Source organism: Acinetobacter sp. AYS6, assembly GCF_025630795.1.
Taxonomy (GTDB): Bacteria; Pseudomonadota; Gammaproteobacteria; order Pseudomonadales; family Moraxellaceae; genus Acinetobacter.
On the sequence record NZ_JAOTNV010000007.1, the window covers coordinates 420,891 to 466,239 of the forward strand.

The following is a 45,349-nucleotide window of genomic DNA, read 5'->3' on the forward strand; positions in this document are numbered from 1 at the left end:
TAATACGTATTTGGTGGCGGTGTCATAAATTTCAGACCGAGGGCTTTTAACTTATCCCAAGTCGAAATTAAGTCATCACAAATAAACGCGATATGTTGAATACCTTCGCCATTAAAGTCAGATAGGAACTCTGCAATTTGGCCGTTTCCTTTATCCGAATCTTCGTTTAACGGAATACGGATCTTACCGTCTGGCGCTGTTAATGCTTTAGACGTTAAGCCAGTATATTCACCTTTAATATCAAAGTAGCGAATTTCTTGGAAGTTAAAGATTTTTTCGTAGAAGTTTGCCCAATACTCCATGCGGCCTTTGTAGACGTTATGAGTTAAATGGTCAATTTCGTTTAAGCCGGCACCCACTGGATGTCTTTTCGCATCATCAAAGAACACAAAGTCATTTTCATAAATATCGCGGTCAACTAAAAAGATTGGCATGCCACCAATACCTTTAATTGCCGGAATGTTGAGCTCCATTGGCCCAACTTTTGAATACATTGGTTCAGCACCAAGCTCTACCGCTTTTTTGAAAGCTTTTGCTGCATCACGTGTTTTAAAGCCCATTGCACAAGCAGATGGACCATGTTCATTAAAGAAGAATGAAGCATAAGATTCTGGCTGATAATTCAGGATAATATTGATATTTCCTTGACGCCATAAGTACGCTTCTTTCGATCTATGCTTGGCTACTTTTGAAAAGCCGATTGTTTCAAAAACTGGATCTAATTCATTTTCTTTTGAAACAAACTCAATAAATGCAAAACCGCATAATTCTAATGGGTTCTCTAAAATATCCATCTAGTTTCCCTCTGGTGATTACCTGTTCCGTTTATCTCTATTGCTGATGAACTCAGCTCCTTTCTCTATAGAATACGTCGTCATTGGGTGAGACTTTGAACCGTCAAAATGCCTTAACCCAACGCATCCTATGAGAAAAAAACGAGTCACTAAAATGAAGTTATGATGAGCGTGGAGCCTTTGATGATGAATTCCCGTTCCATGTGGTGTTTATTTTCCATACACATTGTCCTTTCTTATCTAAAAGTACGATTGAGATTTTTCACTAAACCCTTAAGAATCGTCTTTTCCTAAAAATCATTTATAGATTTATGGAGACCAACATCCTTGTTGGATCTCCAATGGCCATTTACCTTGAATTAGATGCTACTAAAAACTATTAAATTATGCAATACATAACTTAATTATGAATTGCATAATTTTAGTAATATTAAATTAAGTAATTTTAAAATTAATGGTCAGTTTCCAAATTTTGATTATGATTTCTACAATAAGCTCCGCCATCCATTTGATTTAGGAAAACTTATGATCTTAGTCAGCGCCTGTTTAATTGGTGAACCTGTTCGATATGATGGTAAATCTTGTCCAAATACTTTACTTAAGCAGCTATTACTCAATAAAAAAGCCCAATCATTATGTCCAGAGTTATTAGGCGATTTTACGACTCCTCGTTTACCCGCAGAAATTGTGGGCGGAACAGGTCAAGATGTGCTTGATGGCAAGGCAAAAATTACCGATTCATCCGGTTTAGATGTGACAGACTTATATTTGAAAGGCGCTTACCGCACTTTAGAAATTGCACAGCAAATAAAAGCAAGCTGTGTGGTCTTAAAAGAAAATAGCCCTTCTTGTGGTAGTCAAAAAATTTATAACGGGACTTTTCAAGGTGAAAAAATTGTTGGAACTGGGATTACCACAGCACTATTGCAGCGCCATGGTTTTAAGGTAATTTCTGAAAATGAAATTGAAGATTGGTTAGCTATCAATCCTCTTTAAAAAATTACTCAACTTTGCTTTTAGTGGTTTCATTTTCATCTTTACGACTTGCCCAATAAGTTGCAAGCGCAGGACCTGAAATATTATGCCAAAGACTAAAAATGGCACTTGGTACTGCTGTAATAGGCGACGCTGCAAAATGTACTGCTGCAAGCGCAACACCTAAGCCTGAGTTTTGCATTCCCACCTCAACAGCAATTGCCTTACTGTCTGCATAAGGCAATTTAAAGAATCGCGCTGCTGTAAAACCTAATAAATACCCCAATCCATTATGTAAGATCACTACAGCCAAAATGAGTAAACCCGACTGTAGAATGGCAGCTTTGCTGCCACCAATAATCGCAGCCACAATCGCTACAATTGCAATAACGGAAACTAACGGCATGACTTGAATATAGGACTCGACTTGACGTTTGAGCCATATTCTTAAAATCAGGCCAATCACAATGGGAAGCAAAACCACCTGCAAAATTGAAATAAACATCGAAGCCGCATCAATTTTTAACCATTGGCTGGCAAGTAGATAGAAAATAGCAGGCGTTAACACGGGTGCTAAAAGCGTTGATACCGATGTACAAGCCACCGATAAAGCCACATTGCCTTTGGCCATATAGGTAATCACGTTTGAAGCTGTTCCACCTGGACAGCACCCCACTAAAATAACCCCCACCGCAATTTCGGGAGGCAAATTAAATAATTTACATAAGATAAATGCTAAACCTGGCATCACCACAAACTGCGCCACTACCCCAATCAACACCGCTTTAGGACTTTGTAATACCCCTTTAAAATCATCTACAGTCATGGTCATTCCCATGCCAAGCATAATAATGCCCAAAATCCATGGAATGTAAGCTTTGAGCCAAACAAAAAATTCAGGCTGCCATAGCGCTAGTGCTGCAAAAACAATGACCCATAAGGCAAAAGTTTTTTGAATAAATTGGGTAAAGCGCAGTAATGCAGACATTCTTTCTATCCCTAAAAATTAAAATACTAGACCAATAGACTTAGCGGTCACCCAACAGATCAGTCGATTGAATACGAATAATTCCTTGTTGCTGCATGGTTTGCCATGCTTGTTCTAACGAACCATTCAAATCAATAGCTTTACAAGCATCTTCAATCACTAAAGTTTTAAAACCTTGCTTAACTGCATCTAAAGCAGTCCATGCCACGCAAAAGTCCGTAGCAATCCCCACCACATACACCGTATCAATGCCGCGCTCTTTTAAGTAACCCGTTAAACCCGTCATTGTGGAATGATCTGCTTCCATAAAAGCCGAATAACTATCAATATGAGCATGAAAACCCTTCCGAATAATGAGTTGAGCTTTCGGAATGTTTAAATCTGGATGGAACTCGGCATCTTGAGTGCCTTGTACGCAATGCTTGGGCCAGAGCACCTGCGGCCCATAGTCGAGTTCAATGGTTTCAAATTGCTGCTTACCCGAATGGTTTTGTGCAAAAGATATATGATTATCGGGATGCCAATCTTGTGTCAGAACAATATTTTCAAAACAATCAGCAAGTTGGTTAATCGTTGGAATAATTGTATCAGCATCGGCAACTGCTAAATTTCCACCGGGTGTAAAACCATTTTGTACATCAACTACGATTAAAACCGCATTTTGTGGTTGTTTATTCATTTTCATGTCATCTTCAATCCCAACCGGGAAAATTGCATTCTATCTTGCCATAAAAAAAGCCCATATTAAGTAAGGCTCAGTTGAATCAAGCTGTATTGTTATATTTACTCCCCTTCTCACCCCTACAATAACAAGAACATCCTATCTTTTCCTCAAGTTTACATCGCGATTATCTGTTAGGCGTATTGTTCTTATGCGTCTGATCAGTCATAATTTGCATAATTGTCATTCAACAATCTGTTATTGTTAGAACTGGACAATCAAAATACTGCAACCATCCCACATTTTGTTTTTCTTACCTCAGATTCGGATGGATAAATAGGATATTTTTAAAAATGACTCAGCAAGCACAGACCATTCAAGGCTCAATCGTCGCAATCGTCACTCCAATGTTGAAAGACGGCGGTGTAGATTGGAAGGGTCTTGAGAAGCTGGTTGAGTGGCACATAGAACAAGGTACAAACAGTATTGTAGCCGTCGGTACAACCGGCGAAGCCTCAACATTGAGCATGGAAGAGCACACACAGGTTATTAAAGAAATTATTCGTGTAGCCAATAAACGTATTCCAATTATTGCCGGTACTGGTGCAAACTCAACCCGTGAAGCAATCGAATTAACTAAAGCTGCTAAAGAGCTTGGCGCAGATGCAGCCTTACTTGTTACGCCATATTATAATAAGCCAACTCAAGAAGGCCTCTACCAACACTATAAAGCGATTGCTGAAGCCGTAGAATTACCTCTTGTTCTTTATAACGTACCAGGCCGTACTGGTGTAGATCTTGCAAACGACACCGCTGTACGTTTAGCAGAGATCCCTAATATTGTTGGTATTAAAGATGCAACAGGTGACGTACCTCGTGGTAAAGCTTTAATCGAAGCTTTAAATGGCAAAATGGCTGTCTATTCAGGTGATGATGAGACTGCGTGGGAACTTATGCTTCTTGGTGCAGACGGTAATATCTCGGTTACAGCAAATGTTGCCCCTAAAGCAATGAGTGAAGTATGCGCTGTTGCAATTGCCAAAGATGAACAACAAGCGAAGACGATTAACAATAAGATTGCAAATTTACACAATATTCTATTTTGCGAATCAAACCCAATTCCTGTGAAATGGGCACTACATGAGATGGGACTGATTGATACTGGTATTCGTTTACCACTCACTCCTCTCGCTGAGCAATATCGCGAACCTCTCCGCAATGCCCTAAAAGATGCGGGAATTATTTAATAAGAGCAATTTATGATGCAATTACGTCTTGGTTTAGTCCTTGCAGTTTCAGCCTTAAGTTTAGTTGGTTGTGGTCGCTTCGCAATTAATAATCACTCTTTAGATTATAAAAATGCCAAGCAACTTGCCCCGCTTGAGTATCCTGCCGATGCAACTGTACGACCAGCGACACCTTTGTATCCTGCACCAACTGTTGACCAGCTCGCTATCGAGCACGCGCCGAAGTTTGAAAACCAGCGTGGTAACCGTTTTGCATTGCCACGTCCTGAACAAACACAGGGCGGCAATGCAACAGCAGATGCATCTGCTCAAACGACAACTGCGCTTGGACGCCCTCAGCTTGTGACCGACGGTAATAAAAACCCATTATTAAAAGTTGATGGGAATACAACCGAGATCTGGCAATACACCAAAGCAACCCTAAGCACTTTAAATTACAACATCATCGCCCAAGGCAGTAATCAGGCGACGATTAAAGTAAATGACAATACTTATGTGCTTAAACTTACTGGTGTAGGTTCAAGTCATACTCTTGCTCTATTTAATGTAGACAACACTTTTGCAAGCCCAGATATGGCTGCTGAAGTGTTAAACCAGATTTACCAAAATTGGCCAGCCTAGCCGTTTACTAGGCATTTTTTTTAAAAAGGTTCCCTCATGTTAAAACAAACCTTGCTCTATACTGGTAAAGCAAAATCTGTATATGAAACAGACAATGCCGACCATCTGATTTTAGTCTTTCGTGATGATGCCTCTGCGTTCAACGGCGAAAAAATCGAACAACTAGATCGTAAAGGCAAGGTGAACAACCGTTTTAACGCCTTCATCATGGAAAAACTTGCTGCGGCAGGTATTGAAACGCATTTTGAAAAATTGCTTTCTCCAACTGAAGTGCTTGTTAAAAAACTTCAAATGATTCCAGTTGAATGTGTCATTCGTAACTACGCAGCTGGTTCTCTATGCCGTCGCTTAGGTGTAGAAGAAGGTAAAGAGTTAACTCCTCCTACATTTGAATTGTTCTATAAAGATGACGGTTTAGGCGACCCGATGGTTAACGAATCTCAAGCGATTGCTTTAGGTTGGGCGACTGCTGAACAATTAGAGCAAATGAAAGTGTTAACTTACCAAGTAAACGATGTATTAAAAGCATTATTTGCTGAAGGCAACATGATCTTGGTGGACTTCAAGCTTGAATTCGGTGTTTTCCATGACCGTATCGTGCTTGGTGATGAATTCTCTCCAGACGGCTGCCGTCTATGGGATAAAGACTCTAAGAAGAAACTCGACAAAGACCGTTTCCGTCAAGGTTTAGGTGGTGTTGTTGAAGCTTATGAAGAAGTTGCTGCTCGTTTAGGCGTAGATTTATCTGACATCTAATCGTTCAAACTTCATAAAAAACCGGGCTAAAGCCCGGTTTTTTACATGAGGCACTTCAGAAAATAAACAATGTAGACAGATTTGTCTATTAAAATAAATTATCACTTGCACAAACTCAATTTAAAACACTAAAATCAAAAAAAACATTATGTACTTCACAATAATTAAATTTCAAAATTAGGATAAAGCTATGGAAATATCTAAGCTTGAAAAGAGATTAATGAATCATCCAATCCATTTTGGTGAAAATCCTGTGGTCTTATTAACTAACTTTAGCAGTTCTGCCTTAAAACAAGGCTGGAGTCAGGCAGAGGTTGAATCTGTTATTGCAAAAGCCTCTCAAGGCGACTATATGGCACTTATCCGTACCTTGAGAGCTTATACATTCTTTTAAATTTATTACTGTCACCTCATTCAATTTATAAAAAGACACATAAAGCTGTTAGGAATCGACTAGATTTATCTCAAATACTGCCTTAACAATAAATAAAAACTAGAAATATAAAATAATTTATTCAGTAAGGAGTAAATCTGATGGATCATGAAATAGAGGAAAAAAAGGTCGATCAAACCTTAAGCTGGCGTGAAAAAATGGCAGTAGAAGAACATGAAAAACTGTCACCCCGACTGGTCTATGAAATTATCCGCCGTGATGGTGCTGAGGAACTAGATCGTCCGACAGCTGCACTGATCTTTTCGGGGATTGCTGCGGGTTTGGTCATCAGTTTTTCATTTGTATTTAAAGCCATTATCGCTTCTTATCTTCCGGCTGATGCAATCTGGACCGATTTAATCACCAATATTGGTTATACCATTGGCTTCCTGATCGCTATTTTAGGCCACATGCAACTCTTTACCGAGAATACCATCACCACAGTTGTACCTTTATTCAAGCCATTTACTCTCGATAAATTACGAGCGGTGGGCCGATTATGGGGGATTGTGATTCTATGCAACATCATTGGAACAGCTTTGGCGAGTTTATTTTTCCTCACTACTCACCTGTTTACTCCAGATATCGATAAGGCACTAGATGAACTCGCCCTTCATGTGGGTTCCTTTTCTGCCACCCAGAATCTGCTCAAAGGTATTATGTCAGGGCTGTTAATTGCTGCATTGGTCTGGATGTTGCCCTCTGTCAGTAATAAATTTCTGCTCATCTTTTTCATGACCTATTTGATAGGACTAGGTGACTTTACCCATGTAGTGGTTGGTTCTACAGAAATGTCCTATCTGGTCTGGCAAGGAGAAGCTTCCATTAATGACTATCTATTTACTTTTCTAGTCCCCACTACCATTGGCAACATTGTGGGTGGTACAGGCGTGTTTACGCTGCTGATCTATGGTCAGGTAACTGAAGAATTGGAATAGCTACTGGCTGCTACATGCAGCCTGATGCAATCAATAGGTTATTGTTCCTGCTGCCATCTACGTTGTTGCAATCGCTCACCTTCAACCTCACGCTTATTTCTTGCAGACTCATAAAGTCTTGTACCTTTTAACTCAGGCGGCAAATAGTCTTGTAATACAAAGTGCTCAGGGTAATCATGCGGATAAAGATAGTTTATCCCATAGCCTTGTTGTTTCATGAGCTTGGTTGGAGCATTTCTCAAATGCAAAGGCACAGGTAAATTCGCTGTTTTTTCAGCAAGTTCCAGAGCTTTATTAATTGCTAAATAAGTACTATTACTTTTTGCACTGGTTGCTAAGTAAACCGCAGTTTGGCCTAGAATAATTCGAGCCTCAGGCATACCTACCGCTTGTACAGAGCGGAAGCACTCACCTGCAAGTAATAGCGCATTTGGGTTAGAGTTTCCGATGTCTTCTGAGGCAGCAATCAGCATACGTCTGGCAATAAAGACAGGATCTTCTCCGCCTTTAAGCATGCGTGCCATCCAATACAGGGTTGCATCTGGATCACTACCCCGAATTGATTTAATAAAGGCAGAAACTAAATCGTAATGCTGCTCACCCGATTTGTCATAACGCGCAATATTCTGCTGAGCGACTTTTACCACAACCGCATTGGTAATTGTGTTTTCAACTTCTGGCTCAAAGGTACTTGCAATCAAGTCCAGTAAATTCAGTGCTTTTCGAGCATCACCTGCCGCAAATTGAATAAGTGCGTCATACTCTTCAATATGAATGTAACGGTCTTTTAAGAATTTATCGGCTTGAAGTGCATTATTAATGAGCGTCTGGATTGCCTCACTGTCTAAACTATTTAAAGTGTAGACCTGACAACGAGATAAAAGCGCACTGTTCACCTCAAAAGATGGATTTTCGGTAGTCGCGCCAATTAAAGTAATTTTGCCCTTTTCAACTGCCCCCAATAAAGCATCTTGCTGTGACTTATTAAAACGATGAATTTCATCAATAAAAACCACAGGAGTCAGTAAATCACCACTTTCCGCAATGACTTCACGTAATTCTTTTACGCCCGTATTCAGCGCAGATAAGCTTACAAATGGACGGTCTATCGCTTGAGCCAAAAGCAAAGCAATTGTTGTTTTACCTACACCTGGTGGACCCCAAAAAATAATAGAAGGCAAATGCCCCTGATCAATCATTTGACGTAAGGGTGCATGTTCACCTAATAAATGATCTTGCCCAATAATTTCAGACAAGTCTCTCGGGCGCAGGCGTTCGGGAAGTGGAATATGGGTGTCTGACATTTCAAATAGCTTTATCGTCTTTTCACTATAGTCTATTGTGTCTCACAGAAATCTACAATTTGAATCTATGAGACACATCCTTTATTTACAAGCTAATTCATAGCATTAAGATGCTTTTTTACTCAGCTTCAGTAAACGTGCGTTTGAGCCATCTTCAATCACCCAAATCGAACCGTCTTGTGTTTCGTGTAAACCACGAATACGTTTTTTCATATCTAACCTTTCTACTTCTTTCACAGGTTTATGCTCTAAATCCACCACAATAATTGCTTCTGAAGATAACCCGCCAATTAAGGCTTTATTTTGCCATGCAGGAAATTGTTGTCCGCGATAAATAATCAGGCTTGACGGAGAAATTACAGGAGTCCAATCAATTTCAGGTGCTTTAAATTCTGGGCGAATATGATGATCTGGAATAGGTTGACCTGAATAATGGTCTCCATTTGAAACGATTGGATAACCATAATTTTCACCTTTTAGGATGACGTTAAGCTCATCACCACCTTTAGGCCCCATTTCCACCACCCAGAGCTGTCCTTGGTGATCAAAAGCCATACCTAAAGGATTACGGTGTCCCAGTGACCATATTTCAGCAGTCACTCCACCTTGCTTATAAAAAGGGTTACCTACGGCTGCTGAACCATCCTCATTTAAGCGTAAAATTTTACCCAAATTGCTTTTCATGTTTTGGGCAGGATCAAACTTTTGTCGTTCACCTGAACTCACCCAAAGCTTACCATCTGCGCCAAAAAGTATACGATGCCCATAATGGCCTTGCCCCGAAACTTTGGGTACTTGCTGCCAAATTTGCTTCATCTCTGTAAGTTTAGGCTGATTGGGGTTAGATAAATCTAATTTCGCACGTGCAATCACCGCTCCAGATCCGCCTTGCCCTTTTGTAGCATAACTTAGATAAATCCAGTGATTTTTAGCAAAGTCAGGGTGTAAAACCACATCTCCTAACCCACCTTGCCCACCGTAATTCACCGCTGGAACCCCTTGGACATCCAACATTTGTTTATTTTTAGGATTAAAAATTTTTAATTTACCTTGGCGCTCTGTCAGTAATAAGCGCTGATCTGGCAAACTGGTTATTGCCCAAGGTTCATTTAAATTGGCAACTGTTTCAACTTGATATGCTTGTTTAACTGGAACGGGCTTTTCTGTTTTTGCAGCCGTATTTTGTTCAAGATTTTTTGAATTGGTATTATTAGAGCCGCAAGCCATTAACAAAAGAAAGCTACTACATAATAACGGGGCTGCTAGTCGTCTCATCATTTTTATCTCCTTTTGTTTTTATTGTTATATAACGGAGATGAGCAAAAAATTTACGATAAAAGTGTTACTTTATTATACGCTGTAATTAGATATCTCTTTTGTAGACTGAATTAACGTACCCATCGTACGACATAATCTTCAAGATCATCTTCATGGACATCAACTTCAGAAATACAACGTCCCGCAACTGACTTTTTCGCCTTAACCACACTTTGTCTAGAGCCCGTATTCAAATAGTGCCAAGAAGGTAAATTTTTTCCTTCATTCAAACGCTTATAAGCACAGCTCGATGGTAACCAGTGGATTGTTTTTAAAGACTCTACTGTTAATTGCAAACAGTCAGGCACTTGTTGCTGACGATTAGAGTAGTCCGAACAACGTCCTGTACTACAATCAAGTAACTTACATGCCACTTTGGTATAAGCCACCTCATGGGTATCTTCATCTTCGAGTTTTACCAGACAGCACAAACCACACCCATCGCATAAAGCTTCCCACTCGATTTGAGTCAGTTGCTCTAGCGGATAGTTTTTCCAAAAGAGTGGACGAAGTGAGGTCTCGGTAGACATAATTTTTTAGCAGCTGATGAGATGAAACAGTGTCTAAGTATAGCATTGAAGTGCTATATACGAAAAAAGAAGCTGTATTCGTAGTATCACAAAATGATTGTTTAATATACATTTCAACCACATAAACGACACATTCGGTGTAAAAAACACGCTATATAGTAAAACGACAATGAAAAATAAGGAGGACAGCATATGTTCCGTTGGGCGATAATTTTTGCAGTGATTGCACTCATTGCCAGTCTATTAGGGTTTGGTGGTGTTGCAGGGTTATCTAAAGACTTTGCCGTGATTTTATTAGTTATAGCTGTAATTCTTGCTGTAATTGGATTCATTTCGCGCGGCCGGACTTAATTTAATCATGACCACATAAAAAAGAAGGAACTAGTTTCCTTCTTTTTTATTGCGCTAAATTTCTATCTTTTGTTTTGATGTAGATTCTTACATTGTTATTTATATTACTTTTATCTTTTTATGCTTTAATCAAGCGTGTTTAAATCTCTTTAAATTTCAGGATTAAGGTTATGACTACAGCAATTAAAACCCGTGAAATTCAATATACTGCACCAGATGGCAGCCAACTCATTGGTTACTTTGCGGCTCCAGATAGTGAAACACCTGTTGCGGGTGTAATTGTTGGTCCTGAGTGGTGGGGTCGTAATGAATATACGGAACAACGTGCACGTGAGCTTGCTGAACATGGCTATGCTGCGCTTGCAATTGATATGTATGGCGATAAAAAAGTGACCTCGACTGCAGCTCAAGCCTATGAATGGATGATGCAGACATTTGAAAATTTAGATACGGTTACCGATCGTGCCAATGCAGCGCTTCAAACTCTAGCGGCCCAACCAGAAGTAAACAGTGAAAAACTTGCTGCAATTGGCTTCTGCTATGGTGGCAAAGTCGTGTTAGACCTTGCTCGCGCAGGTGCGCCACTTAAATCAATTATAACGTTCCATGCTACATTAGCTCCGAAAGCACCTGCTCAAAAAGGCAGCATTCAAGGTGAAGTTTTAGTACTACATGGTGAACTAGACAGCATGGTCACCTTAGAAGATGTTGCTAATTTTGAAAAAGAGATGCAAGCTGCTGAGGTTAAACACGAAGTAGTGGTTTTAGAAGGTGCTAAACATGGCTTTAGTAACCCGCTTGCAGATGAAAAAGCTAAAGCGAACGGTGTAGACCTTGGCTACAATAGCGAAGCGGAAAAACAAGGCCTTGCTAAAATGTACGCTTTATTAGATCGTACTCTAAAATAAAAGAAGCAAATTTGGAGCAAATGATTTTTTTGCATTTGCTCCCTTAAATGTTTATGACTTTGCAATATTTTTACTGTATTTTTTAAACCATACTTCAATAACTATACTCCCGTTGAGCTAGAGCAAAGCCTAGTCTTATTTCCCGCACTCGGGGTTTAATGGAATAACATGAGAGGATACAACAATGACTGACAAGAAATGTCCGTATTGCGAATTTGATGAATATGACATCATTGATAAGAATGAATTTGCCGTAATTTTGCCTGATTCTAATCCGTTATCTAAAGGCCACTGTGTAGTAACACCACTGCGCCATGTTAGTTCTTTTTTTGACATTACATCTAAAGAACACCAAGGGTTGCTTACACTTCTTGAAATTGCCCGTCATGAAACCCAGCTTCGTCATCAACCAGATGGCTTTCATATTGGCTTTAATGATGGTGAAGTTTTTGGAAAAACTTCAGATCATTTCCACATTCATGTCATTCCTTACTATAAAAACCAGCCGTTGAAACTTGATCAACTTTGGGGTGTACAAAAGGATTAATCCTTTTTATACATGAAACAGAGGTTGCCCATTATCAGGTAATCTCTGTTTTAAGATATCCTCGTTCTTTGCCTGCTTTAAACAAAATTTACCCACAAATTTCAGCTATAATTTAGCCCTTACTTTTCTTCTATAGCTGTTCATGCCCGACTTTTCTTTTTCTGATGCCCTTTTAAACTGGTTCGATCAACATGGTCGTCATGATTTGCCGTGGCAAGTCGCAGATGATCCATACAAAGTTTGGGTTTCTGAAATTATGTTGCAGCAAACTCAGGTTAAAACAGTTCTGCAATATTTTGACCGCTTTATGGAGCGCTTCCCAACTGTAGAAGCTTTAGGTCATGCAACTTGGGATGAAGTAGCACCTTATTGGGCGGGTCTGGGCTATTACGCTCGTGCACGCAATTTGCATAAAGCTGCTGGCCTTGTCACTCAGCAAGGTAAGTTTCCTGAAACACTAGAAGAATGGATTGCGCTACCTGGCATTGGTCGCTCTACCGCAGGTGCACTCATGTCTTTGGGTTTACGTCAGTACGGCGTGATTATGGATGGCAACGTGAAACGCGTATTAGCCCGTTTTTTTGCCATTGAAGATGATTTAAGCAAACCACAGCACGAACGTGAAATGTGGAAACTCGCTGAAGAGCTTTGCCCTACTCATCGTAATCATGACTACACTCAAGCGATTATGGATCTCGGCGCAACGATCTGTACGCCTAAAAAACCTCTTTGTTTATATTGCCCAATGCAAGCTCATTGTCAGGCTTACCAGCAAAGTTTAGAACAAGAACTGCCTTTTAAGAAACCGAAAAAAACTCCGCCTGTTAGAACAGCAGATGTTGTTATTATCCAGTGTGAAGATGAATGGTTCTGGCAACAACGCCAAGCTCATGGTTTATGGGGTGGTTTGTTCTGTTTACCAATTTTAGAAAATGAACATGAACGACTGAGCTTGAGTCAGCAATTTAAACTACAGCCTCAACCACAAGCTTTTCAGATCAGCCATAGCTTCACTCACTTTACATGGTTACTTAATGCTCATGTGTTCCACGTGGAACCTGACCAAAAAGAGCATCTGGCCATTGAACTTGAAGGCCAATGGTTAAGTCCAGAACAGGCCATTGCCAAAGGTGTTCCAACTGCCATGAAAAAATTGATCTCGACAAGCCGTTCATGACATAGTGGATCAAATAATTTTGATATGGCTGTGACAGGGAGTTTTTTGTGCGACGTTTTGTTTCTCATTTCTCACTTGGTTTTCTAATTATTCTATTGGCTGCCTGTGCCAGTACACCAAAAAAACCTGCACCACTTTCCCCCGCCCAAGTCAGCAAGCTTAAAAGTATGCAACTCGCAAATCGGCTACCTGTACCTGTGAAAGGGGTCGATCGAGATGAATTAAAAGACACATGGGGAGCGGCACGCAGTCAGGGTCGTAGTCACGAAGGAATTGATATTTTGGCTCCACGTGGAACCAAAGTGTACAGTACAACCGAAGGGCTTGTTGCCGATCTTCGTAATAACAATTTAGGCGGCAAAGTGATCTGGATTTTAGGCCCAGCAGGAACATGGCATTATTATGCTCATCTTGATGGTCACAAACGTGGACTAAATGTTGGTGACTACATCAAAAAAGGTGATCTAATCGGTTATGTCGGCAATACAGGTAATGCACGTTATACTTCACCACATCTTCATTACGGACTTTATCTAGATGGTAAAGGCCGTGGAGCTGTTAACCCTTATTCTTATTTACGCTAGGAACACTTTATGTCGGAAGCGCTGATCAATCGCTTAGTAGAGTTTGCCGAGTCAGGCAATCAGCAAAAGATCATTTTAAATGGCAATAGCTATCAAGGCTGGATCATGGAAATCAGTGATGATGCCCTGCTAATCAGTACCGGTTTTTCAGATAAAGTAGGTAAAGACTTTTGGTTAAAGTTTGAAGACTTAACTCAAGCTGAACTGTATTATTGGGATACTCGCCCAAATGAATGGGTGCTGTTTAAACTTTAAAATTCTAAGATAAATATAAGGAGCATCATCATGAAAACTCAACGCTGCGGATGGTGTTCCAATGATCCCCTCTATATTGCCTACCATGATAAAGAATGGGGTAAACCAGAGCATGACGAATCACGATTATTTGAAATGCTCTGTCTTGAAGGCCAACAAGCTGGCTTATCTTGGATTACCGTACTAAAAAAAAGAGAAAGTTACCGAGAGCATTTCTTTAATCATCCTATTGCTGATATTGCCGCATTTACGGATGACTTCTTAGAACTAAAACTATCAGATGCTGGTTTAATTCGTCATTTGGGTAAACTCAAAGCCATTCGTGATAATGCGATTGCATGGCAAGCACTCAAAGCCCAAGTTGGTGATGTTCCTACTTGGCTTTGGCAGTTTGTAGATGCAGCACCAAAACAGAATGATGTTGAAGATTACCGCCAAGCCCCAGCACAAACTGAACTCAGCGTAAAACTTTCAAAAACGCTTAAAAAGAATGGCTTCAAATTCGTTGGACCAACCACCTGCTATGCTTTTATGCAAGCAGTAGGCATGGTCAATGATCATGAAAATAATTGTCAATTTAAAGCTTCATAACCCACCATAACGGTTCAAATCCGCTTAAGGAGTTTCCGATGAGCAATAATACGATTCAGGCTTATGCTGCAATGCAGGCAGGTGAGAAACTGGTTCCTTACCAATTTGACGCAGGTGAATTGCAACCGCATCAGGTTGAGGTAAAAGTTGAATATTGTGGTTTATGTCATTCTGATATTTCTGTTCTGAACAATGAATGGCGCTCAACTGTTTACCCTGTGGTTGCGGGTCATGAAATTATTGGACGAATTGTTGCTTTGGGTTCAGAAGCCAAAGGTCTACAAATTGGGCAACGTGTCGGCATTGGCTGGACGGCTGAAAGCTGCCAAGCCTGTGATGAATGCATTGGTGGTCAGCAAGTACTTTGTACGGGCGGAAGTGTTGCAACAATCGTCGGGCATGCTGGTGGTTTTGCCGATAAAGTCCGTGCAGGCTGGCAGTGGGCTATTCCCCTCCCTGAAGATTTAGACGCTGAAAGTGCCGGTCCTTTACTTTGTGGCGGGATTACCGTTTTTGACCCGCTGCTTAAACATAAGATTCAAGCAACACATCATGTCGGGGTAATTGGTATTGGTGGTTTAGGTCATATGGCTATTAAGCTGCTCAAAGCTTGGGGCTGTGAAATCACAGCTTTTAGTTCTAATCCTGACAAAACAGAAGAGCTCAAAGCAATGGGCGCTGACCATGTGGTGAATAGCCGCGATACAGACGCGGTAACAGCACAAAAAGGAAAATTTGATTTATTGCTGAGCACAGTAAACGTGACCCTAAACTGGCGTGCTTTCATTTCTACGCTAGCACCAAACGGTTCGTTGCACTTCTTGGGGCTGACTCTGGAACCTGTTCCTGTTTCTGTAGGTTCACTTATTAGTGGTGCTAAGTCAGTGACAGGCTCACCTACGGGTTCACCAGCTGCACTACGTCAACTTTTGAAGTTTGCTGCACGCAAAAAAATTGCGCCTCAAATTGAGCTATTTCCAATGTCACAGCTTAATGAGGCAATTGAACGTTTACACTCAGGTCAGGCACGCTACCGCATTGTGTTGAAAGCAGACTTCGCAGAATAAAACTAACTCACGGTTTTCATCTGTTGTCGTGACCATTCCGCCAAGTCACTAATTGCTTGGCGGACATCTGCTGTTAATTCATGACCCGCATTTAAACGAATGAAATGTCGATATCGTTCATCCTCACCAAAAACATGGCCCGGCACCACAGTAATTCCTTCAGCTTTCGCAGTGTAATAAAGCGCTAAGGTATCTACATTCTTAGGTAACTGTATCCAGAGTGCATAGCCCCCTTCTGGCTGACTTAATGCAATGGGAATGCCCTCAAAGGCGCTTAAAATACAACTGCGGTACTCTTCGACTTGTCGCATCAAGTTGGGCCTTAACTGCTCTAAATGCTCTCGATAACCACGGCTATAAATAAAATCGGCCAAACCCAATTGTAGGGGCGTATTCACGCCAATATTACTTGCCAGCAGCTCAAGTCTTAAATGCTGTAGCTTTGCACTTAAACAAAACCATCCTACCCGATATGCGCTCGACAGTGACTTAGAAACTGACCCACACCAAATGACATAGCCTTCACTGTCCCAATAGCGAATCGGTAGCGGTCGCTCACCGCTGTAACCACATTCACCAAAAATATCGTCTTCAATAATAAAGCACTGATACTTTGCAGCTAATTCGGCAATCTTTTGTTTTTCTGTATTCGTTAAACAATACCCTAAAGGATTTTGATAATTGGCTGTCATCAGACAAACCTTTGCTAAACCCTGCTGCATCAATGACTCTAAACGTTCCAAATCAATACCACGATGATCTGCGGGAATTTCAATAATCTGCCGTTTTAAACTGGCTAAAAGCTGTAGTTGTCCATTAAAAGTTGGCGTCGGGATCAAAATACTATCGCCGACTTCTGTTAGGTGCTGGATGACCAAAGACAGAGCAGGTATGCAACCATTGGTAATGAAAATATCTTCTGTTGCAATGAATATTCCGTCTTCACGCCAATGATCAGATAGCGCTTTTCTTAATTGTTCATGTCCTTGTTTATTACAATAGAGAAAGTCTTGTGGCTGACAATTTTTTAAAGCTCGCTGAATAGAACGGCGTAAACCCTCTACCGGAATAAAATGCGGCGTCAACTGAATTGAACCCAACGGTACGAGATGGCTTTGTAAGGCGGCTTCTTGAATTTGATTATGCAACTCTAGATTTGAGACTTGCCGAGGTAAAGACAAAAAATCTGGGCTATCAGGAATAGGGCTAGATTGGGTACGCGCAACCACAAAATAACCTGACTTCGGTTTTACATAAATGAGTCCCCTCGCCTCAAGCAAGTCATAGCAACTTTTAGCGGTACTTAAACTAATGCTGTGCTGACGAGCAAAATCGCGTAACGAAATAAGCTTCTGATGAGGTTTAAGCTCATCTTGATAAATTCGATGTGCTAATTGATTGGCAAGAACCTGATATTGGAAAGTCATTCTGTGCTGCTTTTTTAAAAATTTCTGTATCTGTACTGGTTTATAGAACACCTTTACGCTATAGAAATCAACTTAAAGAGTAGCAAGATCATGAAATTAAAAGCTATATTATTATTTACTATTATTTTAACAGGTTGCCAACCTGAGTCAAAAAATGAGCAGTACAGACATGCAGTTTGCCAAAGTCTGATCGAAGGTTATTTAAAAATGACCAATCAACAAGACTATAAAATGGAAAAGCGCACGGATGATGAGACCAATACGATCTCTCATTATCAATATCAGCGTAATAGCTCAAATGAAGTTGTCATGGTGAACTCGGTTTATTCAAAATTATATTTTAGTTGCCGACAACAGCAAAAAAGCTTTTTCCTGGCCCAGCATTTATCAGAAGGACAAATCACTCCCATTTTAGAAGTTCATTTTCCAACTGATAGTTATGCTACTTTTAGAGAGCGTTTTTAAAACCATCTTTTAACTGTTCTGCCAAAAAATCAATAAATAAACGGATTCGTTTTGGTAGATGCTCTTGTTGATAATAGACAGCATGGATGCTTTGAAGTCTCAGCTCTATCTCATCTTCAAATAAAGCGACTAGACGACCTTCTTCTAAATCTTTCCAAACCATAAACTCTGATAAGCATGTAATTCCATGCCCACGTAGTGCAAGCTGCCGAACTGTTTCTCCATTTGAAGCTTTAATATGGGGCTGAGCTATAAAATAATCGCTGCCCACCTTAAGCGGCCAAGTATTTAAATGAGCAGGCTTCGTAAAACCAATAAGTTCATGTTCATTTAACTCATTCGGTTTCTGTGGATAGCCTGCCTGATTTAAATACTCAGGACTAGCAACCATATATAACCGACTTTTACATACCAATTTGGCACGCATACTTGAGTCATGTAGCTCACCAAATCGGAATGCGACATCAGTTTTATGCTGCAATAGATCAATCACCTGATCATTGCTATTGAGTTCAATTTCAATATGTGGATATCGCTTGCGAAAAGCATGCATTAATGGAGCAACTACATGTAAAACAAAAGGCGTAGCCGAATCAATTCGTATAAGACCAGAAGTGTCTTGATCAGACTTTTGTAATTCTTCTTCGGCAGCATTTAGCTCATTTAAAATTTTACGAGCCTTCACAAGAAACTGCTGCCCTTCTTGAGTGAGTTTCAACTTACGCGTCGTTCGCTCTAACAAAGTCACATCTAACTTCGCTTCCAAGCGCGTTAAAGAGCGGCTAACTCCTGAAGGTGTTTGTTTCAGGTGATCTGCTGCTGCAACAAAAGAACCTGTATCAACGATTGCAATAAACGCGACAAGTTCTTCAATTGTTGATTTCATGTCTTATTCCATTATTGACTAATGATCAAAGATATTTTGCTTATTCATCTATTTTTTCGCAACAATAAAAAAAGCAAAATGCACATCAAGTTAAATGATTATTCAAATTTAGGTAAACACATGAATATTCCACGTTTTGGTCTAGGTACTTTCCGTCTTAAAGAACAAGCAGTCATTGATTCTGTGAAAACTGCTTTAGACGTAGGTTACCGTGTCATTGATACTGCTCAAATTTATGACAATGAAGCAGCGATTGGTCAAGCCATTGCCGAAAGCGGTGTATCACGTCAGGACTTATTTCTAACCACAAAAATCTGGGTAGATAATTTTGCTCAAGATAAGTTTATTCCAAGCTTAAAAGAGAGCTTACAAAAGCTTCGTACTGACCATGTCGATTTAACTTTGATTCATTGGCCAGCACCAGATTTAGGGGTTTCGATTCCTGAAATCATGAAGCTTTTACTTGAAGCGAAAGAACAAGGTCTTACTAAACAAATTGGTATTTCAAACTTCAATATTGAGCTTACTCAACAAGCAATTGACACAATTGGTATAGAGCATATTGCAACCAACCAGATTGAGTTAAGCCCTTATCTTCAAAACCATAAACTTGTAAATTTCTTACAAGAGAAAAATATTGATGTCACTTCATATATGACGCTTGCGTACGGTAAAGTGCTTCAAGACCCTGTTTTAGCTGAAATTGCAGCCGCTCATAAAGCAACGACAGCGCAAATTGCACTTGCGTGGGCATTGCAACGTGGTTTTGCAGTTATTCCATCTTCGACTAAACGTGAAAACCTGATTAGCAACTTAAAAGCACAGGATATCGAGTTAACTTCAGCTGAAATGCAAATGATTGCCGAACTTGATCGTAACAGTCGTGAAGTTAGCCCAGAGCCATGGGCACCAGTTTGGGACTAAACTCATGAACACTCAATCAAATACGGCGTTCTCGTTATTGGCATTAGCCATTGGTGCCTTTGCCATTGGCACCACTGAATTCTCACCAATGGGATTGTTACCGAATATCGCGAATGATTTAGGGATTTCCATTCCAACAGCCGGAATGTTAATTACAGGTTATGCACTTGGCGTCATGCTAGGTGCCCCATTCATGACCCTATGGTTTGGTGGTTTTGCACGACGTAATGCGCTTATTTTGCTGATGGCGATCTTTACGGTCGGTAACCTGATAGCCGCGTTTTCACCCAGCTATATGAGCTTATTAGGTGCTCGTCTCATCACAAGCTTAAACCATGGTGCTTTCTTCGGAATAGGTTCAGTTGTAGCGGCAAGCATTGTGCCCGCAAATAAACAGGCCAGTGCTGTAGCAACCATGTTTATGGGTTTAACCATTGCCAATATTGGTGGTGTACCGTTAGCAACATGGGTTGGGCAAAACATTGGCTGGCGTATGTCTTTCCTTGCGATTTCTTTGCTTGGTGTGATTACCATGCTCGCTTTATGGAAAGCCCTCCCTCAAGGTATGGTTGCCCAAAAACCAAATGTGAAAGCTGAATTGAAAGTATTAATGCGTACTCCTGTAATACTTGCGTTGCTCACCACCGTACTCGGTGCAAGTGCAATGTTTACGCTCTATACCTATATTGCGCCAAGTTTGACTGAGTTTACCCATGCTTCACCGACCTTCATTACTTTTATGTTGATGTTGATTGGTGTCGGTTTTTCAGTTGGTAACCATTTAGGTGGGCGCTTTGCAGATTTGTCTATTAACAAAACTCTGATTGGTTTCTTGGTTCTGTTGATTGTGATGATGGTGACTTTCCCAATTCTTGCACAAAGTCAGATTGGAGCAGCCATTGCATTAGTGATCTGGGGTGCAGCAACCTTTGCTTTAGTTCCACCATTACAAATGCGTGTAATGTCTGTCGCTCATGAAGCACCAGGACTTGCCTCTTCAGTAAATATCGGTGCGTTTAACCTAGGTAATGCCGTAGGTGCAGCAGCAGGTGCATTAGTACTCAATTTAGGTTGGGGTTATAGCGCAGTGTCATTTGCTGGCGCATTGTTAGCTGGGTTAGGTTTGTTATTGGTTTTATTCCAGATCAAACGCGAAAACAGCCCTGCCCAAGCGTTACAGCAGTGTTCAGATTAATAAAAAAAGCGCCTGATCTCAGGCGCTTTTTTTAAATTCTTTATTTTAAAATATCTGGTAATTTCGGCTGTTCATAAATCGGACTAATTACTTCCCGCTTCATTTTCAGCAACATCTGGTAAGGTTGCTGTTGAACAAACATATTTACGAAGCTCAGCGGAATCGCACCAGCAGGGTCTGCATAACCACTGGTGGTTACTTTCACCTTATTATTTCCAAGTTTCTGGAACGTCCAATCTCCTTCGTAACGTGTTAAGCGCACGACATCGGGTTGGATCGGATAATTTCCGCTAATTGCAGTATTTTTAATTGTCACAACGCCATTTGCGGCCTTACTCATTTTGCCTTTAACAACGACATCGCGATCTTTCAAGGGAAACGGAAAATCCAACACCATATAGAGTGTGAACTCACCTTTTTTCTCATCTTGAGACAACATCTGAACTTTGCCCACATAAGGCACCCACTGTTCGGCATGATTTACATCTAAAATCACAGCGACAGCACGTTCAAGGGGCACATCAAAAGTCGTTTCTGCTTTATATTGAAAAACTGGATTATCAGTCTTTTGATAAGTCCAGACTTTAATATTATTACGGTCTAAGCTGAGTTTAGCTTTTTCTGTAGAAGCAGCCCCCGTCCAGAGGCTGCTCAAGCAAAGAAGAGTGGTCAAGGCAAGTTGTTTTTTATTCATTTTCTGCTCTATCTTGTTTTTCTCGCTACACATGGAATACGGACAGGGTTTTAAACCTGTACGTCATTCAATCCTAAAACATCTTTCATGTCATATTTACGCGCTTCACGGCCCACAACCCATGCCGCAGCTCGTACTGCACCAGCAGCAAAGTTCATACGGTTCGTTGCTTTATGAGTCACTTCAACGCGCTCACCTTCACCAATAAACATGACAGTGTGTTCACCAACAATATCACCTCCACGAATGGTTTCAAAGCCAATCGTTTGACGATCACGTGGTCCTGTATGCCCTTCACGTCCATACACAGCAACTTCTTTTAAGTTACGACCTAAAGTATCCGCAATCGCTTCACCCATCATGAGCGCTGTACCTGACGGCGCATCTACTTTATGACGGTGATGCGCTTCAATCACCTCAATATCTACTGTATCGCCAAATACTTTTGCTGCAAGCTCAAGTAACTTGATCGATACATTTACGCCCACTGAATAGTTCGCAGCGTAAACTACAGGAGTATGAGTGGCAACTTCGTCTAACTCAGCTTTTTGCTCATCTGACATACCCGTTGTGCCAATAACCATGGCAACCCCAGCTTCACGGCAAAGCTTCAAATGCTGAGCAGTCGCAACTGGTGCAGTAAAATCAATAATTACATCGCAGTCTTTCAGAACATCTGCCAAGCTTCCTGAAACCTTCACACCCACTGAACCAATACCAGCAAGCTCACCTGCGTCAGTGCCGACCAAACTACTTTCTGGACGCTCTACCGCAGCGGCCAATTGATAGCCTGCCTGTTGAACTGCTTGAATAAGCGTACGGCCCATACGACCGCCTGCACCTAAAATACCAATGCGTGGAGCTGCTGACATAATCCTTCTCAATCTTCTGTTTTACGTAATTTGTCTACTATATCAAAACTCTTTGCTCACGATAAAAAGTAAAAATTATTTTTTAAGATCAGCTGAAACTTAATCTGTTTTCACAAAAGTTAAAGAATTGATCGGCACACTACTCAGCCACGAATGAAAAAAAATGACTATTAAGGAGTTCAGCATGCATTCGAGAATTATTGGCTTTACAGTGATGATGGGGATTATGAGTTCAATGGCATTTGCAGAACCTGCAATCCAGCCAGGAGACACATTAGAAAGCTTATCTAAAGCACGTATTACAACTAACGTAAGCACTCAAACAGCAACGCCTACAGCTCAAACGAGCGTAGCAACCGATGCCAATATCGACGTCAAAGTTGAAGATATTGACCCGATTATTGGCCAAACAACAGATACACCTAAAGTAGCTCTACAGACAGAAGCAGTAGCCGCACCAGTTAACGAAAGTGCTCCGACTCTAGCTTCTAGTGAACCGACTGTAAGTGTTGATGATATTGATGTAGCCCACCCTACAGAGTAAGCAGAAGTAATTTTTTAAGCAGAATAAAAATAATAAGATGAATCAGCGCAATAAAAAGGCGGATATTTTATCAATATCCGCCTTCTTTTTAATTTCTTATCTAATCAAGTATTAATCGAACAAACGATCAAAGAATGATTTTTTCTTTGGAGAAGAAGCGCTGTCTTCACCATCAAACGAAGCTTGCAACTCTTTAAGTAATTCACGTTGACGAGAATTTAAGTTGACTGGTGTTTCTACCACAATACGGCAGAGTAAATCACCCACCATGCTGCTACGTACTGGACGAACGCCTTTGCCACGTAAACGGAATAATTTGCCTGTTTGAGTTCCCTCAGGAATCTTCAAGCTAACACGACCTTCCAAAGTAGGAATTTCAATTTCTTTACCAAGTGCAGCATCAGCAATGCTCACTGGTACATCCATATAAAGATCGGCACCATCACGTTGGAAAATTTCGTGTTCGCGAACAACCACTTCAACGTACAAGTCACCTGATTGGCCATCACGAATTGCTTCGCCTTTACCACTCAAACGAACGCGGTCACCATTATCCACACCCGCTGGAATTGTAACTTCCAACGTTTGCTGGCGATCAGCTACACCTGAACCATGACATGCCTGACAAGGGTTTTTAATAATTTTACCTTGGCCACGACAAGTACCACATGTTTGTTGTACAGAGAAGAAACCTTGTTGCATACGTACTTGTCCTGAACCATGACAAGTTTTACAGGTTTCAACATCTTTTGGATTTTTTGAACCTTTACCATCACACACATCACATGGTGCTGGAGCAGTAAAGGTAATGGTTTTTTTCACCCCTTTTACAGCTTCTTCAAGGGTAAGTTCCATTACATAGCGTAAATCTGATCCGCGACGTTGACGCTGTTGACGTCCACCACCACCGAATGCACCGCCGAAGATATCGCCGAACTGACTAAAAATATCTTCTGCACTAAATCCGCCGAAGCCACCACCACCGCCGCCAAAGCCACCTTCGAACGCATTATGTCCCATGCGATCGTACATGCTACGCTTTTCGCTGTCCGATAAAACTTCATAAGCTTCAGAAGCTTCTTTAAATTTCTCTTCAGCTTCGGCATTGTCAGGGTTTCTATCAGGATGATATTTCATCGCCAATTTACGGTAGGCTTTTTTGATCTCATCATCACTTGCGGTTTTTGAAACGCCTAAAACCTCATAATAATCACGTTTAGCCATTTTTGGCGGTGCTCCTCACGGAATTTTATCAATACTCTATTGCCGACTAAATGGGGTGCTTTAGCCGAATTTACAAGGGGAAAATGTTTAAAAAATAGATATATTAAAAAACTGCCTTATTTTTTAAATATTTAGACAAGCCTTTTAACCATGCATTTAATAGAAATAACCACGCAATAGCGCTAAAAACTACACCAGCAACTGTAGTAGCGGTTACCCAAAGATTACTATCCCATGCAAAAAAGAAGAGCGGAATAAACCAGACCACAGCAAAAATTGCCATACAAAGAAATAGAATCCCGTTTCGCATAATCCATAGTGCATGCGCATGAATCCAAACTTCTGCATTATCTACAACCGCCACTTTACGAGCGACCAAATAAGCAAAGGCCGCAAAAATAACCGTAAACAATGCAAGAAACATGAACGCATAAGAAATGACTATATAACGGCGATGCTGTTCGATATGGTCTTGCCCCATCTGTATTTCACCTCAATTCACTGCATTTTGCCTATTTTTTATGCAGTGAAATAATCCTGTATTTTTTGTGTAAAGACAGGTGCTACTATATTGGAGTTTTCAATATTTCGCACCTTTATTCACAAAAAATTTATGTATTTTATGCGGTTTTTTTCACCTTAAACCACGCTGCGTAGAGCGCAGGTAAGAAAAATAATGTCAGTAAGGTGGCAACAATCAATCCACCCATGATCGCAACGGCCATCGGACCAAAGAAAATACTTCGTGAAAGTGGAATCATCGCTAACACGGCTGCCAAAGCAGTCAAAATAATCGGACGGAATCGACGCACTGTTGCCTCAATAATCGCTTCCCAGGTTGGATGCCCTGCTTGCCTGTCTTGTTCAATTTGATCAATCAAAATAAGCGAGTTACGCATGATCATCCCAGAGAGTGCAATTGTGCCCAACATGGCCACAAAACCAAATGGTTTGTTAAATAATAGTAAGAATAAAACCACACCAATTAAACCAAGTGGAGCTGTTAACAACACAATGGTCGCACGAGATAAGCTTTTAAGCTGAATCATCAGTAATGTCATGACCACAGCCAAGAACAGTGGCATACCCGCATTAACAGAGTTTTGCCCACGTGCAGACTCTTCTACAGTTCCACCGACTTCAACAAGATAGCCACTTGGTAATTCAGCACGTAACTTATCCATTGATTCAGCTAACTCGCCAACCACTGTAGCTGGTTGTAATTGAGTCCGAATATCTGCACGAACAGTAATGGTCGGTAAGCGATTACGATGCCAAATTAAACCATCTTCAAACTTATACTCAATTTTAGCAATCTGAGCTAAAGGCACAGTCGTTCTATTTGTCGTGGGTACAGCTAGACTTGCCAATGAAGCCACTTCAACTCGTTCGCTCTGATCGCCACGTAAACGGATTTCGATGAGTTCACGCTTTTCACGATATTGCTCAATCGCACTACCTGTAATTGATGCATTAATGAAATTCGCTAAATCCAGACTAGACACACCCATTTGTCGAGCACGATCTTGGTCAATTTGAATTGAAATAATTTTACTCGGCTCACCCCAATCTAAATGCACATTGGTGGTATTCGGATTTTCGCTAATCAGTTTAGCGACTTTCTGTGCTTCTTGACGAACCAGATTTTGATCTTCACCCGACACACGATATTGCAATGGATAACCAACAGGTGGGCCATTTTCCAGTAATGACACGCGAGTACGCACTTGCGGCAGTAATTGCTTAATTTGTGTGTCCAACGAGCGGCGAATTTCATCACGATCATCAAGCGATGATGCGAGTACAACAAACTGCGCAAAGCTGGCTTGCGGTAATTGCTGGTCTAACGGTAAATAAAAACGTGGTGAACCTGTACCGACATAAGCCACATAATTATCAATACCTTTTTGTTTAGACAGGAATTTTTCAACCTTTTTCACCGCTTGTTCTGTCGCTGTTAAAGAAGCACCTTCCTCAAGTTTTAAATCGACTAAAATCTCGGCACGGTTCGAAGGTGGGAAAAACTGCTGAGGAACGATCTTAAACATCAGCACAGATAGCACAAAAATACCCACCGTCGTTGCAATCACGGTTTTACGGTAGGTCACACAAAACTCGACCATCTTTCTAAAACGTAAATAGAAGTTAGATTGATAAGGATCGTAGTGATGGTCCTGTGAAATGGCCACAGTTTGCGGTTGCGGTTTTTTGGTTAATCTCGCCCATAACCGGACATACCAAGGTGCCTGATGCCCTGTTTTAGTAAAATCGGGTAATAGCTTTTCGCCTAAATAAGGTACGAATAAAACTGCCGCGACCCAAGACACTAATAAGGCAATTGTCACCACCTGAAAGATAGAGCGTGTGTATTCACCTGTACCAGACTGAGCCGTAGCGATGGGTAAGAAACCAGCCGCAGTAATCAGCGTTCCGGTCAGCATAGGAAATGCTGTTGTTTTCCATGCAAATCCGGCGGCTTTAATTCGGCTATAACCCTGCTCCATCTTAATTGCCATCATCTCGACGGCAATAATGGCATCATCGACTAACAAACCTAGCGCCAAGATCAGAGCACCCAGCGAAATCTTATGCAGACCGACATCGAATAGACTCATACCTGCAAAGGTCATTGCTAACACTAAAGGAATAGAAAAAGCGACAACCAATCCTGTACGGAAACCTAAAGAGAAAAAACTCACTAACAAGACAATAATAACTGCTTCAGCGAGTACCTTTATAAACTCATGAATACTGCGTTGTACTGCTACAGGTTGGTCAGAAACTTTTTGCAGCTTCATGCCTAAAGGCAAAGTTTTTTGTAGTTGGGCAAATTCTGTTTCTAGATTTTTACCTAAGGCAATAATGTCACCGCCTTTACGCATCGATAAAGCAATACCAATACCATTTTCACCCATGAAACGCATACGTGGCTGAGCAGGTTGACTAAAACCACGGTAGACATCAGCGACATCTCCGAGCTGAATGGTTTTATCACCTACCAGTAAAGGCAGTTTTTTAATTTCATCAATATTTTGTAAATGACCACTTACCCGAATCTGAATACGGTCTGTGCCTGTTTCAAAAAAACCTGCACTTGCCATACTATTTTGCTTTTGTAAGGCGTCTTGAATCGCTGTAACTGGAATACCAAGCTGTACCGCTTTGGTGTTAGAAATCTCAATCCAGATTTTTTGATCTTGCAAACCAATTAATTCGACCTTGCTGACATCCTTGACCCGTTGAAGCTGTAATTGCAAACGATCTGCATATTCTTTCAGAACTGCATAGTCAAAGTCTTTGCCTGTCAGTACATAAATATTGCCGAAAGTGTCTCCAAATTCGTCATTGAAAAATGGACCTTGTACACCGTTTGGTAGTTCATGACGTATATCATTCACCTTCTTACGAACGTTGTACCAAACATCAGGAATCTGGGCTGACTTCAGCGAATCCTTAGCCACAAAAGTGACCAACGACTCACCCGGACGGGAGTAAGCCATAATCTTGTCATACTGCCCTGTTGTCATGAGTTCCTTTTCGATACGGTCCGTAACTAAAGTAGAAACTTCTTTGGCAGTCGCCCCAGGCCAGTAGGTCTGCACCACCATGACCTTAAAGGTAAATGGTGGGTCTTCACTTTGAGATAATTTTGAATAAGAGATTGCACCGATAATGCCAAGCAACAGCATAAAATAAAGGACGATGCCTTTATTATTTAGTGCCCATTCCGAGAGATTGAATTTCATGGCTGGGTTGCTCCCTGAATTTCCACCCCACGGTTTTCACGATCAATCGGGTGAATCTTCTGTTTATCACGTAGCAAATGCACGCCGCCAATCACAACCCAATCATTTGGTCCCACGCCAGATAACACAGGTACGCTGTCTTTGCCATATGCACCAATCGTTACAGGTACTTTACGCAATGTCTGATTCGCATTAACCACCCAGACATAAGGCTGATTATCTGTTGCTGAAACACTCGAAAGTGGCACACTCATCACATTGGTGTGAGTTGAGCTAAAAAATACGCGTGCACTTTGTCCAAGCTGAATCGCAGATTGACCTTCTTTGAGTGCAACTTTGACTGTAAATGTACGAGACTGATCCGCTGCTGGGGAAACTTCACGCACATAACCCGCAAATCGGTCATTCGGTTTAGACCATAAAGTCACCCAAGCTGCTTGGCCAACCTTGATCTCGGCAACCGCTTGTTCTGGCACGCCAATGACAACTTCACGCTCTCCATCAATGGCCAGTTGATAAGCCGCCTGTCCAGCTGCAACCACTTGTCCAATTTCAATATTTCGCGCAGTAATCACCCCGTTTTTATTAGAAACGAGTTGGTTATAACCAGTTTGGTTCGCAGACACTTCATAGTTAGAACGAGCTTGCTGTAGCGCCGCTTGTGCCGCGTCATATTGATTTTTTACCGTATCAAATTGCGAACGACTCACCGCATTAATCGGCAATAATTGCTGAAAACGTTTAAGTTCATCTGCTGCTGTTTTTGCTGAAGCCTGTGCATTGTCAAGTTGGGCTTTAGCAGCATTTAATTGTAGCTGAGCATCTGCCACGTCAAGCTTTGCTAAAACTTGTCCGACTTTAACTCGATCACCGACATCTACGTAACGTGCCGTAACTTGTCCACCAACCCGAAATGCTAAAGCTGTTTGTTGTCTAGCCTGCACATCCCCTGCATAGCTTTTTTGTTCATTGAGAGTAGTTAAGGGTTGAGCCACCATCACATAGGGTATTTCTTCTGTTTTGGGAGCTTCTTTACTACACCCCATTAATGTGACCGTACAAACAATCACCATACTCATGATGAGAGGTTTTAACAGATTCATATCTTATCGCTCTTATTCAAACTGATTTTTTAAGGCACAATATGCTTGCATCATAAATTGTTTATTTTTTAATTAATATACTCACGGGTACATTAATTAAAGAAAAACTTATAAATTGATATTTTTTTTAAATTTTTATCAGAGGATTTTGTGCAAACAGTTAATCAAAGTGGACGCCCCAAAGATCTGGAAAAACGTGCTCGTATCTTGCAAGCTGCGAAAGCCATTTTTTTGAAATCCGGTTATCACGGTACTAGCATGAACCAGATTGCACAGGAAGCAGGAGTTACTAAGCTCACGGTTTATAATCACTTTCAAGACAAAGTGAACCTATTTATCTGTGCAATTACACAAACCTGTGAAGAGACTCTAAGTAATAAACAATTTGAATTAGATGCATCGGCAGATTTTTATCAAGCACTCTATTTCGTGTGTTCACGCGCCTTGCAGATTATTTATTCACCTGAAGCACTAAAGCTGGAACATGTATTATTTGAACTCGCAGCAGAACAAAGCCCTTTAGCTGAACAGTTTTTTGATGCATCGCATACGCGACTTCAAAATCAGTTAGCCGCATTCTTCCAAAAAGCAGCTGAATTAGGTTTTATCCAAGCCGATGATCCAATTTATCAAACAGAGCTTCTTTTAACTTTGTTGCTTGGAGTACGTCACCATAAGGTTCTACTTAGAATTATTGCCGTACCAAATGCTCAAGAGCTAGAACACATTATTCAGGATGCAATTCATTTATTTTTGCTCAAATATCGGAATTAAACCAAAGTCCGATTGCCAAAAGTTGCACTGAGTGCATGTCTACTTTTAAGACGCAATAAGCGAATTAAATGTTATTTTTTAAGCAAAAATTCACATTTTCTTACGCTCAAAGCTTGGAATGTTTGTTAATCGCGCTATATTCGATAAGAATAAGAACAGGAGAAAAATAGCATGGTTCAGCAAATCGATGCGCCACTGCGTGAGGATGTGCGTTTACTTGGCAATTTGTTAGGTGAAACCCTAAAACAACATGCAGGACAAGAACTGTTTAATCAGATCGAGCAAATCCGTGCTCTTGCCAAAGGTGCACGTGATGGTCAAGCTGAAGCCGAAAAGCAACTAGAACAATTATTTTTGGAACTGCCCGATGAAGAGCTACTCCCTCTTACTCGTGCTTTTTCTCATTTCCTCAATTTTGCCAATATTGCCGAGCAATATCATGTGGTTCGTAGCCGCAGACAGGCAGAATTTGATTCGGATGCCAACTCTCCGAATCCTCTTGTTCACCTATTTGAAAAATTTAAAGACAAAAGTATTTCAACAGAAAAACTGTTCCAGCAAATTTGCGATCTCAATATTGAGCTAGTGCTTACAGCGCATCCGACCGAAGTTAGCCGTCGTACCCTCATTCAAAAATATGATGATATTAATGCTTGTCTTTCACAGCTTGATCAGCAAAAACTTACCCCACGTGAACGACAAAATGCACTTGCCAACTTAAAGCAACAAATTAGTTCGGCATGGCAAACAGATGAAATTCGTCAACATCGCCCGACCCCTGTCGATGAAGCAAAATGGGGCTTTGCAACCATCGAACAAACGCTCTGGAATGCCGTACCTAAATTTATTCGTGAGTTAAATGAGTTGGTCCAAGAAAATTGCCAACAAAATTTACCACTTAACATTGCACCAGTACGTTTTGCATCTTGGATGGGTGGAGACCGCGATGGCAACCCAAATGTTACTCATCAAATTACCCAAGAAGTACTGTGGTTATCACGCTGGCAAGCTGCCGACCTTTACCTAAGAGATATCGAAAACTTACGTTGGGAACTTTCAATTCAAACCTGTTCTGAAGAAATGATTCAGGCTATTGGTAACCAACATGCAGAGCCTTATCGTGAATATTTACGTGCTACACGCGAACGCTTAAAAGCGACTCGCCACTGGTTAGCACAGCGCTTACAAGGCTTAGAAGCAGACGACAGCAATGTCATTAAAAGCAAAGATGAGCTTTTACAACCCCTATTGCTATGCTATCGCTCTTTAATCGACAGTAACTTACCTGAAATTGCGAATGGTCAACTCCTCGACTTTATTTATCGTGTGAACTGTTTTGGTATTGAACTACTTAAACTCGACATTCGCCAAGAATCAGGTCGTCATCGCCAAGCGATTTCAGCAATTACTGAATATTTAGGTTTAGGTAATTTTGAATCGTGGACTGAACAAGCGCGCCAAAACTTCCTGATTCAGGAATTACAAAGCAAGCGCCCACTTTTACCGAAATATATTAATGAACCTGAAGGCAGTTTGATTGGGCACCCAGATGTCCAAGAAGTATTTGCAACCATGCGTACTTTGGCTGACCAACCGCCTGAGTCTTTAGGGGCTTATATTATTTCGATGGCTGAATATCCAAGTGATGTTTTAGCGGTGTTGTTATTGCAAAAAGAAGCAGGTATTCAGCACCCTTTACGTGTAGTTCCTCTATTTGAAACTTTAAAAGATTTAGATGGCGCTGCAACAACCATGAATACGCTGTTCAATATGCATTGGTATAAACAGCACATTCAGGGCAAACATGAAGTGATGATCGGTTACTCCGACTCTGCAAAAGATGCTGGTTTCATGTCAGCTAACTGGGCGCAATATCGTGCTCAAGAAGAGCTAACTGCAATTGCTCAAAAACACGGTGTACAGTTGACGCTGTTCCACGGCCGTGGTGGTTCAATTAGTCGTGGTGGTGCTCCAACACAACAGGCACTATTTTCACAACCACCAGGTTCGATCTCTGGTGCAATCCGTGTCACAGAACAAGGTGAAATGATTCGCTTCAAGTTCGGTTTAGAAGGGATTGCCATGCAAAACCTTGAAATCTATACCGCTGCAACTCTCGAAGCGACTTTATTACCGCCACCAGAGCCTAAAGCCGAGTGGCGTGAAATCATGAACCGTATGACAGATCATTCTGTGAAGGTTTATCGCCAGACAGTGCGTGAAAATCCACATTTTGTGAAGTATTTACGGACCGTTACGCCTGAACTTGAATTGCAAATGTTGCCATTAGGCTCACGTCCAGCAAAACGTAAAGTGAGTGGTGGTATCGAGTCGTTACGTGCGATTCCATGGGTATTTGCATGGACTCAAATCCGTTTGATGCTACCTGCATGGCTAGGTACTGGTGCAGCAATTAATGAAGTGATTGCCGATCAGCAAAAAGCAACGCTTGATGAAATGCTCCAGCAATGGCCTTATTTCCAGACGCTTATTGATATGTTGGAAATGGTATTGTCTAAATCCGATGCCAACATTGCACTCTATTACGAGTCTCATTTGACTGACGATGAAGATTTAAAAGTGCTCGGTAATCAATTACGTCAGCGCTTAAAAGATGCTGTTGAAACACTCCTTAAATTGAAAGATGAATCAAAGCTTCTTAGCAATAACGAAGTTCTTGATCAATCAATGCAAGTTCGTAAACCGTACTTACTTCCTTTGCATCTTTTACAGGCTGAACTCATGAAACGCCGCCGTGATTATCTTGCTGAGCGTCAGGCAGAGAACACACCTGTTGACCATGCACTTATGGTGAGTATTGCGGGTATTGCTGCTGGTTTACGTAATACGGGCTAAGCTAATTTTACCAATTGTTTAATAAAGCAGTGCATCACTGATGCGCTGCTTTTTACTGACAAAGTTCCCCGGTTTTCTTAAATTTTCCCTGATTTTCTATTTTTTTGAAATTTTTTTTAAAATCAAAAAATTAGTCTTTATGAGAAAAAAATAACTAATTCCTTATATTTAGAATTCATAAAATTATACCAATCGTTAAAAAATAATTACTTTTCACTAACATACTTCTCTCTAGAGATTAAATGCACTCTCAAGAAAGAGTATCATGGCACCAATTAAAGAATAACGAGCTTATTTTATGTCCAATTGGTTTCCAAAATGGCAGCCTTACCAAGGTGATATTGACCACCGACCGGTCTCTACCAACGAATATCTCCCTCCAGTTCAAAGTGCTATTTTAGGTATTCAACATGCGTTTGCCATGTTTGGAGCAACTGTTTTAGCACCATTACTCATGGGCTTTAATCCTAACCTTGCCATTTTAATGTCTGGTATCTGTACCATCCTGTTCTTTTTAATTACGGGTGGTCGTGTTCCGAGTTACTTAGGCTCAAGTTTTGCATTTATTGGTGTGGTTGCAGCAGCAACTGGACATATTACAGGTTCAGGTGCCAATCCAAACCTTTCTATGGCTTTAGGCGGAATCGTAGCATGTGGTGTGTTTTATGCCATTATCGGTTTTATTGTGATGCTTACGGGTACACGTTGGATCGAAAAACTCATGCCGCCTGTGGTGACTGGCGCCATTGTGATGATTATTGGTCTAAACCTCGCACCCGTTACCATTAAAGGTGTTGCAGGCCAACCATTTGAAATGTGGATGGCCTTAATTACCGTACTTTGTATGGGTAGTATTGCAGTCTTTACTCGTGGCTTATTGCAACGTTTGCTTCTATTGGTCGGTTTAATTTTGGCTTATGCAATTTACGCCATCACCACCAATGGGCTAGGTTTTGGTAAACCAATCGATTTTAGCCAGATCTCACAGGTTGCATGGTTCGGTATCCCAAACTTTTCACATCCTACTTTTGATACCAAAGCAATGCTAATTATTGCGCCAGTTGCGCTTATTTTAGTAGCAGAAAACCTAGGTCATATTAAAGCAGTAGGTGCAATGACTGGTGAGAACCTGACGCCGCAATTAGGTAAAGCATTTGTTGCAGATGGTTTAGCAACAACGCTTTCTGGTAGTGTTGGCGCGCCGGGGATGACCACTTACGGCGAAAACATTGGCGTTATGGCAGTCACTCGTGTGTACTCAACCATTGTTTTTGTGATTGCTGGTGTCTTCGCCATTTTCTTGGGTTTATCTCCAAAATTTGGCGCGGTAATTAGTACTATTCCAAGTGCTGTCTTAACAGGTGCATCTATTGTTGTATTTGGTTTAATTACTATTGCTGGTGCAAAAATCTGGATTGAAAACAAAGTTGATTTTTCTAACAATAAAAACCTGATTGTTGCTTCTGTAACGATTATTTTAGGTGCCGGAAATTTTGAATTAATGTTTGGTAATTTCAATTTAGGTGGCATTGGTACAGCAACTTTTGCAGCTATTATTTTAAACTGGCTATTTAGTTTAAAAGATAAAACCTAAGTTCAAAAAGGCAGCGTAAGCTGCCTTTTTTGATTACGATTTAGTATGATGAATTTTTGCGTTTCAATACGTTCCTATCATGCGTTTTGATTTTTTTGATTTACAGTTGGTTCTTCATATTGTCTCGACTGGTAGCCTAACTAAAGGTGCGGACCGCTCTGCTATTTCACTTCAAGCAGCGAGCGAGCGTATAAAAAAACTCGAACAGTATTTTGAGACACCCTTATTTATTCGCCAAACCACTGGCGTAGAACTCACTACAGCAGGACACGCTTTTGTAGAACACGCTCGTCAGCTCATGGCGCAAAAAGATCAATTAGAACAAGAAATGCAGCGGTTTAGGCACCCTACAACAGAAGCATTAACGCTTTGGTGTAACTCTTCTGCTCAAAGTGAATATTTGCCTCCGCTCTTACCTCAATATTTAGTACTTCATCCCGAAATGAATATCGATTTACACGAAGCAGAAAGCTCAGAAATTGTAGATGCATTAACGCAAGGTATGGCAAGCCTTGGGCTGGTCTCAAGTTTTTTTGATACCAGACATTTGCAAACTAAGGAATTTGCGAGTGATCCATTAGTTCTGATTTGCCCTACTGCCCACAATTTAGCTCAATACTCTGAGCTGAATTTAGTAGATGCTCTAAGCTATGGCTTTATTGGTCTTAAATCCCATCATTCTTTGCAACAATCCATTGAAACTCAAGCTAAGTTATTAGGCTTTAACATACAGTACCGTTTACGCTTACCTAACTTTGGGGCAATTGCTGAGGTCGTTGCCAAAGGCGTTGGAATTGCGATTATGCCCGCCCGCGCTGCACAGCGTTTGCAATTAGACTATGATTTTCATTCAATCCAGTTATTAGGGGCTTGGGCAAACCGCAAACTGCTTCTCGCAACACAAAATTTCAATCAGCTCCCTAGCAGTTACCAACAATTTGCAGATTTTTTATTGCAACACCGTCCTGAAAAATCGGCTTAATGCAAAATCATATAAAACCCTAATGACATTAAACCAATGAAAAAAATACGGCGGAATTTCTGCTCATTCAATCGATAACGGATTTTTTTACCTAACCACATTCCAACGAGTGCAGCGAATAAAGCCGCAAAAGACAAACGATAATCGAGTGTTATTCCTGAGATAGGGTTGTGGTGTAAAAAGACTGCCAGACAAATGGTAGAGACAGTAAAAGTCAGCCCCAAAGCCTGTACCAGCTCGTCACGTTTTAAATGCAAAGACTGCAAATATGGCACGATAGGAATAATAATGACGCCTGTGGCTACAGTGACTGCCCCACCAATATAACCAATGATCGGCGATAGCCAACGCTCATGCTTTCCTAAGTGTGGGAGCTTCTTCACGCATAGTCCATAGAGCCCATATAAAGCCAGCATACAGCCTAATAAAATTTCACTACTGTGCCCATGACTTTGACTTAAAGTGGGTAGAAAGCTCCATATTGACCCCACTACAATGCCTACGAGCAAAGTCCAGAAACGGCGAATAAAAGACCAGACATGTCCTTCCGCAAAAAGCTGCCAGACATTGGTGACCATCGAAGGAACAATCAGAAGAGAGGCTGCTTGAAAAGGGCTCATTGCGATAGTGAGTAAGCCCATCGATACTGCTGGTAACCCTAAGCCGATCATGCCTTTAATCATGCCAGCAAAGGCAAACACCATCATAATAATTGCTAGAAATGTCACTGTTTATCTCCGATTCCTTACCAGGTTATGCTACGGAAAAAACAGGCTTTGCCCTATTCTTGTTTTTAGAAGCAGGCCTCAATTAAAAGTTGAGGCCGTTTTATATTTTTCTTCTAACACATTGCTAAAAATACTTTCAATCATCCAAACACGGTACAAACTATTAAATACATAGCTTTGACCATCAATACGCAACTCTAAAACTGGCAAATCAGGTTGATGCTTATCTCTGCAAAAAGCATCATTTTGCGCCAGAACAGCTGGCACATCCTGCTCGGTTAACTGCTCAATTCCTAACTGCTGCTGTAATTCCTGAAAATGCTTTTGGAAAGATAAATCTTTACCTTTTGTCCAAACGGCCTGCAAGATCGTAAAAATCGTATCGATTTGCTGATTTTCCTGCACACTATAGAAAAGCTTTGCCATCTCAAGCGTACTTTCTTCTGTAGGACGGCAAAAAGGCGTAAAAGCTACACCTGTGCGTTTAGAAACGCGTGTTGCCAAACTCCAATCAAACCAATCTCGGCCTTGGTAGCTTAAGGGGTAAACTTTTAATTGAATATCATAATAATCAGCCAGTTCTTCCTTAATATAAGCAAGTAATAGCCAACTCATCGGATCTTCTAAGGCAATATATATATCGAGTTCGGGACGAAGTGTCTGAATTTCGGTAAGTGCCTCAGCATCATTAATCAAATGTTCACGCCATTCGATATGATTAATTAAAAAAATTGGATTGCCAGTCAGTAACTTTTGCTGTTTTAAACGACGGGTTAAACGTAATAAATCATCTACTGCATGATATTTACGACCACCAAACTCAAAGTATGCGGCCGGTACAGGCTCATCCGTAAAAATACGTTCTGAAAAATGTTGAGGAAGCTGATGTTTAACTGCCATGGCATGTAAAGTACGTAGCTTTCCGTATTGCTGCTGCCAAAGCATGTGAAAAATATCTTCAAGTAAATGTAAGAAATTCTGACCTTGTAATGGGGTTCTTTTTAATATAACTGCCGCTTGTTTTAAAGATTCTTGGCTTGGTATTTCTGGAAATTCATCAAAAGCAAACCGATGCTGTTTGGCTAATATTTTGGCATCATTCAGACAGTAATTTTGCCATTCTTCATGCGACATACCATTCGGAGGTTCAGAAGCCGTATGGGAAATAATAATTTTTAAAGGTTTAAGCTCATCACTTAAAATCTCATCGAGCTGAGATAGTTGCTGAACAGCTAAGTAGCTATACACATCATCAAGTCGTAAATAAATACTTAAACCATTTTCCGTGGGTAACACCGCTTGACGAGAAGGTTTTTGGTAAAACCAACTCGATCGGATAGGGTCAAACCAACGGCGTAGCAGTGACATGAGAGTAGAGCCTCTAAAAAAATAAATCCTAAGCAAGACCAAAAAACTGCTTTGATCGCAGTACAACGTGCCGCAGAAACTTCATATACAAAATGCTGACGAGCTCTGCTTACGCAGAACAAAGATCATGTTATTGCACGTGTTGCTGCATCGGTGAAGATTTTATCATCATTTTATGAGAAACCCATAGAATGACTTGCCACACCTTCATCTACAAGCCTATTTTTTCGAACAGACGTAAAAAATGCACCCATCAGCATGATAATAATTCATCGTGCAAATGGATGCATAGTTTCTATTCAATTAATAAAATTGAATATTTTATAGAACGCGTACAGCTCCTTTCGCTGCACTTGTTGTATGCATTGCATAAACTTTTAACGCTTTTGATACCTTACGTTTACGTTCTTCTTTCGGATGCCAGCCTTTTGCTTCTTGAACTGTACGACGGTGCGCCATAGTCGCATCATCAACGTTCAAGTGAATAGTACGGTTTGGAATATCGATTTCAATGGTGTCGCCATCTTCAACCAAACCAATTGCACCGCCTTCAGCAGCTTCTGGCGAAACATGTCCAATTGAAAGACCTGATGAACCACCAGAGAAACGTCCATCTGTCACCAATGCACAGTCTTTTCCTAAACCTTTCGATTTAAGGTAGCTGGTTGGGTAAAGCATTTCTTGCATACCCGGACCACCACGTGGACCTTCGTAACGAATCACAACCACATCGCCAGCTTTAATGTCATGACCCAAAATTGCATCTACAGCCGCATCTTGACTCTCAAACACACGCGCTGTACCCGTAAATTTCAAGATCGATTCATCTACACCCGCAGTTTTTACAATACAGCCATCAAGCGCGATGTTGCCGTATAGAACTGCTAAACCACCATCTTTAGAGAATGCATGTTCTGCATTACGAATAACGCCTTTTTCACGATCGCCATCTAAAGTTGCATAGTAGCGATTTTGAGAGAATGCAACTTGAGTTGGAACACCACCCGGAGATGAGCGATAGAACTCATACACGTCTGCATCTTCAGTACGAATAATGTCCCACTTATCCAAGGCATCTTTCAAAGTTTTCTCGTGTACAGTTGGTACTGAGACATCGAGTAAATTCGCACGATCAAGTTCACCTAAAATGGCCATAATACCGCCAGCACGGTGGACATCTTCCATGTGAACATCTTGTTTTGCAGGCGCTACTTTAGACAATACAGGAACTCGACGTGACAACTCATCAATATCGTCCATTGTAAAATCAACTTCTGCTTCACTTGCCGCAGCCAATAAATGCAGAACCGTATTGGTTGAACCACCCATTGCAATATCAAGGGTCATCGCGTTTTTAAACGCGGCCTTAGTTGCAATTGAACGAGGTAAAATGCTTGCATCCTCTTGTTCGTAATAGCGCTTAGCTAATTCAACAATAAGCTGGCCTGCTCTTAAAAATAATTTTTCACGATTGGCATGTGTTGCAACAATTGAACCATTACCCGGTAAAGATAAACCTAAAGCTTCTGTTAAACAGTTCATTGAGTTTGCAGTGAACATACCTGAACATGAACCACATGTTGGACATGCTGAACGTTCAAATTCTTCAACTTCTTCGTCTGTATAACTTTCATCAGCCGCAACAACCATTGCATCAACAAGGTCAATTGCTTTTTCATTACCACGGAACTTGACCTTGCCCGCTTCCATTGGTCCGCCTGACACAAAAACAACTGGAATATTCAAGCGCATCGCAGCCATGAGCATTCCCGGAGTAATCTTGTCACAGTTTGAAATACATACCATTGCATCGGCGCAATGAGCATTTACCATGTATTCAACTGAGTCAGCAATCAAATCACGTGATGGTAATGAATAAAGCATGCCGTCATGCCCCATTGCGATCCCGTCATCTACTGCAATCGTATTAAACTCTTTAGCAACACCACCTGATGCCTGAATTTCTGCTGCAACAAGCTGCCCTAGATCTTTAAGATGTACATGGCCCGGAACAAATTGAGTAAATGAGTTGACCACCGCAATAATCGGTTTGCCGAAATCCTCATCTTTCATTCCTGTTGCACGCCATAAGCCACGTGCGCCAGCCATATTTCTTCCGTGTGTCGATGTTTTTGAACGATAGTCAGGCATTAGTGTTTCCAACAAGTTGTGCTTGAGCGGAATTTCTTCCACTCTGGCTGAATGATACTGATATAGCGTTAGATCAGTCGGAATATTGACTCATCATCATAATTTGATCATTCTCCATTCTATAGAAGCAAATAATATTCGGAAAGCCAAGAACAGTAATAGTCAGTCAATATTTAGCAAAACTTACATGAATAATTTTTTATTTTTTCATAACCTTTTTTTATCAATAAAAGTTTTTGAATAATTTTTTGTTCACTATTTAAAAACTCAAATGTCCAATAGCCATGAGTTTAGGGCTTCAATCGTTTTTCACGTATACTACCCATAAACTCTTTTTGGATTGCATTTGTGAAAATTATTTTTGCTGGCACCCCCGAATTTGCTGCAACAGCATTGGCGGCATTATTAAAAACTTCCCATGAAATTATCGCCGTTTATACTCAGCCAGATCGTAAAGCGGGCCGTGGACAAAAACTAACGCCATCTCCTGTAAAACAGCTTGCGCTTGAACATGGTATCTCTGTTTACCAACCACTTCACTTTAAAGCCTCTACAGAAGAAGGGCTCGCAGCTCAACAAGAACTTGCAGCTTTAGGTGCAGATGTGATGGTCGTTGCAGCCTATGGCTTGATTCTGCCACAAGCTGTGCTCGATATGCCTAAATACGGTTGCTTAAATATTCACGGTTCATTATTACCACGTTGGCGCGGTGCAGCACCCATTCAACGTGCGATTGCAACAGGTGATGAAGAAACCGGAATCACAATCATGCAAATGGCTGCTGGTTTAGATACAGGCGATATGATGTATAAAACCTACTGTCCAATCACTGCCGAAGATACATCAGCGACTTTACATGACAAACTAGCAGCTCAAGGCGCAACAGCAATTTGTGACGTACTCGAGTCAGAAGAAACACTGCAAAAATATTTGGCAGAACGTGAAGTTCAAGATGAAAGCCTAACAGTCTATGCGCATAAGTTGGTGAAATCAGAAGCTCGTATTGACTGGTCAACTAATGCTGCTCAACTTGACCGAAATATCCGTGCGTTTAACCCTTGGCCCGTTGCCTTCGTTCAGCTTGATGGAAATAATGCGCTGCGTGTCTGGAACTCAACAACTTCTAGTCAAAGCAAAGCAAATGCTCAAGCGGGTGAAATTATTGCAATCGATAAACAAGGCGTACATGTTGCTTGTGGTCAAGATTCCTTTATTTGTCTGACTAGTGTGCAATGGCCGGGCGGTAAAGCCATGAATGCGCAACAAATTGCTCAAACTCAAAAACTTCACGTAGGACAAATTCTACCATGAGTCAGGTTTCATCAAATTCGTCACGATTTAACTTACGTGCTCAAGTCGTTCAGACGTTATTAAAAGTTCAGCAAGGGCAATCACTTGCTAGTATTTTAAATACACAGCTGAATCAAGTTGCAGAACGTGATCGCGCACTATTTCATGAACTTGTTCTAGGTACGCTACGCCAATGGTTTGCTCTTAAATCAATTAGCCTACCTTTGCTCAGCAAACCTTTAAATAATGAAACTGTTGAAACCTGTCTGTATGTTGGGCTTTATCAAGTTTTATGCACGCGTATTGCAGCGCACGCTGCTATATCAGAAACAGTAGACGCCACTAAACAACTTGGATTTCCGGCACTCAGCGGTATTGTGAATGCCATTTTACGCCGTGCCACTCGTGAAACAGATGACTTTGAGCAAGGTTTACAACAAGCGCATGGCTTACCAAGTTGGCTTTTCAAAAGGTTAAAAAAGGATTGGGGAGAACAAACTGAATCTCTGTGCCAATCATTAAAACAAGTCGCACCTTTAACGTTAAGAGTTAACCAACGTCATATTGGACGCGATGCTTATCTAACAAAATTACAAAGTCTAGATATTCAAGCACGTGCATGCACTTTATCTGAAGCAGGAATTGTTCTTGAACAATCTGTACAAATTACCCAGTTACCCGGTTTTGAAGAAGGCTGGTTTTCTGTACAAGATGAACACGCGCAGCTATGTGCAACATTATTACCAGATTTAAATAATAAAACAGTGATTGATGCCTGTGCAGCACCAGGAGGAAAAACAGCTCATTTACTCGAAAAGTTTAAACCAGCTCAACTCATTGCCATTGACCAAGATTCTAACCGTTTAGTCCGTGTAACTGAAAATTTAAACCGCTTAGCACTTGATCAAAGTCAAACAGAAATTTTGGCAGCTGATGCGACCCAATGGGTTCCCACAGAGCCTGTAGATTGTATCGTATTAGATGCCCCTTGCTCTGCTACGGGAGTTATTCGTCGCCATCCAGATATACGTTTATTGCGCCAATCTGGCGATATAGCCCAAACGATTGAGCTACAAAAGCAGATTCTGGAACATATGTGGCAACAGCTCAAAGTTGGCGGTACGCTGCTCTACATTACATGTTCAGTTTTAAAAGCTGAAAATGAACAGCAAATGATAAATTTCTTTGCAGAACATATCGATGCAAAAGAAATTAAGATTGAAGCTAATTGGGGGCTTGAACAAATTCATGGTCGACAATTATTACCGCAAGCGCAGTCTGGTGATGGATTTTATTATTGTAAAATTCAAAAAATTGCATAAAAAAAGCAGGCTTTAAGCCTGCTTTTTACTAGATCAGCATCAAAGCGTATGCTGATCTTTTACATCTTCTAAAACGTCATCTAACTCTTCAGGATGTTTCGATAAATGTAGAATGGATAAAACCAATCCACCCCATAAAAACACCATCGAAATTACCATCATTACGATTGCCGAAGTATTCATTATTTTATCCTCCTAGCGATCTTTCATTTTGCTTAACACGATTGCAACGACCGCACAGAAAATCACACTGCCCCAGCCGAATACACCTTGTAAGCTCATACTATAAGTATCATAGCCATTTTTGATCAAATTAAAAACAGTCATACAGAGTGTAGTTAACAAGATTAAAGAGGTAATAACCGTTAAAGTGAAATCCCATCCCTTACCCACTTGAATGGTTGAGATACGATTTATATGTTCACTCAGTTCTTTAAGAGCTGAGCGTTTAAACCAAGCTACGCTAATAATAGATATTAATGCGCCACCGATAATTCCAATGTTATTGATAAAGTGGTCAACAATATCAACCAGCTTAATTGCATTTACACTTGAGAATAAAATAATTGATACAAGTGCACTACCACCACCAATAATCGTTACAGCTTTTTTACGGCCCCATTTCAACTTATCTTGCATTGCTGCAATAGGCACTTCCAAAATACTAACCATCGAAGAAATACCTGCGACGAAAAGTGAAGAGAAGAATAAAAGACCAAATAAATCAGCCCCGGCACCTAAGCTTGAAATAATTTTCGGGAATGCAATAAATGCTAATCCAATTCCACCACTTACGACATCTTTAACTTCAGTACCAGCAGCGTGTGCCATAAAGCCAAGCGCTGCAAAAATACCAATACCCGCCAGAATCTCTGTTGATGCATTTGCAAAACCAACAATTAAACCAGAGCCAGTTAAATTCGTTTTTGGTTTTAAATAGGATGCATAGGTGACCATGATCCCGAAACCAACCGATAATGAGAAGAAAGTATGGCCATACGCAGCTAACCACACTTTATAGTCCATCATTGCTGACCAGTTTGGTGTAAAGAATGCATTCAAACCTTGAACTGCACCCGGCAAACGCAATGACTGAATCACCAAAATAGTAAATAGAATGAATAATAATGGCATGAAAATCTTATTAGATAATTCCACACCCTTTTTCACTCCACCATAAAGAATGATCAAAGTCAGAGCCCAAATTCCAACAATTGGCCAGAATAAATGACTTACAAACTGTAGATCAAAACCAGTCGCTTTTGAGGTTTGTAAGTAAGTATTAAAGAAGAATCCTTCCGGATCACTTCCCCACATTTGACCAATAGAGAAGTAAACATAACTACCGGCCCATGTCAAAACACTTGCATAATACAAACCGATGATGATACAGACACAAACCTGCCACCACCCTAATGTTTCGCCGCCTTTAAATAAAGCTCGATATGCTTTTGGGGGTGAACCAGTACTACGATGGCCGACCGCATAATCTAAAAATAGTAACGGTAAACCAGCAGTAATGAGTGCCAATAGATAGGGAATAAGAAACGCACCACCACCATTTTCATAAGCAACGTATGGAAAGCGCCAAATATTACCTAAGCCTACAGCCGAACCAACGGCTGCAATAATAAAACCAGATCGTGACGTCCAGTTTTCACGAGAATCTGTCATAAAACACCTAATGTTAAAAGATTGCTTATTTTTACTGCTATTGTTGATTGTTATTCCGCATGCAAAAAAAGAACCAAAAGAATACTTTTGTGTTTGATTGAGAATAAAAGGCACCTTGTGAGTATTTTTATTTTCATTTCAAACAAGCAAAAATAGAAAATTCTTCCTTAAAGATTTTTGTCCATTTTTTGCTCCTATATAGCTGAACAATACCTGTTTTTATTTCTTTTTACTGTAATTTCCGTCAGAAATTTTACGAATTTTATGAGTTTTTATCACGATTGGTTATTTTTCAGCTTAACTTTATGTCCTAACACTTATAGTTATAAATTATTGTTCAATGATATTTTGTTCCAATTCCTTAAAAGGTCGCCTTAATTACTCAACTTATCCATTAATTTGTTCTTCAATTTCTAATGGAATTTGATAATAGCTATTTTTTATATGACAAAATTTATACTAAAATATTTAGGAGGGTTAATATCATCGAAATTAAGAAACAGATATTAATTATTTGAAATAATTAATAATTCATTCAACTTAGAAAAATTATTAACGCTATACGCATCACTCTCTCTTATTTTTTATCAATGCATGTGTAGCAAGATGTCTATATCATGCGCTCAAAGATTTCTTTTATGCGGATGTTCAAAGTGAAAATATTAAAAATATCTTTATTAACGCTCGGGATGGGCTTAAGTGGCCTTGCTCAAGCAGACTTTGTTGGAGTAAAGGGAGAGGTAGGCTACTGGTTTTATGATGGTAAAGCTAATATGTCTTCTCAATTCCCTGACGATCAAGATCTAGATCAAAAAGGTAGTGCTCAACTTTCATTGGCAGTAGAACATCCAATCCCTTTTATTCCAAATGCAAAAATTCGTTATGTAAATTTAGATAGTCAGACTAAAGCGGAAACCTTAGGTCAAGCTAACTATAAAGTTGATTTAGATCATAGCGATTTTATTCTCTATTATGAGTTATTAGACAATATTGTGAGTGTAGATGCGGGACTTGGTGCAACTGTACTAAATGGTGATATCACTGCGTATACAGGCAAACGCGTAGATATTGATAAAACATATCCTATCGCTTATTTGTCTGGTGAAGTCAAACTTCCATTTACGGGCTTAAGTGCGAAAGGTGAAGCAACCTATACAAACTTTGATGATGCACGAATTACAGATGCATTAGCAGAAGTAAAATATAAATTTGCAGATAACCTACTCATTGATCTGGGTTTAACAGCAGGTTATCGCGTACTTAATATTGATTTAGATGATTATGATAACAATGACCTTAAATTTGAGTTTAAAGGTCCATACGTAGGTTTGGAAGCCCATTTCTAAACCTAAACGGGCTCGAAATTTCCCTCATACATAAAAAAGGACTCCTAATAGAGTCCTTTTTTATTGTCTTAACTTCTTACCTACGTTTTCAGATTAATATCTGCATAAAAAAACACCCCCAACTATTGAGTTGGGGGTGT

The 45,349-nt window shown here is 40.5% G+C and carries 44 protein-coding genes (1 of these 44 running past the window's edge); 25 read left to right on the plus strand and 19 right to left on the minus strand.

Annotation, left to right across the window (positions count from 1 at the left end):
• A protein-coding gene (hppD, locus tag OD757_RS12550; RefSeq protein WP_263032085.1) for a 4-hydroxyphenylpyruvate dioxygenase crosses the window boundary here: on the minus strand, positions 1-794 show its 5' portion. Its footprint begins 262 nt before the window's first position; only the first 794 of its 1,056 coding nucleotides appear in the window; its start codon is at positions 792-794; its stop codon lies off the left edge, out of view.
• Positions 795-1,319: 525 nt separating this feature from the next.
• On the opposite strand from hppD, the gene OD757_RS12555 reads away from it, so the two are divergent.
• Positions 1,320-1,790 carry a DUF523 domain-containing protein gene (locus tag OD757_RS12555; RefSeq protein ID WP_263032086.1) on the plus strand — a complete coding sequence of 157 codons (471 nt, stop codon included), beginning with the start codon at positions 1,320-1,322 and terminating at the stop codon, positions 1,788-1,790.
• 4 nt (positions 1,791-1,794) lie between these two features.
• On the opposite strand, the gene OD757_RS12560 is transcribed toward OD757_RS12555, so the two are convergent.
• Both OD757_RS12560 and pncA read right to left on the minus strand, forming a co-directional pair.
• Complete coding sequence (locus OD757_RS12560) at positions 1,795-2,757, minus strand: bile acid:sodium symporter family protein (RefSeq protein WP_009392474.1); 963 nt, start codon at positions 2,755-2,757, stop codon at positions 1,795-1,797.
• A gap of 40 nt (positions 2,758-2,797) precedes the next feature.
• Positions 2,798-3,442 carry a bifunctional nicotinamidase/pyrazinamidase gene (pncA, locus tag OD757_RS12565; RefSeq protein WP_263032087.1) on the minus strand — a complete coding sequence of 215 codons (645 nt, stop codon included), beginning with the start codon at positions 3,440-3,442 and terminating at the stop codon, positions 2,798-2,800.
• A gap of 329 nt (positions 3,443-3,771) precedes the next feature.
• Between pncA and dapA the strand changes: the two genes are divergently transcribed.
• The 5 genes from dapA to OD757_RS12590 all read left to right on the plus strand — a co-directional run bounded on the left by dapA (position 3,772) and on the right by OD757_RS12590 (position 7,413).
• On the plus strand, positions 3,772-4,665 hold the full coding sequence (dapA, locus tag OD757_RS12570) for a 4-hydroxy-tetrahydrodipicolinate synthase (protein ID WP_009392466.1): 894 nt from the start codon (positions 3,772-3,774) through the stop codon (positions 4,663-4,665).
• A 15-nt stretch (positions 4,666-4,680) separates the two neighbouring features.
• A complete protein-coding gene (locus tag OD757_RS12575; protein WP_263032114.1) occupies positions 4,681-5,286 on the plus strand; it encodes a lipoprotein-34 precursor (NlpB) in 606 nt (201 codons plus the stop codon).
• A 36-nt stretch (positions 5,287-5,322) separates the two neighbouring features.
• Positions 5,323-6,042, plus strand: a complete 720-nt coding sequence (gene purC, locus OD757_RS12580) for a phosphoribosylaminoimidazolesuccinocarboxamide synthase (RefSeq protein ID WP_009392416.1) — start codon at positions 5,323-5,325, stop codon at positions 6,040-6,042.
• Between the two features lie 190 nt (positions 6,043-6,232).
• Entirely contained in the window at positions 6,233-6,436 is a 204-nt protein-coding gene (locus OD757_RS12585; RefSeq protein ID WP_009392451.1) for a hypothetical protein, read from the plus strand.
• 140 nt (positions 6,437-6,576) lie between these two features.
• On the plus strand, positions 6,577-7,413 hold the full coding sequence (locus OD757_RS12590; RefSeq protein ID WP_009392381.1) for a formate/nitrite transporter family protein: 837 nt from the start codon (positions 6,577-6,579) through the stop codon (positions 7,411-7,413).
• A gap of 38 nt (positions 7,414-7,451) precedes the next feature.
• Here OD757_RS12590 and OD757_RS12595 read toward each other — a convergent pair whose 3' ends face one another.
• From OD757_RS12595 to OD757_RS12605, 3 genes are all read right to left on the minus strand, one after another.
• Positions 7,452-8,717 (minus strand): replication-associated recombination protein A, encoded by a 1,266-nt coding sequence (locus tag OD757_RS12595; RefSeq protein ID WP_009392433.1) that lies wholly within the window; start codon positions 8,715-8,717, stop codon positions 7,452-7,454.
• A 105-nt stretch (positions 8,718-8,822) separates the two neighbouring features.
• Positions 8,823-9,995, minus strand: coding sequence for a PQQ-dependent sugar dehydrogenase (locus OD757_RS12600; RefSeq protein WP_263032088.1), 1,173 nt, complete (start codon positions 9,993-9,995; stop codon positions 8,823-8,825).
• Positions 9,996-10,105: 110 nt separating this feature from the next.
• Entirely contained in the window at positions 10,106-10,564 is a 459-nt protein-coding gene (locus OD757_RS12605; RefSeq protein ID WP_009392380.1) for a YcgN family cysteine cluster protein, read from the minus strand.
• 192 nt (positions 10,565-10,756) lie between these two features.
• Between OD757_RS12605 and OD757_RS12610 the strand changes: the two genes are divergently transcribed.
• The 8 genes from OD757_RS12610 (at position 10,757) to OD757_RS12645 (ending at position 16,044) form a co-directional block, all read left to right on the plus strand.
• Entirely contained in the window at positions 10,757-10,915 is a 159-nt protein-coding gene (locus OD757_RS12610; protein ID WP_000490267.1) for a DUF1328 domain-containing protein, read from the plus strand.
• Positions 10,916-11,085: 170 nt separating this feature from the next.
• The gene (locus tag OD757_RS12615) at positions 11,086-11,823 is read left to right on the plus strand and encodes a dienelactone hydrolase family protein (protein WP_263032089.1); all 738 of its coding nucleotides are present in this window, start codon (positions 11,086-11,088) and stop codon (positions 11,821-11,823) included.
• Between the two features lie 184 nt (positions 11,824-12,007).
• Positions 12,008-12,370: an HIT family protein gene (locus OD757_RS12620; protein ID WP_002119132.1), complete on the plus strand. Its 363-nt coding sequence runs from the start codon at positions 12,008-12,010 to the stop codon at positions 12,368-12,370.
• Between the two features lie 142 nt (positions 12,371-12,512).
• A complete protein-coding gene (gene mutY / locus OD757_RS12625) occupies positions 12,513-13,547 on the plus strand; it encodes an A/G-specific adenine glycosylase (protein ID WP_263032090.1) in 1,035 nt (344 codons plus the stop codon).
• A gap of 47 nt (positions 13,548-13,594) precedes the next feature.
• Positions 13,595-14,131 carry a M23 family metallopeptidase gene (locus tag OD757_RS12630; RefSeq protein WP_009392391.1) on the plus strand — a complete coding sequence of 179 codons (537 nt, stop codon included), beginning with the start codon at positions 13,595-13,597 and terminating at the stop codon, positions 14,129-14,131.
• A 9-nt stretch (positions 14,132-14,140) separates the two neighbouring features.
• Positions 14,141-14,386 carry a hypothetical protein gene (locus OD757_RS12635; RefSeq protein WP_001287364.1) on the plus strand — a complete coding sequence of 82 codons (246 nt, stop codon included), beginning with the start codon at positions 14,141-14,143 and terminating at the stop codon, positions 14,384-14,386.
• Between the two features lie 30 nt (positions 14,387-14,416).
• The gene (locus tag OD757_RS12640; protein WP_263032091.1) at positions 14,417-14,977 is read left to right on the plus strand and encodes a DNA-3-methyladenine glycosylase I; all 561 of its coding nucleotides are present in this window, start codon (positions 14,417-14,419) and stop codon (positions 14,975-14,977) included.
• 38 nt (positions 14,978-15,015) lie between these two features.
• Positions 15,016-16,044, plus strand: a complete 1,029-nt coding sequence (locus OD757_RS12645) for an NAD(P)-dependent alcohol dehydrogenase (RefSeq protein WP_263032092.1) — start codon at positions 15,016-15,018, stop codon at positions 16,042-16,044.
• Between the two features lie 2 nt (positions 16,045-16,046).
• Here OD757_RS12645 and OD757_RS12650 read toward each other — a convergent pair whose 3' ends face one another.
• On the minus strand, positions 16,047-17,471 hold the full coding sequence (locus tag OD757_RS12650) for a PLP-dependent aminotransferase family protein (RefSeq protein ID WP_263032093.1): 1,425 nt from the start codon (positions 17,469-17,471) through the stop codon (positions 16,047-16,049).
• Between the two features lie 90 nt (positions 17,472-17,561).
• On the opposite strand from OD757_RS12650, the gene OD757_RS12660 reads away from it, so the two are divergent.
• A complete protein-coding gene (locus OD757_RS12660; RefSeq protein ID WP_263032094.1) occupies positions 17,562-17,936 on the plus strand; it encodes a hypothetical protein in 375 nt (124 codons plus the stop codon).
• Here the strand turns inward: OD757_RS12660 and OD757_RS12665 are convergent.
• The gene (locus OD757_RS12665; RefSeq protein ID WP_263032095.1) at positions 17,920-18,822 is read right to left on the minus strand and encodes a LysR family transcriptional regulator; all 903 of its coding nucleotides are present in this window, start codon (positions 18,820-18,822) and stop codon (positions 17,920-17,922) included. The genes OD757_RS12660 and OD757_RS12665 overlap by 17 nt on opposite strands.
• Positions 18,823-18,942: 120 nt before the next feature.
• Here OD757_RS12665 and dkgB point away from each other — a divergent pair, with 120 nt between their 5' ends.
• Both dkgB and OD757_RS12675 read left to right on the plus strand, forming a co-directional pair.
• Positions 18,943-19,746 (plus strand): 2,5-didehydrogluconate reductase DkgB, encoded by an 804-nt coding sequence (gene dkgB / locus OD757_RS12670; RefSeq protein WP_263032096.1) that lies wholly within the window; start codon positions 18,943-18,945, stop codon positions 19,744-19,746.
• Between the two features lie 4 nt (positions 19,747-19,750).
• Positions 19,751-20,941: an MFS transporter gene (locus OD757_RS12675; protein WP_263032097.1), complete on the plus strand. Its 1,191-nt coding sequence runs from the start codon at positions 19,751-19,753 to the stop codon at positions 20,939-20,941.
• A gap of 40 nt (positions 20,942-20,981) precedes the next feature.
• Here OD757_RS12675 and OD757_RS12680 read toward each other — a convergent pair whose 3' ends face one another.
• Both OD757_RS12680 and dapB read right to left on the minus strand, forming a co-directional pair.
• Positions 20,982-21,635: an START domain-containing protein gene (locus tag OD757_RS12680; RefSeq protein WP_263032098.1), complete on the minus strand. Its 654-nt coding sequence runs from the start codon at positions 21,633-21,635 to the stop codon at positions 20,982-20,984.
• Between the two features lie 50 nt (positions 21,636-21,685).
• Positions 21,686-22,507, minus strand: a complete 822-nt coding sequence (gene dapB, locus OD757_RS12685) for a 4-hydroxy-tetrahydrodipicolinate reductase (protein ID WP_056481932.1) — start codon at positions 22,505-22,507, stop codon at positions 21,686-21,688.
• A 184-nt stretch (positions 22,508-22,691) separates the two neighbouring features.
• Here dapB and OD757_RS12690 point away from each other — a divergent pair, with 184 nt between their 5' ends.
• A complete protein-coding gene (locus OD757_RS12690) occupies positions 22,692-23,051 on the plus strand; it encodes a hypothetical protein (RefSeq protein WP_263032099.1) in 360 nt (119 codons plus the stop codon).
• A gap of 111 nt (positions 23,052-23,162) precedes the next feature.
• Here the strand turns inward: OD757_RS12690 and dnaJ are convergent, their stop codons facing one another.
• The 4 genes from dnaJ to OD757_RS12710 all read right to left on the minus strand — a co-directional run bounded on the left by dnaJ (position 23,163) and on the right by OD757_RS12710 (position 29,124).
• Positions 23,163-24,275, minus strand: a complete 1,113-nt coding sequence (dnaJ, locus tag OD757_RS12695) for a molecular chaperone DnaJ (RefSeq protein ID WP_009392415.1) — start codon at positions 24,273-24,275, stop codon at positions 23,163-23,165.
• A 103-nt stretch (positions 24,276-24,378) separates the two neighbouring features.
• Positions 24,379-24,756 carry a hypothetical protein gene (locus OD757_RS12700; RefSeq protein ID WP_009392393.1) on the minus strand — a complete coding sequence of 126 codons (378 nt, stop codon included), beginning with the start codon at positions 24,754-24,756 and terminating at the stop codon, positions 24,379-24,381.
• Between the two features lie 139 nt (positions 24,757-24,895).
• Entirely contained in the window at positions 24,896-28,021 is a 3,126-nt protein-coding gene (locus OD757_RS12705; protein ID WP_263032100.1) for an efflux RND transporter permease subunit, read from the minus strand.
• Positions 28,018-29,124, minus strand: a complete 1,107-nt coding sequence (locus OD757_RS12710) for an efflux RND transporter periplasmic adaptor subunit (RefSeq protein WP_263032101.1) — start codon at positions 29,122-29,124, stop codon at positions 28,018-28,020. Before OD757_RS12710 ends, OD757_RS12705 begins: the two co-directional genes overlap by 4 nt.
• Before the next feature lie 150 nt (positions 29,125-29,274).
• Between OD757_RS12710 and OD757_RS12715 the strand changes: the two genes are divergently transcribed.
• From OD757_RS12715 to OD757_RS12730, 4 genes are all read left to right on the plus strand, one after another.
• Positions 29,275-29,898: a TetR/AcrR family transcriptional regulator gene (locus tag OD757_RS12715; RefSeq protein WP_263032102.1), complete on the plus strand. Its 624-nt coding sequence runs from the start codon at positions 29,275-29,277 to the stop codon at positions 29,896-29,898.
• Between the two features lie 171 nt (positions 29,899-30,069).
• Positions 30,070-32,754 carry a phosphoenolpyruvate carboxylase gene (gene ppc / locus OD757_RS12720; RefSeq protein WP_263032103.1) on the plus strand — a complete coding sequence of 895 codons (2,685 nt, stop codon included), beginning with the start codon at positions 30,070-30,072 and terminating at the stop codon, positions 32,752-32,754.
• A gap of 298 nt (positions 32,755-33,052) precedes the next feature.
• A complete protein-coding gene (locus OD757_RS12725) occupies positions 33,053-34,348 on the plus strand; it encodes a solute carrier family 23 protein (protein WP_263032104.1) in 1,296 nt (431 codons plus the stop codon).
• A gap of 79 nt (positions 34,349-34,427) precedes the next feature.
• On the plus strand, positions 34,428-35,330 hold the full coding sequence (locus OD757_RS12730; RefSeq protein ID WP_263032105.1) for a LysR family transcriptional regulator: 903 nt from the start codon (positions 34,428-34,430) through the stop codon (positions 35,328-35,330).
• On the opposite strand, the gene OD757_RS12735 is transcribed toward OD757_RS12730, so the two are convergent.
• The 3 genes from OD757_RS12735 to ilvD form a co-directional block, all read right to left on the minus strand.
• Positions 35,327-36,058: a sulfite exporter TauE/SafE family protein gene (locus tag OD757_RS12735; RefSeq protein ID WP_263032106.1), complete on the minus strand. Its 732-nt coding sequence runs from the start codon at positions 36,056-36,058 to the stop codon at positions 35,327-35,329. The two genes, OD757_RS12730 and OD757_RS12735, sit on opposite strands and share 4 nt — an antisense overlap.
• A 78-nt stretch (positions 36,059-36,136) precedes the next feature.
• The gene (locus OD757_RS12740; protein WP_263032107.1) at positions 36,137-37,426 is read right to left on the minus strand and encodes a hypothetical protein; all 1,290 of its coding nucleotides are present in this window, start codon (positions 37,424-37,426) and stop codon (positions 36,137-36,139) included.
• Positions 37,427-37,747: 321 nt separating this feature from the next.
• The gene (gene ilvD / locus OD757_RS12745) at positions 37,748-39,577 is read right to left on the minus strand and encodes a dihydroxy-acid dehydratase (RefSeq protein ID WP_034678775.1); all 1,830 of its coding nucleotides are present in this window, start codon (positions 39,575-39,577) and stop codon (positions 37,748-37,750) included.
• Positions 39,578-39,925: 348 nt separating this feature from the next.
• Here ilvD and fmt point away from each other — a divergent pair, with 348 nt between their 5' ends.
• Together fmt and rsmB are read left to right on the plus strand one after the other, a co-directional pair.
• Complete coding sequence (gene fmt / locus OD757_RS12750) at positions 39,926-40,888, plus strand: methionyl-tRNA formyltransferase (protein ID WP_263032108.1); 963 nt, start codon at positions 39,926-39,928, stop codon at positions 40,886-40,888.
• Positions 40,885-42,189: a 16S rRNA (cytosine(967)-C(5))-methyltransferase RsmB gene (rsmB, locus tag OD757_RS12755; protein WP_263032109.1), complete on the plus strand. Its 1,305-nt coding sequence runs from the start codon at positions 40,885-40,887 to the stop codon at positions 42,187-42,189. Before fmt ends, rsmB begins: the two co-directional genes overlap by 4 nt.
• 39 nt (positions 42,190-42,228) lie before the next feature.
• On the opposite strand, the gene OD757_RS12760 is transcribed toward rsmB, so the two are convergent.
• Together OD757_RS12760 and OD757_RS12765 are read right to left on the minus strand one after the other, a co-directional pair.
• Positions 42,229-42,372, minus strand: a complete 144-nt coding sequence (locus OD757_RS12760) for a methionine/alanine import family NSS transporter small subunit (protein WP_009392435.1) — start codon at positions 42,370-42,372, stop codon at positions 42,229-42,231.
• A gap of 12 nt (positions 42,373-42,384) precedes the next feature.
• Entirely contained in the window at positions 42,385-43,863 is a 1,479-nt protein-coding gene (locus tag OD757_RS12765) for a sodium-dependent transporter (RefSeq protein ID WP_009392420.1), read from the minus strand.
• A 644-nt stretch (positions 43,864-44,507) separates the two neighbouring features.
• Between OD757_RS12765 and OD757_RS12770 the strand changes: the two genes are divergently transcribed.
• Complete coding sequence (locus tag OD757_RS12770) at positions 44,508-45,209, plus strand: TIGR04219 family outer membrane beta-barrel protein (protein ID WP_263032115.1); 702 nt, start codon at positions 44,508-44,510, stop codon at positions 45,207-45,209.
• The last annotated feature ends 140 nt before the right edge of the window (positions 45,210-45,349 follow it).

Excerpts from the sequence above, each read along its gene's own strand:
- OD757_RS12555 (WP_263032086.1), top strand. The coding sequence starts at position 1,320 with ATGATCTTAGTCAGCGCCTGTTTAATTGGTGAACCTGTTCGATATGAT.
- OD757_RS12560 (WP_009392474.1), bottom strand. The coding sequence starts at position 2,757 with ATGTCTGCATTACTGCGCTTTACCCAATTTATTCAAAAAACTTTTGCC.
- pncA (WP_263032087.1), bottom strand. The coding sequence starts at position 3,442 with ATGAAAATGAATAAACAACCACAAAATGCGGTTTTAATCGTAGTTGAT.
- dapA (WP_009392466.1), top strand. The coding sequence starts at position 3,772 with ATGACTCAGCAAGCACAGACCATTCAAGGCTCAATCGTCGCAATCGTC.
- OD757_RS12575 (WP_263032114.1), top strand. The coding sequence starts at position 4,681 with ATGCAATTACGTCTTGGTTTAGTCCTTGCAGTTTCAGCCTTAAGTTTA.
- purC (WP_009392416.1), top strand. The coding sequence starts at position 5,323 with ATGTTAAAACAAACCTTGCTCTATACTGGTAAAGCAAAATCTGTATAT.
- OD757_RS12585 (WP_009392451.1), top strand. The coding sequence starts at position 6,233 with ATGGAAATATCTAAGCTTGAAAAGAGATTAATGAATCATCCAATCCAT.
- OD757_RS12590 (WP_009392381.1), top strand. The coding sequence starts at position 6,577 with ATGGATCATGAAATAGAGGAAAAAAAGGTCGATCAAACCTTAAGCTGG.
- OD757_RS12595 (WP_009392433.1), bottom strand. The coding sequence starts at position 8,717 with ATGTCAGACACCCATATTCCACTTCCCGAACGCCTGCGCCCGAGAGAC.
- OD757_RS12600 (WP_263032088.1), bottom strand. The coding sequence starts at position 9,995 with ATGATGAGACGACTAGCAGCCCCGTTATTATGTAGTAGCTTTCTTTTG.
- OD757_RS12605 (WP_009392380.1), bottom strand. The coding sequence starts at position 10,564 with ATGTCTACCGAGACCTCACTTCGTCCACTCTTTTGGAAAAACTATCCG.
- OD757_RS12610 (WP_000490267.1), top strand. The coding sequence starts at position 10,757 with ATGTTCCGTTGGGCGATAATTTTTGCAGTGATTGCACTCATTGCCAGT.
- OD757_RS12615 (WP_263032089.1), top strand. The coding sequence starts at position 11,086 with ATGACTACAGCAATTAAAACCCGTGAAATTCAATATACTGCACCAGAT.
- OD757_RS12620 (WP_002119132.1), top strand. The coding sequence starts at position 12,008 with ATGACTGACAAGAAATGTCCGTATTGCGAATTTGATGAATATGACATC.
- mutY (WP_263032090.1), top strand. The coding sequence starts at position 12,513 with ATGCCCGACTTTTCTTTTTCTGATGCCCTTTTAAACTGGTTCGATCAA.
- OD757_RS12635 (WP_001287364.1), top strand. The coding sequence starts at position 14,141 with ATGTCGGAAGCGCTGATCAATCGCTTAGTAGAGTTTGCCGAGTCAGGC.
- OD757_RS12640 (WP_263032091.1), top strand. The coding sequence starts at position 14,417 with ATGAAAACTCAACGCTGCGGATGGTGTTCCAATGATCCCCTCTATATT.
- OD757_RS12645 (WP_263032092.1), top strand. The coding sequence starts at position 15,016 with ATGAGCAATAATACGATTCAGGCTTATGCTGCAATGCAGGCAGGTGAG.
- OD757_RS12650 (WP_263032093.1), bottom strand. The coding sequence starts at position 17,471 with ATGACTTTCCAATATCAGGTTCTTGCCAATCAATTAGCACATCGAATT.
- OD757_RS12660 (WP_263032094.1), top strand. The coding sequence starts at position 17,562 with ATGAAATTAAAAGCTATATTATTATTTACTATTATTTTAACAGGTTGC.
- OD757_RS12665 (WP_263032095.1), bottom strand. The coding sequence starts at position 18,822 with ATGAAATCAACAATTGAAGAACTTGTCGCGTTTATTGCAATCGTTGAT.
- dkgB (WP_263032096.1), top strand. The coding sequence starts at position 18,943 with ATGAATATTCCACGTTTTGGTCTAGGTACTTTCCGTCTTAAAGAACAA.
- OD757_RS12675 (WP_263032097.1), top strand. The coding sequence starts at position 19,751 with ATGAACACTCAATCAAATACGGCGTTCTCGTTATTGGCATTAGCCATT.
- OD757_RS12680 (WP_263032098.1), bottom strand. The coding sequence starts at position 21,635 with ATGAATAAAAAACAACTTGCCTTGACCACTCTTCTTTGCTTGAGCAGC.
- dapB (WP_056481932.1), bottom strand. The coding sequence starts at position 22,507 with ATGTCAGCAGCTCCACGCATTGGTATTTTAGGTGCAGGCGGTCGTATG.
- OD757_RS12690 (WP_263032099.1), top strand. The coding sequence starts at position 22,692 with ATGCATTCGAGAATTATTGGCTTTACAGTGATGATGGGGATTATGAGT.
- dnaJ (WP_009392415.1), bottom strand. The coding sequence starts at position 24,275 with ATGGCTAAACGTGATTATTATGAGGTTTTAGGCGTTTCAAAAACCGCA.
- OD757_RS12700 (WP_009392393.1), bottom strand. The coding sequence starts at position 24,756 with ATGGGGCAAGACCATATCGAACAGCATCGCCGTTATATAGTCATTTCT.
- OD757_RS12705 (WP_263032100.1), bottom strand. The coding sequence starts at position 28,021 with ATGAAATTCAATCTCTCGGAATGGGCACTAAATAATAAAGGCATCGTC.
- OD757_RS12710 (WP_263032101.1), bottom strand. The coding sequence starts at position 29,124 with ATGAATCTGTTAAAACCTCTCATCATGAGTATGGTGATTGTTTGTACG.
- ppc (WP_263032103.1), top strand. The coding sequence starts at position 30,070 with ATGGTTCAGCAAATCGATGCGCCACTGCGTGAGGATGTGCGTTTACTT.
- OD757_RS12725 (WP_263032104.1), top strand. The coding sequence starts at position 33,053 with ATGTCCAATTGGTTTCCAAAATGGCAGCCTTACCAAGGTGATATTGAC.
- OD757_RS12730 (WP_263032105.1), top strand. The coding sequence starts at position 34,428 with ATGCGTTTTGATTTTTTTGATTTACAGTTGGTTCTTCATATTGTCTCG.
- OD757_RS12740 (WP_263032107.1), bottom strand. The coding sequence starts at position 37,426 with ATGTCACTGCTACGCCGTTGGTTTGACCCTATCCGATCGAGTTGGTTT.
- ilvD (WP_034678775.1), bottom strand. The coding sequence starts at position 39,577 with ATGCCTGACTATCGTTCAAAAACATCGACACACGGAAGAAATATGGCT.
- rsmB (WP_263032109.1), top strand. The coding sequence starts at position 40,885 with ATGAGTCAGGTTTCATCAAATTCGTCACGATTTAACTTACGTGCTCAA.
- OD757_RS12760 (WP_009392435.1), bottom strand. The coding sequence starts at position 42,372 with ATGAATACTTCGGCAATCGTAATGATGGTAATTTCGATGGTGTTTTTA.
- OD757_RS12765 (WP_009392420.1), bottom strand. The coding sequence starts at position 43,863 with ATGACAGATTCTCGTGAAAACTGGACGTCACGATCTGGTTTTATTATT.
- OD757_RS12770 (WP_263032115.1), top strand. The coding sequence starts at position 44,508 with ATGTTCAAAGTGAAAATATTAAAAATATCTTTATTAACGCTCGGGATG.